This is a genomic window from Sphingobium sp. LMA1-1-1.1, assembly GCF_040676365.1.
Lineage (GTDB): Bacteria > Pseudomonadota > Alphaproteobacteria > Sphingomonadales > Sphingomonadaceae > Sphingobium.
Genome location: NZ_JBEGHS010000012.1, coordinates 57672 through 115060, shown reverse-complemented (window position 1 = coordinate 115060; position 57389 = coordinate 57672). Strand labels below are relative to the sequence as shown.

At 64.6% G+C, this 57389-nt stretch carries 49 protein-coding genes and 3 riboswitches (2 of these 52 cut by a window edge); of the genes, 30 read left to right on the top strand and 19 right to left on the bottom strand.

Annotation, left to right across the window (positions count from 1 at the left end):
* From MRBLMA1_RS08090 to MRBLMA1_RS08080, 3 genes are all read left to right on the top strand, one after another.
* Positions 1–544, top strand: partial view of a TonB-dependent receptor gene (locus MRBLMA1_RS08090; RefSeq protein ID WP_363736005.1) — the final stretch only. The gene continues 1886 nt to the left of window position 1, outside the view; 544 of the gene's 2430 nt are visible here — the last part of the coding sequence; its start codon lies beyond the left edge, outside the window; its stop codon occupies positions 542–544.
* Between the two features lie 129 nt (positions 545–673).
* Positions 674–1597, top strand: coding sequence for a formylglycine-generating enzyme family protein (locus MRBLMA1_RS08085; protein ID WP_363736875.1), 924 nt, complete (start codon positions 674–676; stop codon positions 1595–1597).
* Between the two features lie 23 nt (positions 1598–1620).
* Positions 1621–1863: a hypothetical protein gene (locus MRBLMA1_RS08080; protein WP_013053883.1), complete on the top strand. Its 243-nt coding sequence runs from the start codon at positions 1621–1623 to the stop codon at positions 1861–1863.
* Between the two features lie 121 nt (positions 1864–1984).
* Here MRBLMA1_RS08080 and MRBLMA1_RS08075 read toward each other — a convergent pair whose 3' ends face one another.
* The 3 genes from MRBLMA1_RS08075 to MRBLMA1_RS08065 are packed head-to-tail and all read right to left on the bottom strand — an operon-like array spanning position 1985 to position 7752.
* Entirely contained in the window at positions 1985–3382 is a 1398-nt protein-coding gene (locus MRBLMA1_RS08075) for an efflux transporter outer membrane subunit (RefSeq protein ID WP_363736004.1), read from the bottom strand.
* Entirely contained in the window at positions 3372–4565 is a 1194-nt protein-coding gene (locus MRBLMA1_RS08070) for an efflux RND transporter periplasmic adaptor subunit (protein WP_363736003.1), read from the bottom strand. The genes MRBLMA1_RS08075 and MRBLMA1_RS08070 overlap by 11 nt, the downstream gene beginning before the upstream one ends.
* Complete coding sequence (locus MRBLMA1_RS08065; RefSeq protein WP_363736002.1) at positions 4558–7752, bottom strand: efflux RND transporter permease subunit; 3195 nt, start codon at positions 7750–7752, stop codon at positions 4558–4560. Before MRBLMA1_RS08065 ends, MRBLMA1_RS08070 begins: the two co-directional genes overlap by 8 nt.
* A 349-nt stretch (positions 7753–8101) precedes the next feature.
* Here MRBLMA1_RS08065 and MRBLMA1_RS08060 point away from each other — a divergent pair, with 349 nt between their 5' ends.
* From MRBLMA1_RS08060 to cobJ, 10 genes are all read left to right on the top strand, one after another.
* The gene (locus MRBLMA1_RS08060) at positions 8102–9037 is read left to right on the top strand and encodes a LysR substrate-binding domain-containing protein (protein ID WP_363736001.1); all 936 of its coding nucleotides are present in this window, start codon (positions 8102–8104) and stop codon (positions 9035–9037) included.
* A gap of 119 nt (positions 9038–9156) precedes the next feature.
* A riboswitch (cobalamin riboswitch) is annotated at positions 9157–9384 on the top strand.
* Positions 9385–9537: 153 nt separating this feature from the next.
* Positions 9538–10629 carry a HoxN/HupN/NixA family nickel/cobalt transporter gene (locus MRBLMA1_RS08055; RefSeq protein WP_363736000.1) on the top strand — a complete coding sequence of 364 codons (1092 nt, stop codon included), beginning with the start codon at positions 9538–9540 and terminating at the stop codon, positions 10627–10629.
* On the top strand, positions 10626–11666 hold the full coding sequence (gene cobW, locus MRBLMA1_RS08050) for a cobalamin biosynthesis protein CobW (protein ID WP_363735999.1): 1041 nt from the start codon (positions 10626–10628) through the stop codon (positions 11664–11666). The genes MRBLMA1_RS08055 and cobW overlap by 4 nt, the downstream gene beginning before the upstream one ends.
* Positions 11667–15431, top strand: a complete 3765-nt coding sequence (gene cobN, locus MRBLMA1_RS08045; protein WP_363735998.1) for a cobaltochelatase subunit CobN — start codon at positions 11667–11669, stop codon at positions 15429–15431.
* Positions 15428–16033, top strand: a complete 606-nt coding sequence (gene cobO, locus MRBLMA1_RS08040; protein WP_363735997.1) for a cob(I)yrinic acid a,c-diamide adenosyltransferase — start codon at positions 15428–15430, stop codon at positions 16031–16033. The genes cobN and cobO overlap by 4 nt, the downstream gene beginning before the upstream one ends.
* Complete coding sequence (gene bluB, locus MRBLMA1_RS08035) at positions 16030–16659, top strand: 5,6-dimethylbenzimidazole synthase (protein WP_414714764.1); 630 nt, start codon at positions 16030–16032, stop codon at positions 16657–16659. Before cobO ends, bluB begins: the two co-directional genes overlap by 4 nt.
* Positions 16660–16731: 72 nt before the next feature.
* Positions 16732–16951, top strand: a riboswitch (cobalamin riboswitch).
* A gap of 170 nt (positions 16952–17121) precedes the next feature.
* A complete protein-coding gene (locus MRBLMA1_RS08030; protein WP_363735996.1) occupies positions 17122–18186 on the top strand; it encodes a cobalamin biosynthesis protein CobG in 1065 nt (354 codons plus the stop codon).
* Positions 18186–18815 (top strand): precorrin-8X methylmutase, encoded by a 630-nt coding sequence (locus MRBLMA1_RS08025; protein ID WP_363735995.1) that lies wholly within the window; start codon positions 18186–18188, stop codon positions 18813–18815. The genes MRBLMA1_RS08030 and MRBLMA1_RS08025 overlap by 1 nt, the downstream gene beginning before the upstream one ends.
* A complete protein-coding gene (cobI, locus tag MRBLMA1_RS08020; protein ID WP_363735994.1) occupies positions 18812–19531 on the top strand; it encodes a precorrin-2 C(20)-methyltransferase in 720 nt (239 codons plus the stop codon). Before MRBLMA1_RS08025 ends, cobI begins: the two co-directional genes overlap by 4 nt.
* Positions 19528–20277 carry a precorrin-3B C(17)-methyltransferase gene (gene cobJ, locus MRBLMA1_RS08015; RefSeq protein WP_363735993.1) on the top strand — a complete coding sequence of 250 codons (750 nt, stop codon included), beginning with the start codon at positions 19528–19530 and terminating at the stop codon, positions 20275–20277. Before cobI ends, cobJ begins: the two co-directional genes overlap by 4 nt.
* Here cobJ and MRBLMA1_RS08010 read toward each other — a convergent pair.
* Positions 20253–21002, bottom strand: coding sequence for a cobalt-precorrin-6A reductase (locus MRBLMA1_RS08010; RefSeq protein ID WP_363736871.1), 750 nt, complete (start codon positions 21000–21002; stop codon positions 20253–20255). The genes cobJ and MRBLMA1_RS08010 overlap by 25 nt on opposite strands.
* Here MRBLMA1_RS08010 and cbiE point away from each other — a divergent pair.
* The 5 genes from cbiE to cobF are packed head-to-tail and all read left to right on the top strand — an operon-like array spanning position 21001 to position 25409.
* A complete protein-coding gene (cbiE, locus tag MRBLMA1_RS08005) occupies positions 21001–22209 on the top strand; it encodes a precorrin-6y C5,15-methyltransferase (decarboxylating) subunit CbiE (RefSeq protein ID WP_363735992.1) in 1209 nt (402 codons plus the stop codon). The genes MRBLMA1_RS08010 and cbiE overlap by 2 nt on opposite strands.
* Positions 22206–22571: a cobalamin biosynthesis protein gene (locus MRBLMA1_RS08000; RefSeq protein ID WP_363735991.1), complete on the top strand. Its 366-nt coding sequence runs from the start codon at positions 22206–22208 to the stop codon at positions 22569–22571. The genes cbiE and MRBLMA1_RS08000 overlap by 4 nt, the downstream gene beginning before the upstream one ends.
* Entirely contained in the window at positions 22568–23350 is a 783-nt protein-coding gene (gene cobM, locus MRBLMA1_RS07995; RefSeq protein WP_363735990.1) for a precorrin-4 C(11)-methyltransferase, read from the top strand. Before MRBLMA1_RS08000 ends, cobM begins: the two co-directional genes overlap by 4 nt.
* The gene (locus MRBLMA1_RS07990) at positions 23347–24666 is read left to right on the top strand and encodes a cobyrinate a,c-diamide synthase (RefSeq protein ID WP_363735989.1); all 1320 of its coding nucleotides are present in this window, start codon (positions 23347–23349) and stop codon (positions 24664–24666) included. Before cobM ends, MRBLMA1_RS07990 begins: the two co-directional genes overlap by 4 nt.
* A complete protein-coding gene (cobF, locus tag MRBLMA1_RS07985) occupies positions 24663–25409 on the top strand; it encodes a precorrin-6A synthase (deacetylating) (RefSeq protein ID WP_363735988.1) in 747 nt (248 codons plus the stop codon). Before MRBLMA1_RS07990 ends, cobF begins: the two co-directional genes overlap by 4 nt.
* Positions 25410–25790: 381 nt before the next feature.
* On the opposite strand, the gene MRBLMA1_RS07980 is transcribed toward cobF, so the two are convergent.
* The 5 genes from MRBLMA1_RS07980 to MRBLMA1_RS07960 form a co-directional block, all read right to left on the bottom strand.
* Positions 25791–27332, bottom strand: a complete 1542-nt coding sequence (locus MRBLMA1_RS07980) for a SpoVR family protein (RefSeq protein ID WP_363735987.1) — start codon at positions 27330–27332, stop codon at positions 25791–25793.
* Positions 27333–27345: 13 nt separating this feature from the next.
* On the bottom strand, positions 27346–28653 hold the full coding sequence (locus MRBLMA1_RS07975) for a YeaH/YhbH family protein (RefSeq protein ID WP_363735986.1): 1308 nt from the start codon (positions 28651–28653) through the stop codon (positions 27346–27348).
* A gap of 20 nt (positions 28654–28673) precedes the next feature.
* The gene (locus MRBLMA1_RS07970; RefSeq protein WP_363735985.1) at positions 28674–30617 is read right to left on the bottom strand and encodes a PrkA family serine protein kinase; all 1944 of its coding nucleotides are present in this window, start codon (positions 30615–30617) and stop codon (positions 28674–28676) included.
* A 400-nt stretch (positions 30618–31017) separates the two neighbouring features.
* Positions 31018–32388: an ATP-binding protein gene (locus tag MRBLMA1_RS07965; protein ID WP_363735984.1), complete on the bottom strand. Its 1371-nt coding sequence runs from the start codon at positions 32386–32388 to the stop codon at positions 31018–31020.
* Between the two features lie 18 nt (positions 32389–32406).
* Positions 32407–33135 (bottom strand): response regulator transcription factor, encoded by a 729-nt coding sequence (locus tag MRBLMA1_RS07960; RefSeq protein WP_363735983.1) that lies wholly within the window; start codon positions 33133–33135, stop codon positions 32407–32409.
* Between the two features lie 242 nt (positions 33136–33377).
* Between MRBLMA1_RS07960 and MRBLMA1_RS07955 the strand changes: the two genes are divergently transcribed.
* Genes MRBLMA1_RS07955 through MRBLMA1_RS07945 form a run of 3 tightly spaced genes read left to right on the top strand, consistent with a single transcriptional unit; the run spans position 33378 to position 39037 of the window.
* Positions 33378–34508 carry an efflux RND transporter periplasmic adaptor subunit gene (locus MRBLMA1_RS07955; RefSeq protein WP_363736869.1) on the top strand — a complete coding sequence of 377 codons (1131 nt, stop codon included), beginning with the start codon at positions 33378–33380 and terminating at the stop codon, positions 34506–34508.
* 12 nt (positions 34509–34520) lie between these two features.
* On the top strand, positions 34521–37664 hold the full coding sequence (locus MRBLMA1_RS07950; RefSeq protein WP_363735982.1) for an efflux RND transporter permease subunit: 3144 nt from the start codon (positions 34521–34523) through the stop codon (positions 37662–37664).
* Positions 37661–39037 carry an efflux transporter outer membrane subunit gene (locus tag MRBLMA1_RS07945; RefSeq protein ID WP_363735981.1) on the top strand — a complete coding sequence of 459 codons (1377 nt, stop codon included), beginning with the start codon at positions 37661–37663 and terminating at the stop codon, positions 39035–39037. Before MRBLMA1_RS07950 ends, MRBLMA1_RS07945 begins: the two co-directional genes overlap by 4 nt.
* Positions 39038–39081: 44 nt before the next feature.
* Here the strand turns inward: MRBLMA1_RS07945 and cobU are convergent, their stop codons facing one another.
* Genes cobU through MRBLMA1_RS07910 form a run of 7 tightly spaced genes read right to left on the bottom strand, consistent with a single transcriptional unit; the run spans position 39082 to position 44180 of the window.
* On the bottom strand, positions 39082–39585 hold the full coding sequence (gene cobU / locus MRBLMA1_RS07940) for a bifunctional adenosylcobinamide kinase/adenosylcobinamide-phosphate guanylyltransferase (RefSeq protein ID WP_363736868.1): 504 nt from the start codon (positions 39583–39585) through the stop codon (positions 39082–39084).
* Positions 39586–39590: 5 nt separating this feature from the next.
* Positions 39591–40526, bottom strand: a complete 936-nt coding sequence (gene cbiB, locus MRBLMA1_RS07935) for an adenosylcobinamide-phosphate synthase CbiB (RefSeq protein ID WP_363735980.1) — start codon at positions 40524–40526, stop codon at positions 39591–39593.
* Positions 40519–41496 (bottom strand): aminotransferase class I/II-fold pyridoxal phosphate-dependent enzyme, encoded by a 978-nt coding sequence (locus MRBLMA1_RS07930; RefSeq protein WP_363735979.1) that lies wholly within the window; start codon positions 41494–41496, stop codon positions 40519–40521. The genes cbiB and MRBLMA1_RS07930 overlap by 8 nt, the downstream gene beginning before the upstream one ends.
* A complete protein-coding gene (locus MRBLMA1_RS07925; protein WP_363735978.1) occupies positions 41493–42203 on the bottom strand; it encodes an adenosylcobinamide-GDP ribazoletransferase in 711 nt (236 codons plus the stop codon). Before MRBLMA1_RS07925 ends, MRBLMA1_RS07930 begins: the two co-directional genes overlap by 4 nt.
* Positions 42200–42763 (bottom strand): histidine phosphatase family protein, encoded by a 564-nt coding sequence (locus MRBLMA1_RS07920; RefSeq protein WP_363735977.1) that lies wholly within the window; start codon positions 42761–42763, stop codon positions 42200–42202. The genes MRBLMA1_RS07925 and MRBLMA1_RS07920 overlap by 4 nt, the downstream gene beginning before the upstream one ends.
* Positions 42760–43776: a nicotinate-nucleotide--dimethylbenzimidazole phosphoribosyltransferase gene (cobT, locus tag MRBLMA1_RS07915; RefSeq protein WP_363735976.1), complete on the bottom strand. Its 1017-nt coding sequence runs from the start codon at positions 43774–43776 to the stop codon at positions 42760–42762. The genes MRBLMA1_RS07920 and cobT overlap by 4 nt, the downstream gene beginning before the upstream one ends.
* On the bottom strand, positions 43773–44180 hold the full coding sequence (locus MRBLMA1_RS07910) for a DUF1636 domain-containing protein (RefSeq protein WP_363735975.1): 408 nt from the start codon (positions 44178–44180) through the stop codon (positions 43773–43775). Before MRBLMA1_RS07910 ends, cobT begins: the two co-directional genes overlap by 4 nt.
* Positions 44181–44372: 192 nt before the next feature.
* Positions 44373–44562, bottom strand: a riboswitch (cobalamin riboswitch).
* Positions 44563–44897: 335 nt separating this feature from the next.
* Here MRBLMA1_RS07910 and MRBLMA1_RS07905 point away from each other — a divergent pair.
* From MRBLMA1_RS07905 to MRBLMA1_RS07895, 3 genes are all read left to right on the top strand, one after another.
* Positions 44898–45407 (top strand): MgtC/SapB family protein, encoded by a 510-nt coding sequence (locus MRBLMA1_RS07905; protein WP_363735974.1) that lies wholly within the window; start codon positions 44898–44900, stop codon positions 45405–45407.
* Between the two features lie 153 nt (positions 45408–45560).
* Positions 45561–46742, top strand: a complete 1182-nt coding sequence (locus MRBLMA1_RS07900) for an acetyl-CoA C-acyltransferase (RefSeq protein ID WP_363735973.1) — start codon at positions 45561–45563, stop codon at positions 46740–46742.
* A 173-nt stretch (positions 46743–46915) separates the two neighbouring features.
* Entirely contained in the window at positions 46916–47065 is a 150-nt protein-coding gene (locus MRBLMA1_RS07895; RefSeq protein ID WP_363735972.1) for a hypothetical protein, read from the top strand.
* Between the two features lie 15 nt (positions 47066–47080).
* Here the strand turns inward: MRBLMA1_RS07895 and MRBLMA1_RS07890 are convergent, their stop codons facing one another.
* Positions 47081–47983, bottom strand: coding sequence for a LysR family transcriptional regulator (locus MRBLMA1_RS07890; RefSeq protein ID WP_363736866.1), 903 nt, complete (start codon positions 47981–47983; stop codon positions 47081–47083).
* A 99-nt stretch (positions 47984–48082) separates the two neighbouring features.
* Here MRBLMA1_RS07890 and ilvD point away from each other — a divergent pair, with 99 nt between their 5' ends.
* Positions 48083–49936, top strand: a complete 1854-nt coding sequence (gene ilvD / locus MRBLMA1_RS07885; protein WP_363735971.1) for a dihydroxy-acid dehydratase — start codon at positions 48083–48085, stop codon at positions 49934–49936.
* Positions 49937–50185: 249 nt separating this feature from the next.
* Here the strand turns inward: ilvD and MRBLMA1_RS07880 are convergent, their stop codons facing one another.
* Positions 50186–50617, bottom strand: a complete 432-nt coding sequence (locus MRBLMA1_RS07880) for a MarR family winged helix-turn-helix transcriptional regulator (RefSeq protein WP_363735970.1) — start codon at positions 50615–50617, stop codon at positions 50186–50188.
* 94 nt (positions 50618–50711) lie between these two features.
* Between MRBLMA1_RS07880 and MRBLMA1_RS07875 the strand changes: the two genes are divergently transcribed.
* From MRBLMA1_RS07875 to MRBLMA1_RS07855, 5 genes are all read left to right on the top strand, one after another.
* The gene (locus MRBLMA1_RS07875) at positions 50712–51863 is read left to right on the top strand and encodes an HlyD family secretion protein (RefSeq protein ID WP_363735969.1); all 1152 of its coding nucleotides are present in this window, start codon (positions 50712–50714) and stop codon (positions 51861–51863) included.
* Complete coding sequence (locus tag MRBLMA1_RS07870; protein ID WP_363735968.1) at positions 51860–53407, top strand: DHA2 family efflux MFS transporter permease subunit; 1548 nt, start codon at positions 51860–51862, stop codon at positions 53405–53407. The genes MRBLMA1_RS07875 and MRBLMA1_RS07870 overlap by 4 nt, the downstream gene beginning before the upstream one ends.
* A 10-nt stretch (positions 53408–53417) precedes the next feature.
* Positions 53418–54866, top strand: a complete 1449-nt coding sequence (locus tag MRBLMA1_RS07865) for an efflux transporter outer membrane subunit (RefSeq protein ID WP_363735967.1) — start codon at positions 53418–53420, stop codon at positions 54864–54866.
* Between the two features lie 153 nt (positions 54867–55019).
* On the top strand, positions 55020–56300 hold the full coding sequence (locus MRBLMA1_RS07860) for an HD-GYP domain-containing protein (RefSeq protein WP_363735966.1): 1281 nt from the start codon (positions 55020–55022) through the stop codon (positions 56298–56300).
* A 62-nt stretch (positions 56301–56362) separates the two neighbouring features.
* Positions 56363–57274, top strand: a complete 912-nt coding sequence (locus tag MRBLMA1_RS07855) for a class I SAM-dependent methyltransferase (protein WP_363735964.1) — start codon at positions 56363–56365, stop codon at positions 57272–57274.
* Here the strand turns inward: MRBLMA1_RS07855 and MRBLMA1_RS07850 are convergent.
* On the bottom strand, positions 57237–57389 hold the end of the coding sequence (locus MRBLMA1_RS07850; protein WP_363735963.1) for a DUF2147 domain-containing protein. It continues 249 nt past the right edge of the window; the window shows 153 of its 402 coding nt (coding positions 250–402); the start codon falls outside the window, past its right edge; it ends in the stop codon at positions 57237–57239. The genes MRBLMA1_RS07855 and MRBLMA1_RS07850 overlap by 38 nt on opposite strands.

The window sequence follows — 57389 nt, the reverse complement described above, 5'->3', positions numbered from 1 at the left end:
CGCCCGCATTTCCCCCAATTTCGATCTGTCGCTCAGCGGCAGTTATATCGACTCGAAGATCGACAGCAACGTCACTGACGCGGGCGGCGCGATCATCGCCGGCATCCGCAAGGGCAACCGCCTGCCCACCGTGCCGAAGTTCCAGATGGCGGCAGCGGCAACCTATACCGCGGAGATCGCGGCGGAAACCGATTGGTCTTTCACCGCCAGTGTCCAGCATGTGGGCGATCGCTACACCCAGCTTGCCGATCAGGAACCGGGTGCGGGCAGCTTCGCCAATTCCATCTATTATGATCCAGCAACCGGCGCCTACGGCACTGGCGCCTTCAACTTCGGTTCCTACAGATTGGGCGCCTATAATCTGGTCAACCTGTCGACCGGCGTCAGTTGGGACAGCGGCCTTTCGGTCACCCTCTATGTGAACAACCTGTTCGACGAGAATGCGCTGTATTCGTTGGACCGCGAGCGCGGCGGCCGGGGCCGGTTGGGTTACAATATCGGCACACCGCGCAAGATCGGCGTGACTGTCCGCAAGGACTTCTAAAAAGACGCCTGTGATCGGGACGCCGAAGGCCGGAGCGGCTTTCGGCGTCCTTATTTTGAGCGATACAGCCGTTCTCTCCGCCGCTATGGTCGGCGAATGATCGAGACCGGGAACGCAATCGCCACAGCCATGCGCTTTATCGATGGCGGCCTCTTCGCGATGGGTTCGGACCGCTTCTACCCGGAGGAAGCGCCCGTTCGGCAGGTACGCGTGGACGGCTTCTGGATCGATGAGACGCCCGTCACCAACCGGCAATTCGCGGAATTTGTCGACGCGACGGGTTACCGCACCTTTGCGGAAACCCCGCCAGACCCGAAGGATTATCCCGGCATGCCACCCGAAATGGCGCGCGCCGGGTCATTGCTGTTTCAGCGCACCGCCATGCCGGTCGATCTGAACGATGTCAGCCAATGGTGGCATTTCAGCTTCGGCACGGACTGGCGTCATCCCCACGGTCCCGACAGCAATCTGGACGATCTTTGGGATCATCCTGTGGTTCATGTCGTCTTTGAGGACGCCGACGCCTATGCCCGATGGGCGGGCAAGGCGTTGCCGACCGAGGCGGAATGGGAATTTGCGGCGCGCGGCGGGCTGGACGGCGCGGATTATGCCTGGGGCGATGAACTCGCGCCTGGTGGCGTTTGCCAGGCCAATTACTGGCAGGGCCTGTTTCCCTGCAGCAATCTGCTGGAGGACGGCTATGAACGGACCTCGCCAGTGCGCAGCTATGCGCCCAATGGCTATGGCCTTTACGATATGATCGGCAATGTCTGGGAATGGACGGCCGACTGGTATGCCCAGCCCAGGATCACGCGCAAGACGAAGGGAAGCTGCTGCGTTCCCGCGAACCCGCGGGGCGGCACGAAGCGCGAAAGCCTCGATCCCGTCAATCCCGACGTGCCTATCCCGCGAAAGGTGTTGAAGGGGGGATCCCATCTGTGTGCGCCCAGCTATTGCCAGCGCTATCGCCCTGCCGCACGCCACCCGCAGGCGGTGGACAGTTCCACCAGCCATATCGGCTTTCGCTGTGTCGTCCGCGATCCGCAGCGCTGAATATCAGAAAACGGAAATCTATCATGCTCAACATGCCATGGGACCAGCCCGCCACCATGATCGACCTCGACGGAAAGGCGCCGATCATCGGCACGATCCGCGATTGCGCCCAGCATTTTGCGATCTTCAAGCCCCATGCGAAGGAACAGGCGCGCATCCTGCTGACCCAGCCAGTCCATCGCGAAGGCCGCAAGACACGGACCTGGGTGCTGGAGCCATGGGAGATCGAAAAGCTGGTCGAACGGCTGAGGGCGGAAGTGCACTGAGATCGCGGCGGATCTGGAGCGGTCAATCCGATCGGATCGGACGACCGCCCATGTGTCCTGCCGCGATTTCCTGACCTTCGGATGATGCCACCCGACTGGAAATCGCTTCAACCAGGGTTCTTCAAACGGCCCCGCCCAAGGCCCTCACCAGCGCGACGCTCGCCCGCATCCGCTGGGTTTGCACCGCCAGCAAAGCCCGCTGCGCTTCCAGCGCGTCGGTCTGCGCCGTCACCACTTCCAGATAATCGGACGCGCCATCGCGATATCGCGTGAGCGCCAGTTCGCTGGTCCGCCCGGCCGCCGTCGCCGCGCCGCGCTGGCTCACCGCCTGATCGGCCAGATGCCGGTTCGCCGCCAGGGCATCCTCGACCTGCCGGAACGCGCCCAGCACGGTTTCCCGATAGCCCGCCGTCATTTCCTCATATTCCGCGCGCGACATTCTGACCCCCGCCCTGCGCCGTCCCCCGTCGAACAATGCCAGGACTGCGGATGCCGGGCCTAAACCCCAGAAGCTGTTTGGCTTGCTGAACAATTCGCCATGACTGGCCTGATAGCCGCCGGACAGTCCCAGCGTCAGCGTCGGGAAGAAGGCTGCCCTCGCCACGCCGATCCGTGCATTGGCCGCAAATATTCGCCGCTCGGCAGCGGCAATGTCCGGCCTTCGCTGCAACAGTTGCGAAGGGGCGCCGACCGGCAGTTCGGGCGCCCTGAGCGGCTGCACCCGCACCGGGATCGAAAAGTCGGACGCTATGGCCCCCACCAGCGCGGCGATCTCATGCTCGGTCGCCGCCCGCTCATTGGCGACGGCGGAAATCTGCGCCTGCGCATTGTCCAGCACGGTCTTCGCGCGATTGACGTCGATGCCGGACGCTATGCCGCCATCATGCCGCGTCGTGGTCAGGCGATAGGCCTTGCCGAACGCATCCACCGTCTGGCGCAGCAGTTCCGCCTCCGCATCCAGCCCGCGCAACCGGGCATAGGCATCCGCCACAGCCGCCTGAAGGCTAAGCCGGGCGGACGCAAGATCGGCTTCGCTTGCCTGCGTGTCAGCCCGCGCCGCTTTCACGCTGTTGCGGATGCGGCCCCACAGGTCCAACTCATAGTCGAGCGTCGCCCCGACCGAAAAATCATCATAGACCGGCGCCGCCCCATTGCCGCCGAAGCGATTGCCCGACAGCCGCTGACGGCTCGCGTCGCCCCCTGCGTTTACCTGTGGGAACAGGTCCGCCCGCTCGATCCCTGCCGCCGCCTTCGCCTGGTCATAGCGCGCCAACGCCGCCGCCAGGGTCGGGCTGGCCTGCTCCGCCCGCGCCTCCAGATCGTTCAGCACCGGGTCGCCAAAGGCTTCCCACCACTGGCCACGCGGAGCCTGATCCATCGGCGTCGCAGCCGTCCACCCTTCCAATTCCTTGAAATTCTGCGGCACCGGGGTTGCAGGTGGCCGATAGTCCGGCGCCATCGAACATCCCGCCAGCCCCACCACCAGCAGCAGAAACGCAATCCTGCGATCAACCCCCATGGGCCACATCCTTGGCAGCTCTCTGAACGTGCACCTTGTCGCCGCTGCGAATGGCGTCGGGCGGCGTGTCGATGACCCGGTCTGTTGGCCGGACCCCACCCGAAAGCAACACGACATTGCCCTCGTCGCGGGCGATGGTGACTGGCTTTACAGCCACGCGGCCATCCCCGCCCACCACCGCTACGGTCGGTCCGTCATTGCCGTAGAGGATCGCGCTTCCCGGCAAGGTCACGCCATTGCCGGATCCCGCCGGCACCTTGAAGCGGACCTGCGCGTAAGCACCCGGCTTCAGCGCGCCGTCGCCATTGTCCGCCTGCAACTGCACCAGCACCGCGCCTGACTGCGCATCTACCGCACCCGAACTGCTGGTCAGCATAGCATCGAAACTGCGCCCGGGATATTCCGGCAGGGTCAGCGTTGCCGCCATGCCGGGCCTGATGGCGGCCGAATAGCCCTGCGGCACGCGCACATAGATGCGCATCCGGTGGGTGTCCGACACGGTGAACAGGGGCTGGGCCGCCGCATTGCCCGCCACCACCAGCGCCCCGATCTGCGCCGACCGGCTGGTCACTACGCCGCTGAACGGCGCCGACAGCCGGGTGAATCCTTGCAGCGCCTGCAAGCGTTTCACATTGGCGAGCGCGGCGTTGGACAGCGCCTTGCGCGCGGCAAGATCGCCGGCCTTCTCGTCCGCCTCCTGCCGTGAAACGGCATCCTGCGCCAACATCGACGACCACCGCCGGGAGGTGGTGGCGGCCAGCCGTTCATTGGCGAGCGCGGTCTGATAATCCGCCTGCGCCTGCGCGAGCTGCTGGTCAACCTCTGGCGCGTCCAATATGGCAAGCGGCTCGCCGGCCCGGACATGATCGCCGATATCGGCCAGCCAGCGCCGCACATAGCCGTTGGTCCGGGCAAAGATCGCCGCGCTGTTATAGGCCTGAACATTGCCAGGCAGAACCAGCGCGTCGCCCTCGCCGGCGGTGGCGGGCATCACGACCGCGACGGTGGGTATGGCGGCGTCGGCGGCCACCTGCTTCAGCTCATTGGTCGCGTGGATGCGCGATGCGATGCCCAGGCCGACAACAGCGACGGCGATGACCGCCGCACCGACGCCCACCCGCTTCAGCGTGCGGCTGTCGGGGCCTTGTGCCTCGGGATGTTCGATGGGGTTGTGCTCAGACATGGTGGGGCTGCATTTCCAGGGAAGGCGCCTTCTGCCCATGCTTGCGATGGACGAAGGCAAAAATGGTGGGGACGAAGAACAGGGTTGCGGTGGTCGCGCAGATCAGGCCGCCGATGACGGCGCGGCCAAGCGGCGCATTCTGCTCGCCGCCATCGCCCAGGCCGAGCGCCATCGGTCCCATTCCGATGATCATGGCGAGCGCGGTCATCAGCACCGGGCGAAAGCGCACCATGCCCGCCTCCAGCGCGGCCTTGCCGGCATCGCCGAGTTCGGCGAGCTTTTCCCGCGCAAAGCTGACGACCAGGATGGAGTTGGCGGTCGCCACGCCCATGCACATGATCGCCCCGGTCAGCGCCGGCACGGACAATGTCGTGCCGGTAATGAACAGCATCCACACAATGCCCGCCAGCGCCGCGGGCAAGGCGGTGATGATCACGAAGGGATCGACCCAGCTCTGGAAATTGACGACGATCAACAGGTAGATCAGCACGATCGCCCCCGCCAGACCCCAGCCAAGCCCCGAAAAGGCCGTGTTCATCGTCGCATATTGGCCGCGAATTGTGACGGTCGTGCCCTTGGGCAGTTCCTTCTCCAATGATTTGATCGCCCGTTGAACATCGGCGGCGACCGCGCCCAGATCCCGTCCCTGCGTCGTCGCGAAAATGTCCAGCACGGGCGCAATATCATAGTGCGTGACAACCGGCACCGTGTTGGACCGCCGGATCGTCGCCAGCCCGCCCAGCGGCTGAACAGGGGCGCCGGACGCACTGCTCGACACCGGCACATTGCTGAGATCGCTCATCGATCCCACAAGATATTCCGGCGCCTGCGCGACCACCGGATACTGGACGCCGTTTTCCGGATTCACGAAATAGACCGGTGCCGTTTGCGAAGTACCCGCAAGCTGGCTGGCCAGGCTGGTCGTCACGTCGCGCTCCGAAAGTCCATATTGCCCGACCCGCGAACGGTCGACCTCCACCTCGAGCTGGGGCGAGCGTGCCGGCTGCTGGATACGGGCATCGGCCAGCCCGGAAATGGCCGCCATCCTCGCCAGCAGCTTCTGGGCATAGGCGCGGTTGCCATCGGCATTCTTGCCCGCAATCTGCACGTCGATGGGGGCTGGCGCGCCGAAATTTAGGATCTGGCTGGTGATGTCGGCCGGCAGGAAGGCGAAGCTCGTTCCAGGGAAGCGACGGGGCAATTCCCGCCGCAGCTTCGCGACAATCTCGTCGGTCGGCCGGTGATCCCTCGTCAGGGCGATCAGCATGTCGCCATCCTGCGGGCCAATGGTGCCGCTATTGTTGTAGATGGTGTTGATGCCGCTGACCGGCAGGCCGATATTGTCCGTGATGGAGGCGAGTTCCTCCGCCGGAATCATCGAGCGGACTTCCCGCGCGATGCGATCGAAGCGCGCGGCACTGTCTTCGATCCGCGCGCCCACCGGCACGCGCACATGCATCGCGATCTGGCCGGAATCGACCGAGGGGAAGAAATTGCTGCCCAGCATCGGCAGCAGCGCGAAGGACAGCAGCACAATGGCCATGAAGCCCAGCAGGAAGGGCTTGCGCGCATGGAGAGCCCGGTGCAGCAGCCCGACATAGCCGCGCCTGGTCTTCTCGAAGCGCTTTTCGAACCCGCGCTGGAACCGGACCAGCGGATTGCGGGAAGCGGGCGCCCCGGCCAGGTGCATATCGCCCCCCTCGGCATGGGGCTTCAGCAGATACATCGCCATGGTCGGCACCAGCGTCCGCGACAGGATGAAGGACGCGATCATCGCGAATACGACGGACAGGGCCATCGGCACGAACAGGAAGCCTGCGACGCCGGGCAGGAAGAACATCGGCACGAAAACGATGCATATGCACAGCAGCGATACGAAGGCCGGCGTCACGATCTGCGCCGCGCCGTCCAATATGGCTTCGATCACGCCCTTGCCCTGTTCCAGATGCCAGTTGATATTTTCTATGGTCACGGTCGCATCGTCGACCAATATGCCGACCGCCAGGGCCAGACCGCCCAGCGTCATGACGTTCAGCGTCTGGCCAAAAGCCGCCAGCGCCGCGATGGCGGCCAATATGGCGAGCGGGATCGACAGGGCGATGATCACCGTCGAACGCCAGGATCCCAGGAACAGCAGGATCATCAGCGATGTCAGCGCCGCAGCGATCGCGCCTTCATGAATGACGCCTTCCACGGCTGCCTTCACGAAAAGCGACTGATCGCCGATGGGCAGGATCTTGAGCGTGTCGGGCAGGCCCGCGGCAATCTGCGGCAGTTTCTGCTTGACGCCGTCAACGATCGCCAGGGTGGAGGTCGCGCCGTTCTTGAGGACGGTCAGCAGCACCGACCGGCTGCCCTCGACATGCACGATATTCTGCTGCGGACCGCTGCCGTCGCGAACATGCGCGACGTCCCGCATGGTGATGGTCGCGCCGTTCACGACCTTGACCGGCAGGTCGTTCAGTGCCTCGATGGAGGACGGGGCGTTGTTCAACTTCACGCTATATTGCGTTTCGCCGATCTTGACGAAGCCGGCCGGGTTGATCTGGTTCTGCGCCGCGATGGCAGCGCCCACATCCTGCGCCGACAGCCCCTTCGATTGAAGCGCCAGCGGGTTGAGGTCGATCTGAACCTGCCGCTGCTTGCCGCCGGACGGGAATGGCATGGCAAGACCGGGCACCGTGATCAGAGGCGGGCGGACCTGGTTCATGCCCATGTCGAACAATTGCTGTTCCGACAGCCCCTTTCCCGACAGGGCAAGCTGGAGGATGGGAACGGTCGATGCACTATAGTTCAGGATCAGCGGTGGCGTAATTCCCGGCGGCATCTGGCGCAGCACGGTCTGCGACACCGATGTCACCTGCGCCGTGGCGGTCCGGATGTCGGCGCCCGGCTGGAAATAGATCTTGATGACGCCGATACCCTGAAGCGACTGGCTCTCGATATGGTCGATATCATTGACCGTCGTCGTCAGCACCCGCTCATAGGGATTGACGATGCGGTTCGCCATGTCCTCCGGCGACAGGCCCGCATATTGCCAGGCAACGGCCACCACCGGGATGCGGATGTTGGGGAAGATGTCGACCGGGGTGCGCACGGCCGCCAGAACCCCGCCGATCGCGATCAGGATTGCCATTACGATGAAGGTCAGCGGACGATGTAGGGCAACCTTGACGATATCGATCATTCACGACTCCACGCAAGCGCCGCCAGGTGATCCCCGCCGCACATGAAACGCGACCTCTCCGAATATATTTTCGCCTTCTGGGACCAGGGACGAACAGCGCCAGGAAATGCGCATATCTTTTTTTGCATTTTCAGGCGATTGTCGATGACCGGCCTGCCTGACAAAGCGCCCAAGAATGCGACGACATCCCCGACCATGGCGGAGTGCTGCGGCAATGAGGGGGCATAGCCCGCGCACCTCCGCCCGACGGTCATGGGACACCGCCGCATTCGGAAACGCCCATGCGCCCTTGGACATTCCACGTCTAATATATAATATGGCATGATCGATATCTTTGACGACATGATATATGGACCTGCGCCACCTTCGTTATTTCCTGTGCGTCGCTGAAGAGATGCATTTTGGCCGCGCCGCGCTTCGCCTTGGCATATCCCAGCCGCCGCTCAGCCAGCAAATCCGCGCCCTGGAGGAGGAGCTTGGCGTCCGCCTGTTCGATCGCACCAGCCGCAAGGTGCGCCTGACGGAGGCCGGCCGGCTGTTCGAGCCGGAAGCCCGCAGGACGCTTGCCCAGGCCGACCGCGCCGCACAGATCGCGCGCATGGCGCAGCGTGCGGAGATCGGGCGGCTGGGACTGGGTTTCACTACGTCCGGACCCTTCGTGCCGCCGATCGCGCGCGCACTCTACCGCTTCCGCAAAGCCCATCCCGACGTCGAACTGATCCTGCGCGAACAGGGCCGGGACGAACAGATAGAGGGGGTCGCCAGCCGCCAGCTCGATCTTGGAATCTTGCGTGATTTCACGGCATTGACGCTGCCTGATGGCTTGCTGTCGCAATGCCTGCTCAAGGAAGAGATGGTCCTGGCGCTGCGCGCGGATCATCCGCTGGCGTTGAGGGCGGCCCCTCCCCGGATTGCCGACCTTTTCGATGAACCGCTGGTCCTGTACGGCGCACCCAATGGCACCGGCTTCACGGAACATTTCCGGGCCCTTTGCACGGAGGCTGGCTTCGTCCCCAAAATCTCCCATGAAGCCCGCAGCCTGGCCACTCTGCTGGGCCTGGTTTCGGCGGGGTTCGGGCCTACGGTCATACCCTTGTCAATGGCGCGGCTACACCTTGACAATGTGGTCAACCGCCCGTTCGACTTGCCGGTCATGAGTTCGCTCTGGCTGATCCACGATCGGGAACTGTCGCCCACCGGCCTGGCGTTCCTCGACACCCTGCTCGAAGAATGCCGGTCGACCGGAATCACTTCCAGCGACAGCCGATGCGCCACCCCGCCATGACGGGGTTCATCGCCCAATGCTTCATCAGGGAACGACCGCTGATGAAGGCGCCGATGAAGCCGCCCCTTCCCATTTCTTTTCCCAGCCTCTATGCACGGCCGTGAAGACCGGTTTCGGTTGGTCTTCATGATCGCGCCGGTGCCCTCGCAAGGGGCTTAATAGGGAATGCGGTGATGAATCCGCAGCTGTCCCTGCAACTGTAAGCGGTGAGCGAGACGCATAGCGATCCTCCGGAACACCGGATGATCAGCCACTGGGCCGGACGCTAAACCATGCGAGGCCTGGGAAGGCCATGCGCCGAGCCGTGACCCGCAAGCCAGGAAACCTGCCTGCGTCTGGTCGCTCTTGCCTTGGTCCAGGGGATGGCCGCGGCACGGTCCTCCGTCTGAGCGACGCTTCTCGCAGCGGGAGCTGCTGTCCGCATGCCGGGCGCAAGAGCGTCCGCCCGGCATGAAGGCGGTTTCCGTCCGGTTTCGCAGACGCCGACGGGATACCGTCCGATGACCATTTCCTCCGATGCGCCAGCATCGATGCAGGCGCCTCCTGGCGGCCTGCGTCGCCGCGCCACCGGCATGTTCGCCGGTCTCATCGCCGCCAATCTGGCCGCCTGGATCGCGGCCTTCACCATCTTCGCGGGCGATCCCGTCATGCTCGGCACGGCGGTGCTTGCCTGGAGCCTGGGCCTGCGCCATGCCGTCGACGCCGATCATATCGCCGCCATCGACAACGTGACCCGCAAGCTGATGCAGGACGGCCAGCGGCCCCTTACGGTCGGCTTCTGGTTCGCCATCGGCCATAGCGGCATCGTGCTGATCGCCGCTGTCCTCATCGCTTTCGCCGCCAATGCTCTCAGCCGCGTCGAAGCCGCAGGAGCCATTGGCGGCACCATTGCGACGCTGGTGTCCGCGACCTTCCTCCTTGCCATTGCGGCGATGAATCTGGTCATCCTCCAATCCGTGCTGAAGACCTTCAATCATGTTCGAAGGGGTGGCGCCTATGTCGATGAAGATATGGACATTCTCTTGAGCAATCGGGGTCTCCTGTCGCGCCTTTTCCGCCCGCTTTTCCGGCTGGTGACGCGAAGCTGGCACATGGCGCCGCTCGGCTTTCTTTTCGGTCTGGGCTTCGATACCGCGACAGAGGTCGCCATTCTGGGGCTTTCCGCCGGCCAGGCCGCCAGCGGCCTTTCCATTGCGACCGTCCTTATCTTTCCCCTGCTCTTTGCGGCGGGGATGGCGTTGATCGACACCACGGACGGCGCGCTGATGATGGGCGCCTATCAGTGGGCGTTCGTGAAACCGATCCGCAAGCTCTACTATAATATCACCATAACGCTGATGTCGGCGCTGGTCGCGCTGCTGATCGGCGGGATCGAGGCGGCGGCGCTGCTCGGCGACAAGCTCGGCCTCAGCGGCGGCATCTGGACCCTCGCCGCCGATTTGGGCGCCCATTTCAACAGCCTCGGTTTCATCATCATCGGCCTGTTCGCCGCCTGCTGGCTGGCGAGTTGGGCCTTCTATCGCTGGAAGGGCTTCGACGAGATCGAACTCATCCCCGCCGCTAGCCGCCAACCGCAAGGAAATCCCGCATGAAAAAGGTATCTGCAACCGTCATCACCGGCTTTCTGGGCGCCGGCAAGACCACGCTGATCCGTCACCTCATCCAGCATGCCGGCGGCCGCCGCCTCGCCCTTATCATCAACGAATTCGGGGATGTGGGCGTCGATGGCGCGCTGGTTCAGGGGTGCGGCGACGCAGCCTGCCCGGATGACGACATCATCGAACTGGCCAATGGCTGCATCTGCTGCACCGTGGCCGACGATTTCCTGCCGACCATGCAAAAACTGCTCGATCGCCCTGTCCCGCCTGATCACATCATCATAGAGACCAGCGGCTTGGCCCTACCCAAGCCGCTGGTGAAGGCGTTCCAATGGCCCGACATCCGGACGCGGGCCACGGTTGACGGGGTCATTGCCCTGATAGATGCCGACGCGCTGGCCGCCGGCCGCTTCGCCCATGACGAAGCGGCGCTCGCGGCTGCCCGCGCCGCCGACCCGACGCTGGATCATGACAGCCCGATCGAGGAACTGTTCGAGGATCAACTCGCCTGTGCCGACCTCGTCCTGCTCAACAAGACCGACTTGGTGGAGCCAGATCGCCTGGCGGTGCTGGAGCAGGAGCTGGCCCGGGAAATCCGACCCGGCGTCCGCATCCTCCGCACCGCCAGAGGAGAGATTGACCCCGCCATCCTGCTCGGTCTCGACGCGGGCGTGGAGGACCAGATCGATGCCCGCCCCTCCCACCATGACGATGAGGAGGATCATGACCATGACGATTTTGACAGCTTCGTCGTGGATCTGGGCGAACTTGCTGGGCCAGAGCCGTTGCTGACGGCGCTCGCGCAGAGCATTGCCGCCCATGACATATTGCGGGTCAAGGGCTTCCTCGCCATTGAGGGGCGCCCGGCACGCCTGGTTCTTCAGGCGGTCGGTCCGCGCATCCAGCATCATTATGACCGGCACTGGCAGGCCGGCGAGCCGCGCCGGTCCCGGCTGGTGGTGATTGGCCAGCGCGGCATGGACCGCGCCGCGATAGCGGCCGGACTGAGCGCCCAGATGGCGACCGCTTGAATGCATCTGCTGACCGCCACGCCCGGCACCGTCTCCAATGGCGACGAAGCCATAGACCTCGGCCAGTCACCGGGGGACATCGTGCTGCTGACCGTGGCGGACAGCGAACTGGCCTGTTTCGCCAGCGCAGCCCATGCGCTCACGCAGGAACTGGGGGAAGGCGCGCCGCGCATCCGGCTCGCCAACCTTCTCCAGCTCAAACATCCCTATTCGGTCGACATGTATGTCGAGAAGGTCGTGGCCCATGCCAAATTCGTCTGCATCATCTTGCTAGGGGGTAAGAGCTATTGGCCATATGGCATTGATGAGATTTCAAATATCGCGCGGGAGAAAGGCATTGCCTTCGCCGCCATCGCGGATGATCGGGAAGATGATCCCGAATTGCGCGCCGCTTCGACCGTCGGCCCGGAAAGCTGCGGTCTGCTGCGCGACTATCTGAGGCAGGGCGGCATAGCCAATGCCATCGCTTTCCTGCGAAAGGCCGCTGATCTTGCCGGCTTCGACGCGGGCGCTGCCGATGCGCCCGTCCCGGTGGCCGATGCGGGCCTTTATCTGCCTGGTCACGATCGCCCGACCCTGGATCAGGTCAAGGCCCGATGGCAGGCCGGTCGGCCCACCGCCCTTTTCCTCTTCTACCGTGCCCTGCTGATCGCCGGTACGCTGGATGCGGTGGACCGCATGATCGCGGGACTGGAGGCCGCCGGCCTTAATGTCCTTCCTGTCCATGTCCGTGCCTTGCGCGAACCATTTGCCAGGGATTTCCTGCGCCATCTGATGGCGGGAACCCCGCCGGACGTCATCCTCAACGCCACCGCCTTTGCCGCCAGCGCGCCGGGAGAGCCGCGCACGCCCTCGATCCTTGAGCAGGCGGACTGCGCCATCCTCCAGACGATCTTCGCCAGCGCGGAGCATGACAATTGGGAGGCCAGCGCGCGGGGATTGGGCCCTCGCGATCTTGCGATGCATATCGCCCTGCCCGAGGTGGACGGTCGTCTCTTCACGCGCGCCTTCGCCTTCAAGGCTGTGGCGCGGTTTGACGAGCTTACGGAATGCAGCATCGTGACACCCCATATTCTGGAAAACCGTGTCAACTTCGTTGCACAACTTACTGCAAACTGGTCAAAACTCAGGAAGTTACCAGCCAATGAACGCCGGGTCGCGATGGTTCTGGCCAACTACCCCAACAGCGACGCCCGCATCGGCAACGGCGTCGGGCTGGACACGCCCGCAAGCGCCGCCGCCATTTTGAAGGCCCTGTCGGAGGCGGGCTACCGGACGGGTACTGCTCCCACCGACGGCACCGCACTGATGCACCTCATGACCGGCGCCGTCACCAATGCCTCTCCAGATCGCCCCGGCGAGGTCAGCCTGCCGCTCGGCGCCTATCAGGTGGCCTTCGCCTCGCTACCCAAAGCGGCGCTTAATGCGGTCCAGGATCGCTGGGGCGCACCCGAAGCAGATCCCTTTTTCCGCGACGGCGCCTTCCACCTGCCGGCGCACCGTTTCGGCAACATCGTCGTCGCCGTCCAGCCTTCGCGCGGCTATCATATCGATCCCAGGAACAGCTATCACGACCCGGCGCTGCCGCCGCCCCATGCCTATCTCGCCTTCCATATTTGGCTGGCCGACGCGTTTGGAGCGCATGCCGTCGTTCATGTCGGCAAGCATGGCAATCTCGAATGGCTGCCGGGGAAGGCCGTCGCCCTGTCGGAAAGCTGTTTCCCGGAAATCTGCGCCGGACCGATTCCGCAAATCTACCCCTTCATCGTCAACGACCCCGGCGAAGGCACTCAGGCGAAGCGCCGCATAGGCGCGTGCATCGTCGATCATCTGACGCCGCCGCTGACGCGCGCCGAGAGCTATGGTCCGCTCAAGGAGCTGGAGGTGCTGGTCGATGAATATTATCTTGCCGCCGGCATGGACCCGCGCCGGCTGGAAACGCTGCGCAAGGACATATTGGCGCTCGCCGCCGCACAGGGACTGGACAGGGATGCAGGCGCGCGAGGAAGCGGAGACGAGGCCTTAGCAGCGATCGATAACTATCTGTGTGAACTCAAGGAAATGCAGATCCGTGATGGACTGCATGTCTTCACGCAGAGCCCGGAAGGCCGTCTCCGCCGGGATCTCCTCATCGCCCTCGCCCGCTGTCCCAGAGGGATGGAGGAAGGCCAGCAATCGCTGCTGCGTGCGCTGGCCGATGATCTGGCACTGGATTTCGATCCCCTGGATTGCGTGATGGGCGAGGCATGGACCGGCGCACGCCCGGCCGCCCTGGAGGCTGTCGCGAAGGCCCCCTGGCGCACCAGGGGCGACACGGTCGAACGGCTGGAACTCTTTGCCATCGACCTGGTGGACCATCTGTCCCGCGAACAGGGGCATGACGGCATTCAGCGGCCGGGCGCCCCTGGCCCGCTAAGCGAGGCCGTTCTCAAGGCCATAGAAGCCGATCTCGCGCCCCGCGTCGATGCCTGCGGACGTGCCGAAAAGGCCGCGCTCCTCGACGCCCTCGACGGCAAATTCGTCGCTCCCGGCCCTTCCGGAGCGCCCACCAGGGCCCGGCCCGACGTCCTTCCCACCGGCCGCAATTTCTATTCGGTCGATACCCGGGCGGTGCCCACGGTCGCCGCCTGGAATCTCGGGCAACGCTCCGCCGATCTCATCGTGCAGGACTATCTTCAGCGCGAGGGCGACTATCCCCGCGCCATCGCCCTTTCGGCCTGGGGCACCGCCAATATGCGCACGGGCGGCGACGACATTGCGCAGGCGCTTGCCCTGATGGGTGCGCGTCCCCGCTGGGACTGGGCTTCGGGCCGCGTCATCGGGTTCGAGGTCATGAAGATCGCGGAACTGGGCCGCCCGCGCGTCGACGTCACCTTGCGTATTTCGGGCTTTTTCCGGGATGCCTTCCCGGAGCAGATCGACCTTGTCGACAGCGCAGCCCGCGCCGTCATGGCGTTGGACGAACCGGAGGAAGACAACCCGGCCGCAGCGCGCCATCAGGCGGAAACCGCGGCCCTGATCGCGGAGGGCATGGCGGAAAAGGTCGCGCTGCGCCGGGCAGGCAGCCGCGTCTTCGGGTCGAAACCCGGCGCTTATGGCGCAGGCCTTCAGGCGATGATCGACGAGAGGATCTGGCATGACAGGTCGGACCTGGCCAATGTCTATCTCGACTGGGGCAGTCATGCCTATGGCGGCGGGGTGGAGGGCGACAGCGAACGCAGCCTCTTCGCCCGGCGCCTGACCGACGTCGACGCCCTGATACAGAACCAGGACAATCGCGAGCACGACCTGCTCGACAGCGATGATTATTATCAGTTCGAAGGCGGCATGGCCGCCGCCGTCGAGCATCTCTCCGGCAGGAAACCGCTCAGCTATCATAACGACCACAGCCGCCCCGAACGTCCTGTCGTCCGCACGCTGGAGGATGAGATCGGCCGGGTCGTCCGCGCCCGCGTCACCAACCCCAAATGGATCGCCGGGATGATGCGTCACGGCTATAAGGGTGCGTTCGAAATCGCGGCCTCGGTCGACTATCTGTTCGCCTTCGCCGCCACGACCCATGCCGTCAAGGACCATCATTTCGACGCCGTCCATGCTGCCTTCATCGAGGATGAGACGGTCCGCGCCTTCATGGCGCAGGCCAATCCGGCAGCCCTGCGTGAAACCGCCGCCCGCCTCCACGAGGCGCTGGACCGCGCCCTTTGGAAACCCCGGTCGAACAGCGCCGCCATGCTTCTCTCCCAAATCAAGGATGCCTCGCAATGATCGAACGCACGCCCGAACAACATGCCGAAAAGATGAAGAAGAAACAGGCCGCCCATGACAGGATCATGGCCACCAAGACGCAGGAAAAGGGCCTGTTGATCGTCCACACCGGCAAGGGCAAGGGCAAGACGACCGCTGCCCTGGGCATGGTGGTCCGTGCCATTGGCCATGACAGGAAGGTGGGCGTCGTCCAGTTCGTCAAGGGGGCGATGACCACCGGGGAAAAACGGGTGTTCGACGCGTTTCCGGACAATGTCGAGTTCAAGCCGATGGGCGAAGGCTTCACCTGGAATACGCAGGACCGGACCCGGGACATTGCCCTGGCGCGCGAAGCGTGGGATGAGGTGAAACGCATGATCGCCGATCCGGCCTATGACATGGTCCTTGCCGATGAACTCAACATCGTCCTGCGTTATGACTACCTGCCCGTGGAAGAGGTTCTGGAAGCCGTGACCGCCAGAAGCCCGATGAAACATGTGCTCATCACCGGCCGCAACGCGCCCGAAGCGCTGATCGACGCGGCCGATCTCGTCACGGAAATGACGCTTGTCAAACATCCCTTCCGCAGCGGCGTGAAGGCCCAGCCGGGAATCGAATTCTGACACACACCGCCTTCGACATCGCCTCCTTCGAGGATCTGGTCCACCTGCGCCGCGACGTTCGCCATTTTTTGACCGACCCGCTGGACGAAAGCGAGGTGGAAAGGCTCCTCGCCCTTGCGCACAGCGCCCCGTCCGTGGGGCTGTCGCAGCCCTGGCGGTTCGTCCGGATCGAAACGCCGGGGCTGCGCCAGGATCTCGCCGTCCATGTCGATGCCCAGATTGCCCGGGCAGGCAAGATCTATGACGGGGAGGAGGACCGGCTTTACCGCAGCCTCAAATTGCACGGGCTGCGCGAAGCGCCCGTGCTGTTCGCCGTCTATTGCGACGAAGGCACTGAAACAGGGCACAGGCTGGGCGCAATCACTATGCCGGAGGCGCGACGCTACAGTTGCGTGATGGCCATCCACACATTGTGGCTTGCCGCCCGCACGCGCGGCATTGGGCTGGGCTGGGTGTCGATACTGGATCCCGCGACGGTGGATGCGATGCTTGCCATTCCCGGCAACTGGCGCTGCCTCGGGCTGATATGCCTGGGCTATCCTGTAAGCGAAGAGGCGACGCCGGAACTGGAAAGACGGGGCTGGGAACATCGCACCAACTGGCATTCCGCGATCGTCACGCGCTGACGATTGCCGCTGAACGGCTCTTTCCTTTCCCGTCCTCCCCGCCTATGAGGCGTTGCTGGAACGGGTTCCGCCCGCTCCATCGATCGCGTCGGTGCCCCGCGAGGGGCTTAAATGGGAACGCGGTGCGGGAGGATACTCCCTAATCCGCGGCTGTCCCTGCAACTGTAAGCGGCGAGCAAGGCAAGGACGGCCCCCCCATCCGGGGTGGCCAGCCACTGGAGCAATCCGGGAAGGCCCGTGCCAAGGCGACGACCCGCAAGCCAGGATACCTGCCGAACGCAAAGGTCGCTCTAGCCATGGTCCAGGGGATGGTCACGGCTCGGTTCTCCGCACGGGCGACGAATGCGGCTGGGGGACATCCTCCGGTCGTCGTTGCGACGTGGGAGGTGAAGTTCGTTGCCAGACGCGCAAAGCGCATCGTCCGCCGCCGTTCGCGGCTGGTGTCCATCGGCATGGCGTCCGATGACGGCAGGCGACGGGTTGCTGGTACGGGTGCGCCCGCGCCTGGGCCGCCTCACCGTGCCGCAGGCCATCGGACTTGCAAAAGCGGCCCGTTCGCACGGCAACGGCCTGATCGACCTTACCAACCGCGCCGCGCTCCAGCTTCGCGGCGTGACGGAGCAAAGCCATGCTCCACTGCTCCGGCAACTCATCGCTCTTGGTCTCGTCGATCCCGATCCCGGCCGTGAGGCTCGCGGCAATGTCCTGCTCACGCCAGATTCCTCGCCAGGGGACGACACGGAAAACATCGCCCTCAGCCTGATCGAGCATCTTGATGAAATGCCCGAACTTCCCCCCAAGATCGGGATCGCTATCGACGCCGGCCCGGCGCCCTGCCTTGCGGCTGTTCCTGCTGACTTCCGCTTCGAACGCAGCGCAACGGGCGTGCTGCTGCTGAGGATGGACGGACGGATGCTCGGTTCCCCGACCAGGGGCGAAAACGCGGCTCGCGACCTGAGCGCCCTTCTCCACTGGTTTCTGGCCACGGGCGGGGCAGCATCTGGCCGCGCAGCCCGGCACAGGGCGCCTCTGCCAACCGTTGCGGATGTCGCGCCCGCGCCGTCCCGCCCGCCTTCCCAAGCGCTGGCGGCGGCAGCCGGCTCGTTTCACGGCATTCCCTTCGGCCAGTTCCATGCCGACAGCCTCATCGCGCTGGCGGAAAAAGGGAATGTCTGCGCCGTGCGCATCACCCCCTGGCGCGGCCTGATCCTCGAAGGGGCCAAGGAGGATGCCGACAACGTCTCCATTGACCGGCTGCTCGGGATGGATGCCTGCCCTGGCGCACCTGCATGCCCGCAGGCAAGCGTTGCGACCCGCAGCCTCGCCTCCCGGCTCGCACCGCTGGTCAATGGCTCCCTGCATGTGTCGGGCTGCGCCAAGGGCTGTGCCCGACAGGCGCCTGCCGACCTTGTTCTCACCGGCAGGCAGGGCCGCTTCGACCTGTCCCGCAACGGCCCCGCCGGATCATCGCCGGAGTTGACCGGCATGACCGCCGACCAAGTCCTCGCCCATTTTGGAAGGCCCTGATGCCCCAAAACTATGAAACCGATGGCGCCGCCATCTACCGGCAGTCCTTTCGCATCATCCGCACCGAGGCTGATCTCGGCCGCTTCTCGCCTGAGGAGGAGCGCATCGCCGTGCGCATGATCCATGCGGCGGGACTGGTCGAACTTGCGTCCCGGATCCGCTTTTCTCCCTCCTTCGCAGAAGCTGCCATCGCCGCTCTTCAGGCCGGCGCCCCGATCCTCTGCGACGCGCGTATGGTGTCCGAAGGGATCACTGCAAAGCGCCTGCCGGCCGCCAATCCGATCCTCTGCACGCTGAACGATCCGCAAGTGCCCGCGCTGGCGGAGCGCATGTCCAACACCCGCTCTGCCGCCGCGCTTGAATTCTGGCGGCCTTATCTGGCAGGCGCGCTTGTTGCGATCGGCAATGCGCCGACGGCTCTGTTCCATCTGCTCGACATGCTGGAGGATCCCGCCTGTCCTCGCCCGGCCGCGATCATCGGCTGTCCCGTCGGCTTCGTCGGAGCGGCGGAATCGAAGGAGGCGCTCTGGCACGCCCAACCCGTCCCCTGCTGCGTCGTGGAGGGCCGCCTTGGCGGCAGCGCCGTCACGGTCGCGGCGGTCAATGCCATTGCGAGCCCCGCGGAATGACCGGCGGGACCATCCACGGCGTTGGCCTGGGACCGGGCGCGCAGGACCTGATGAGCGTCCGTGCCGACCGGCTGATCCGCGACGCCCGACATATCGCCTATTTCCGCAAGCGGGGACGGTCGGGCCATGCCCGCAGCATCGTGGAGGGCATGTTGCGCGCCGATGCCATTGAATTCCCGATGGAATATCCGGTGACGACGGAAATCCCGCTGTCCGACCCCCGCTACAATGACCTTCTCTCGGCCTTCTACGCCGATTGCACCGCGCATCTGGAAGGACTCTCCGCGCGCGGAGAGGATGTGGTCGTCCTCTGCGAAGGCGATCCCTTCTTCTATGGCAGCTTCATGCATCTGCACAGCCGGCTGGCCGCGCCGGTGAAGATCGTCCCCGGCATCACCGGCATGTCCGGCGCCTGGACCGCCAGCGGCACGCCGATCAGTTGGGGAGACGATGTCCTGACCGTGTTGATGGCGACGCTGCCCGAAGAGGAACTCGTCCGCCGCATCCGTGACAGCCATGCGCTGGCGGTGATGAAGATCGGCCGCAACCTCCCCAAGCTGCGCCGCGCAATCGAAGCGGCCGGCCGGCAGGACAACGCCTGGCTGATCGAATATGCGACGATGGCGGATCAGCGCATCAGGCCGCTGGCGGAGGCGACCGACGTCACCGCTTATTTCTCGATCCTGCTGATCCATGGGCAGGGCCGCCGCCCATGACCGGCTGGATCGTGGCAGCGGGTCTTGGGCCGGGCGCGGATGCGCTCGTCACGCCAGAGGTGACGGAGGCGCTTGCGCAGGCAACCGACGTCATCGGATATATCCCCTATGTCGCCCGCGTGGAGCAAAGACCGGGCCTCATGCTCCACGCATCGGACAATCGCGTCGAACTTGAACGCGCCGCCCTTGCCCTGAGCCTTGCCGCCCAGGGCAGGCGGGTCGCAGTGGTGTCTTCGGGCGATCCGGGCGTGTTCGCCATGGCTTCGGCCCTGTTCGAAGCCATGGAGGCAGGCCCGCAGGACTGGCGCGATCTCGATATCCGCGTGCTCCCCGGCATCACCGCCATGCTCGCCGCCGCGGCGCGCGCGGGCGCTCCGCTTGGCCATGATTTCTGCGCCATCAACCTGTCCGACAATCTGAAGCCCTGGCCGCTGATCGAACGCCGCCTGCGCCTCGCGGCACAGGCCGACTTCGCCATGGCTTTCTACAATCCGCGATCCCGCTCCCGGCCGGAGGGCTTCGGGCGGGCGCTGACGATCCTGCGCGAGGAATGTGGCGAGGATCGGCTTATCCTGTTCGCTCGCGCCGTTTCCACGCCCGAAGAAACTCTGCGCATCGTGCCGCTGAGCGAGGCGACTGCGCAGATGGCGGACATGCGCACCATGGTCATCGTCGGTTCCAGCCGCACCCGGCTGATTACCCGATCAGGGCCGCCGATCCTCTATACGCCGCGCTCCGCCGCATGACCCAGCCATTGCAGCACCGCGGCAACCTCATGCGTCATCAGCGCGGCCGGACAGGCCGGGCGCTCGATCATCACGACCGGCAATCCCAGTTGCCGCGCCGCAATCAGCTTCGCCTGCGCGCCATCGCCACCAGCATTTTTCGAAACCACGCAGTCGATCCCATGGGCGCGCATCAAATGCATTTCGGCCTCCACCGTAAAGGGGCCCCGGTCGACCACCAGTGCATGTCGGGGCAATTGCGGAACAGCATCAGGCGTGTCGACGAAGCGCAGCAGATAATGATGCTGCGGCTGTGCGGCGAACACATCGACATGCATGCGACCCACCGCCAGCATCACGCGGCGGGCGGCTCCCGCCAGCGCCGCCACCGCGCCGGCCATGTCGGGCACGCGCGTCCACTGGTCCCCCTCAGCCGCAGTCCAGGGTGGACGGGTCAACATGATATGCTCGACCCCCGCCTCCCGCGCCGCGGCAACGGCATGCTCGCTCATCGTCGCGGCGAAAGGATGGGTGGCATCGACCAGATGGGTGACGCTCTCCTCCCGCAAATAGCGCACGAGGCCTGCAATCCCGCCAAAGCCGCCGACGCGTACCGGCACCGGCTGCGCCCGTGGCTTCTCCGTGCGCCCCGCGTAGCTCAGCAGCGCGCGCGTCCCCCGCTCGGCAAGAGCTGCCGCGAGCGCGCTGGCTTCGGTGGTCCCGCCCAATATGAGGATGTTGGAAATGCCCGATACTCCTGACGGTCCCTGGCTGACGATCATCGGCTTTGGCGAAGACGGCGCCAGCGGCCTGTCATCCGCCGCCCGCGCCGCGCTGGACAAGGCCGCGTTCATTGCCGGATCGCCGCGCCATCTTGCGCTGCTGCCAGCCCTTAGAGCCGAAACCTTCAGCTGGCCAGCCCCGTTCGCGGAAGGGATTCCGGCGCTGCTCGCCCGCCGGGGAATGCCGACCGTCCTGCTTGCTTCCGGCGATCCCTTCTGGTTCGGCGCAGGGTCCGTCGTGACACGCCATCTGGAAGCCGGCGAGTGGACGGCGCATCCCGCCCCCTCCTCATTCTCGCTTGCCGCCTCCCGGCTGGGCTGGCCGCTTCAGGAGGTGGAATGCCATGGCCTTCATGCCGCGCCGCTGACGCGACTGCGCTCGTGTCTGGTACCGGGACGGCGCGCCATATTGCTGTTGCGCGACGGACGGGCAGTGCCCCAACTCGCCGCCTGGCTGACGGAACAGGGCTTCGGTTCCTCGACCCTGCACGTGCTGGAAGCGCTGGGCGGCCCTCGCGAGCGTATCCGCCAATGCAGCACCGAAAGGCTGGACATCGCCAACATCGCCCATCCGGTGGCAATCGGCCTGTCCGTGGCGGGCGGCGGCAGGACGCTCCCTCGCTCCAGCGGTATCCCCGACGATTGGTTCGACCATGACGGCCAGATCACCAAGCGTCCCGCCCGCGCCCTGACCCTGTCTGCCCTCGCCCCCCGCCCCGGCGAGATGCTGTGGGACATCGGGGCAGGCTCCGGCTCTGTCGCCATAGAGTGGCTGCTTACCCATGGCTCCACGCGAGCCATCGCGTTCGAGGCTGATCCGGAACGCGCCGAGCGCGCACGCGCCAACGCCGTCCGTCTGGGCGCCGACCGTCTGACCATGGTTGCGGGGAAGGCGCCGGATGTGCTGATCGGGCGCGATCCCCCCGACGCCGTCTTCATCGGTGGAGGACTGAGCCAGCCCCTGCTCGAGACCCTGTTCGCGATGCCCGGTGGCCGAACGCGACTTGTCGCCAATGCCGTCACCCTCGAATCCGAAGCGCTGCTCGCCCAATGGCATGCGGAGAAAGGGGGCGACCTGCTTCGCATCGAACTTGCGCAGGCGGTACCATTGGGCAGTCGGCGCGGCTGGCGTTCCGCCTATCCGCTGGTGCAATGGAGCGTGTCGCTATGATCGTCGCGGGCTTCGGCTTCCGCAAGAGCGCCTCGCTCGCTTCCTTGCAGTCAGCGCTTGAGGGGGCGACGGGCGCGATGATCGCCGTCGATGCGCTCGCCACCATTGATCACAAGGCCGGGCAGCTTGCGCCCCTGGCACGCCACCTCGCCCTTCCCCTTATAGCGGTCAGCGTGGAAAGCCTGTCGGATCAGCCCGTGCTTACCCGATCCCCTGTCAGCATGGCCGCCTATGGCGCGGGCAGCGTTGCCGAAGCGGCGGCTCTTGCCGCGCTGAGGCCCAAGGGCCGGCTTCTCGCGCCTCGCGCGCTCTCTTCCGACCGCCTCGCAAGCTGCGCCATAGCCGAAGGTCCTGGCGAATGACTGTCCATTTCATCGGCGCCGGTCCCGGAGCGCCCGACCTTATCACCCTGCGCGGCCACGACCTGATCGCGCGCTGTCCGGTGTGCCTCTATGCGGGATCGCTCGTGCCGGCGGCCCTGCTCGATCACTGCCCCCCGGACGCGCGGATCGTCAACACGGCGCCGCTGACGCTGGACGAGATCATCGCCATCATCACGGAGGCCCATCAAATGGGGCAAGATGTCGCGCGCCTGCATTCCGGCGACCTGTCCATCTGGTCGGCCATGGGCGAGCAGCTTCGCCGGCTGAAGGCAATCGGCATACCGTTCAGCATTACGCCCGGCGTCCCTTCCTTCGCCGCCGCCGCCGCCGCCATCGGCGCTGAACTGACGTTGCCCGAAATCGCCCAGTCGCTGGTCCTTACGCGGACGCCGGGCCGTGCCAGTTCCATGCCGCGGGGTGAGAGCCTGGCTGCTTTCGCGACAACCGGCGCGACGCTTGCCATTCATCTTTCGGTCCACAATCTCGCGCAGGTGGTGCGCGACCTGACGCCGCATTATGGCGGCGATTGCCCCGTGGCGGTGATATGGCGCGCAAGCTGGCCGGATCAGCGGATCGTTCGCGCAACGCTTGGCACCATCGTGGCGGCCGCTGCGGATGGGCCCGAACGGACCGCCATCATTTTGGTCGGCCCGGTGCTGGACAGCGAGGATTTTGCGGAAAGCAGCCTCTATGCGCCTGGTTATGACCGCCGTTTCCGACCGGCCAGCGCCGACTCCATCTTCATCGGCAAGCCATGACGCCGGGCCTTCTGATCGCGGCGCCCCGATCCGGATCGGGCAAGACCACCGTCACGCTCGGCCTGTTGCGCGCGTTTTCCCGTATGGGCATCAGGGTCCAGTCGTTCAAATCCGGCCCCGACTATATCGACACGGCCTTCCAGCAGGCCGCCAGCCGCCGTCCTTCGTTTAATCTCGATAGCTGGGCGATGTCCCCATCGCAGATGGCCGCGATCGTGGGCGGCGCGGACGCGGACCTGATGGTGGCCGAAGGCGCGATGGGACTGTTCGATGGCGCCCCCGCCGCAGGGGAAGCTGGCAACGGCGCGAGCGCCGATCTCGCCGCGCTGTTCGGCTGGCCCGTGATTCTCGTCATGGACGTGTCGGGCCAGAGCCAATCCGCCGCCGCCATCGCCAGCGGCTTTCGGGGGCTGCGCCCCGACCTTTCAATGGCCGGCGTCATCCTCAACCATGTCGCCAGCGTACGCCATGAACGCATGATCCGCGCGGCAATGGAGGAGACCGCGATCCCTATATTCGGCGCAATCCCGCGTTCCGCGTCGCTACGCCTGCCTGAACGTCACCTGGGTCTGGTCCAGGCCGCCGAACAGGCTGATCTGGACGGAGTCATCGACCGCATGGGCGACATCGTCGAGGCCCATGTCGACCTGAATATCGTCCGGCGCGCAGCTCGTTCCGGCGCGCGGCACTATAGCGGATCGGACCTGTCGATGCCGCCGCCCGGCCAGCGTATCGCCGTTGCCCAGGACCAAGCCTTTTCTTTCACCTATGCGCATATCCTGTCGGATTGGCGCAATGCTGGCGCGGAAATCCTGCCCTTCTCCCCGCTGGCGGACGAAGCCCCGGCGGCCCATGCCGATGCGGTCTGGCTGCCCGGCGGCTACCCTGAACTGCATGCGGGCCGGATCGCGGGGGCAGGCCGCTTCCTGTCCGGCCTGCGACGCCACGCATCGGACCGCCCGATCCATGGCGAATGTGGCGGCTATATGGTGCTGGGGCAGGCACTGATCGACGCCGATGGGCAGGCGCATGCCATGGCTGGCCTGCTCGGCCTCGTCACCAGCTTCGCGGAACGGCGCCTCCATCTGGGCTACCGGCGCGCGCGCTTGCTGGCGCCCATGGGCGGCATGCGCGCAGGAACGGTGCTGAACGGGCATGAATTCCATTATTCCACCATCGTCGAGCAACCCGACCACCCGCTCGCCCAGGTGACCGACGCCGAGGGGCAGCCGATTTCCTCCACGGGATCGCATCGTGGCCGCGTCACCGGCGGTTTCTTCCACCTTGTCGCCCAATCCTCGAAAGCCGCCCCATGATCAGCATCGACCTTATCGGCATCGGCACGGGCAATCCGGATCACCTCACCCGCGCGGCGGAGAAGGCGATGAACATGGCCGACATGATCCTGCTGCCGCGCAAGGGCGATGCAAAGTCCGACCTTGTCGACCTGCGCCGCGCCATCTGCGCGCAGCTTCTCACGCGGGACGTGAAGATCGTGGAATTCAACATGCCGCGGCGAACCGACAGGAGCGACTATCTCGGCGCCGTCCTCGACTGGCATGAGGCCATCGCAGGGCTATGGATGGAACAGATCGCCCTGCATCTTCCCAATGGCGGAAGGCTGGCGCTGCTCGTCTGGGGCGATCCGTCGCTCTATGACAGCAGCCTGCGCATTGCCGCCCGCCTGCCGGGCGCAACAGTGCGCGTCATTCCCGGCATCACCAGCATACAGGCGCTGACGGCTGCCCATGGGATCTGCCTCAACGACCTTGCCCAACCGGTGCTGGTCACCACAGGCAGGCGCCTTGGCCAGCAGGGCTGGCCAGCCTGCGCCGACACCCTGGTCGTGATGCTGGATGGCCATTGCGCCTTCCAGACCCTGCTGCCTGAGGATTTCGATATCTGGTGGGGCGCCTATCTGGGACTGCCGCAGGAAAGGCTGATCCACGGACCCCTGGCGATCAAGGGGGACGAAATCACTTCATGCCGCGCCGAACTCCGGCGGCAGCACGGCTGGATCATGGACATCTATCTTCTGCGAAGACGCGGGCCCGGCTGACCGGCCCGAAGGCCATCAGGCCACGTTCGGCATCAGTTCGATGATGGGCCTGCTGGCGGCCTGGGGCATGCCGCCAGATGCGGTCTCGGCGCGGCGACGAAACTCCGCGGCCATGGCCTGATGCATCATTCTCGCGGAAGCATCAGCGGTCGTGGCCGCCAACTGATCATGCATTCTTGCCCGGTCAAGGCATTCTTCTGGCGTAAGAGCATTCGTCATGAATCGAACTCCTGCCTGTCGCGGACATCATCTTCTCCACCGCCTTTAGAGCGAGAGATCCGAATTCAGCCACGAAAAACGGGGCTCAACTTAGCCTTTCCTATCATCGATTGAAAACAGAATCTCGTTCCGGCACTTGTCCCGTCCGCCGGGTGCAACGGTTCAGCGCAGCCAGGCCATGTTCGGCTGCGCGCTATGACTTTTCAGCTCCTTGCGCGTTTCGGATTCCACTTCCTTCAACAGCACCTCATACCCCCAGAGATTGGCGAGATTTTGCAACACCATAGCAGCATCGCCCTCATCCAGTTGCACGCCGTCCAGCACTGAATGCTCGAGGATCAGCTTGCGGTCCCCGGACAGGTCGACATCGACCACCTGTATGTCCGGCTCCTGTCGCCCGATTTCATATTCCCGCGCCAGCGATCGCCGGATACGGCGATAACCACGCTCGTCGTGAATGGCATCCACCCGCAGTTCCGAGTCGCCCTGCTTGTCGAGTATCTTGAACAGTCGCCATTGACGTATCAGATGCGGGCTGAGGAACTGCGAAACGAAGCTTTCGTCGCGGTAATTGGCCCAAATGTCCTTGAGCACTTCCATGGGGTCGCCCGATCCGGCGATGTCGCCGAACCATTCGCGATCCTCCTCGGTTGGCTCCAGGCAGATCCGCTCGATATCCGACATGATGCCAAAGCCCAGGGCATAGGGATTGAAACCGCCAAATTGCCCTGAATCATAAGTGGGTTGATAGACGACATTGGTATGGGACGAGAGGAATTCCATGAAGGCACCGTCGGTCAGCCATCCCCGTTCGTGCAGCGTCGTCATGATGCGATAATGGGTATAGGTCGCGGCGCCCTCATTCATCGCCTTGGTCTGGCGCTGGGGATAGAAATATTGGGCGATCAGGCGCACGATCCGCAATATCTCGCGCTGCCAGCTTTCCAGCCGAGGCCCCGTTTTTTCCAGGAAATAGAGGATATTCTCCTGCGGCAGTCCCAGCGCCGCGCGCCGGGCGTCGCTGGGGATCGCATCGGCTCTCGCCCCTGTCGGCACTGTCCGCCACAGATCGTCATAGATGCGATCGCGATAGGCCTGCCGTTCCGCTTCCCGTGCCGCCTCGGCCTTCAGATCCCTCGGCCGGACGCGCGGATAGCGATGCACGCCCTGGTTCATCAGCGCATGGGCGGCATCCAGCACCCGCTCCACCGGCAACTGACCATAGCGCTCCTCGCACTGCGCGATGTAGCGCTTGGCGAACTCCAGATAGTCGAGGATACCTTCCGCATCAGTCCATTGTTTGAAAACATAATTGTTCTTGAAGAAATGATTATGCCCAAAGGCCGCATGCGCGATGACCAGCGTCTGCATCGTCGCGCTGTTTTCCTGCATCAGATAATTGATGCACGGGTCGGAGTTGATGACCAGCTCATAGGCAAGGCCGCGCAGCCCCTTGCGGTACATCATCTCATTGGTGACGAACTGCTTGCCGAAGGACCAGTGCTTGTAGAAGAGCGGCATGCCGATAGAGGAATAGGCGTCCAGCATCTGCTCCGCGCTGATGATTTCTATCTGGTTGGGATAGATGTCGAGCTTCATTTCCTGGAGCGCGATGGGTTCAACCGTTTCATAGATGCGATTGATAAGCGCGAAATCCCAATCGCTTCCTGAAAACAGAGGGGCAGGTGCCAAAGCGACGGTCATGCCAATGCCACCATCATGAACTCCGCTCCGCCACGCCCTTGCGCTGAAACAGTTCGCGAAACACCGGATAGATTTCGCGCCGGTGATGCACCTTTCGCATCACGAAATTGCGGTTGGCGTCGCTCACAGGCGCATAGGCCTGCCATAGGCCGGTCGTCGTTCCGACCATCTCTATATCGGCGAATTCCTCTCGCCCAACCTCCAGATAGGCGAAATATTGGCTGAAGGGCAGGATCTCCTGCTGCATCAGACTGACCACCCGGCCATTGTCGGATTGCATGGTGTCACCGTCCGACGCCTGCGCCACATAGATGTTCCAATCATCCGGACGGAAGCGTTCCTGCACCACTTCGATCAGCTTCTCCAGCGCGCTCGACACCAGCGTGCCGCCCGTCACCGTGCTGTAAAAGAAGGTCTGTTCGTCAACCTCCGCCGCCCGGTCGGTATGGTGGATGAACACCACCTCCACATGCTCGTAGCAGCGCGACAGGAACAGATGCAGCAGCGCGAAGAAGCGCTTCGCCAGATCCTTCATATGCTCCGTCATGGAACCGGAAACGTCCATCAGGCAGAACATCACTGCCTGGGCCACGGGCTTTGGCACCGTTTCGAACCGGCGGTAGCGCAGGTCGACAGGGTCGATATAGGCGATCAGGTTGCGGCGCCGGATGATGGTCGATCGTTCCTCGCGCAGCGCTTCCAGACGAACGGCATCGTCGGGCGAGGGAGGATCGCGCGCCTCGATCAGCGCGATCTCCTCCTCGATCCGCGCCAGATCCGCGCCCTTGGGACGACGCAGGGCCAGTCGCCGCGACATGGCCTTCTGCATGGTGCGCGGGACGGACAGGTTGGAAGGGTTGCCGGCCGTCGAATATCCGGCGCGCCGGATACCATCGACCGCACCGCCTATCAGCCGTCTCTTGGCCAGATCGGGCAGTTCCAGATCGTCCAGGAACAGGTCCAGAAACTCCTCCCGGCTGAGCGCGAACTGGAAATCGTCATTCCCATCGCCCTGCCCGGCCTTCGACCCCGAGCCCGCGCCGCCGTCGGGGCGCTTGATCTTGTCCCCCTCCATATAATCACGGTTGCCGGGGAACACCCGTTCGCGGCTTCCCCCCTGCGCCGCGCGATGCAGCGTCGGTTCGTGGATGACATCGCGCTGGATGGAAATCTGGCCTTCCTTGTCCAGATCCTTGATGCTGCGATCCTTCAGGCTGTCGCGCACCGCCTGTTGCACATATGCCCTTGCCCGTCGCAGGAAGCGCTGCCTGTTGACCAGGCTCTTGCCCCCCGGATTCAACCGTCTGTCGACAATGTGCATGGTGCCCTATAGGCCCTCCATCAACCGGCCTGCTTCACGCGGATATACCATTCCACAAGTCGCCGGACCTGTCGTTCCGTATAGCCTCTTTCGATCATGCGCGCCACGAATTCATCGTGCTTTGTCGCGGTTTCGCCGTCCTTTTTCGATCCGAAGCTGATGACCGGCAGCAAGTCCTCGACCTGGCTGAACATCCGCTTCTCAATAACCTCGCGGATCTTCTCATAACTGGTCCAGGAAGGGTTGCGCCCGTCATTGCTGGCCCGCATCCTCAGGGCGAATTTCACAACTTCGTTACGGAAATCCTTGGGATTGGCGATGCCGGCGGGCTTTTCGGTCTTGGACAGTTCCTGGTTGATGATCTCCCGATCGAGAAGCTGCCCGGTATCGGGATCCTTGAAATCCAGGTCCTCGATCCACGCGTCCGCATAGGCGACATAGCGGTCGAACAGATTCTGGCCATAGTCATGGTAGGATTCCAGATAAGCCTTCTGGATTTCATTGCCGATGAACTCTGCATAGCGCGGGGCCAGTTCGCCCTTGATGAACTCCAGATAACGGGATTCCACCTCGGTGGGGAACTGTTCCTGCCGGACCATCCCCTCCAGCACATACATGAGGTGCACGGGGTCGGCCGCGATCTCATTGGTATCATGGTTGAACGTGGCTGACAGCGCCTTGAACGCGAAGCGGGTCGAAATGCCCGACATGCCTTCGTCCACGCCCGCCGCATCGCGATATTCCTGAAGGCTTTTCGCGCGCGGGTCTATTTCCCGCAGCATCTCGCCATCATAGACGCGCATCTTGGAGTAGAGGTTGCTGTTTTCATGCTCACGCAACCGCGTCAGCACGGAAAAGCGCGCCAGCATGTCCAGGGTCCCAGGGGCGCAGGGTGCCTTGTTGAGATCGGATTCCCTCAGCAATTTTTCATAGACGTGCCGTTCTTCTGTCGCCTGCAGGCTATAGGGAACCTTGATGACATAGATGCGGTCGATGAATGCTTCGTTGTTCTTGTTGTTCTTGAAATTCGCCCATTCCGATTCATTGGAATGGGCCATGATGATGCCGGTATAGGGAATGGCGCCGATATTTTCCGTACCGATATAATTGCCCTCCTGCGTTGCGGTCAGCAACGGATGGAGCATCTTGATCGGCGCCTTGAACATCTCGACAAATTCGAGCATTCCCTGGTTCGCGCGGTTGAGGCCGCCCGAGTAGCTGTAGGCGTCCGGATCGTTCTGCGAGAGCATCTCCAGCTTGCGGATGTCGACCTTTCCGACCAGCGAGCTGATGTCCTGGTTGTTCTCGTCCCCCGGCTCGGTCTTTGCGATGGCGACCTGCCGCATGCGCGAGGGCATCATGCGCACGACCCTGAACTGGGAAATGTCGCCACCGAACTCGTCGAGCCGCTTACGGCACCAGGGGCTGATCATGCCGGTCAGCCGCCGCCGGGGGATCGCGTAATTTTCTTCGATGAAGTCGCCATGCGTTTCCGCATCGAACAGCGCGAGGGGACTTTCGAAGATCGGGCTGATCTCCTCTCCCGCCTTCAGCACATAGATGGGATGAACCTCCATCAAGGCCTTCAGCCGCTCCGCCAGCGACGACTTGCCACCGCCCACCGGGCCAAGCAGGTAGAGTATCTGCTTGCGCTCTTCCAATCCCTGGCTGGCATGGCGCAGGAAGCTGACGATATGTTCGATCGTCCCCTCCATGCCGTAGAAGTTCCTGAAGCTCGCATAGCGCCGGATCGTCCGGTTCATGAAGATACGGCCCAGCCGTTGATCGCGTGAAGTGTCGATGATCTCCGGCTCACCGATCGCCGCGAGCAATCGTTCGGGCGCCGATGCATGCATCAGTGGATCATTGCGACATCCCAGCAGATAATCTTCGATGGACATTTCGGCCTGACGCCGATCATCGAACTTCCGCGTGAAGCTGGAAAACAGCTCATTCTTTGTCACTGGCGACTCCCGCTAAAGTAGCCATGGAATGTATATAGACCCTTATGGCCTGTAAAAACAGTGCAATACCATGCGCGCAGAGTAAAAAATTCGAATCTGTCCAATCTTTAATCCGCGCCTGTTGCAAGGAATTACGCAATGCTTGCCCGGCCGTGCAAAAACATTGCCGGCAACGATAGGGGCATTAATTTACGACCGACAAATATTGCCGCGCCGCTGTCATGCAGCATCTTCAAATCAGCGCGACGTTCCCCCGCCGCGATCCAATGCATAGTGTCACTTGAGGCCCGGAGAGGGAAGAGGGCAAAGAAGATAATCTCGCCAGAGCCGATTTGGTTCCGTTGCGTAACATGCTGCCCCGCCGGCGGAGGATTCACCCCCGCCCCGAGAACTGATGATCTCAAGCTCTCATATCGATCGTCGCGATCAGCCCGCCGTCCGACGCATTGACCAGACGGACCGACGCTTCAAAACTGAGCGCCAGCGATCGAGCGATGGTCAGGCCGATGCCCGTTCCGTGCCGTCCGCCCGGCTGTCCCGCCACGCCGCGCGTAAAGGGTTCGAACATCTGGTCCAGCTGATCGGGCGGGATGCCCGGACCGTGATCGCGCACCTCGATGAGCACGCGCCCGCCCTGTCTTGAGCAGCTGACGTCCGCGCTGCCGCCATATTTCACCGCATTGTTGACCAGATTGCTGATGCAGCGCGTGAGGGCATTGGGCTTGACCCGGACAGTGCCGCCGCATCCCGACAGGAACCGCACGGGTGATCCCAGATCCTGCGCATCCTCCGCCATGCTGGTGAGCAGCGAATCGATGTCGATCACCGACCAGTCTTCATGGGCTTCGGTGCTGGCCGCCAGATCCAGCCCTTCGCGGACCAGCGTCATCATCGCCTGGTGGTCCTGCAACAGCCGCCCACGCAGTTCCTCGTTTTCGACCAATTCCAGCCGCAAGCGCAGGCGGGTGAGAGGGGTCTGGAGATCATGGCTGATCGCCGCCAGCAACTGCGTCCGCTCCGCAAAACCCGCCCTTACCCGGCGCTGCATCAGATTGAAGGTGGACAGCGCAGCCCGCACCTCTTCCGGGCCCCGCTCCGGGATTTCCTCCGGATCGACGGATACCGAAAAGGCTTCCGCCGCCTGCTCCAGCCTACGCAGCGGCTTGGCGACAAAACGAGCCACGATGATGGCCAGTCCGGCCGAGGACATCAGGATCAGCAGCAGATAGATCGGCCTGGCAAGATTGCTCGACGGCTTCACGAGGCGCGGCAGGTAGAGCGCGAGCGAACGCCGCTCGCCCGTCCTGTCGGTAAAGCGGACGACCCAGCAATCGGGGCGCGGCGCGTCGATCAGCCCGGCCGCCCGATTGTTCGGATCGACCTTGCTTGCTGGAAAACAGAGACCGATGGGAACCTGGCCTGCTTCGGGGTTGGACTGCGGCCCGAAGCGCGCCTCCAGAGCGTCTGCCAGCGTCGGGTCGGGGTCCGTCAGAGCCACGCCCTCCGGCGCGGTCCGTGCGCCCATGATCTGCTGGTCTTTCAACATCGCCTCTATCTTCACCGGGTCGTGGCTCAGCCGCTGCGCGATGTCCGCCGCGCTTGCCACCACGCGCTGGAGACGCCAGCGCTCGAAGTCGAGATGCCGGGCCTGCTCCGCGACCAGCAGCGCCAGCACGGCGGCCACCGTCATGCCGACGGTCAGCAGCAGGAATATCTGGCCGACCAGCGACCGGAAGAAATTGCGCGCCCGCGCCACGACAGAGACCATCATGTGCCGATCAGCCAGTCATCATTCATAGGTCACCGTGCTGGCCAGCACATAGCCCTCCCCCCGCACCGTCAGGATCAGCCCGTCGCCGCCTGGACTGTCCGCCAGCTTCTGCCGCAGCCGGCTGACCTGCAGGTCGATGGACCGATCGAACGCTGCCGTGGCCCGCCGTTCGGGAACGAGCGCCTCGCGTGAGAGCACCACATTGGGGTCGTCGATAAAGCGGGACAACAGGCGAAATTCCGCAGAGGACAGCATGATCAACCGATCGTCGCTGGCGATCAGCCGTCGCTGGAAGAGGTCCAGCCGCCACGATCCGAAGCGCGCAATCCGCGCGGTTTTCAGCCGCGCCGGCTCCTCGTTCCGTGACCGGCGCAGCAGGTTGCGCACCCGCACCAGCAATTCCCGCGGCTCGAACGGCTTCGTCAGATAATCGTCCGCGCCCAGTTCCAGCCCCAGCACCCGGTCGATGGCGCTGCCCCGCGCCGTCACCATAATGATCTGGACACCGCTGCCCTGCGCCCGCAGGTCGCGGCACAGCGACAGCCCGTCGCCGTCAGGAAGGTTGAGGTCGAGCACGATGAGGTCGGCTTCATGTTCCGCCATCATCGCCCGCAATTCGCCAAGGCTGCCGGCCGCCAGAACCTCATAATGCTCCTGGGCGAGCTGGCCGACGATCAGACCCCTGATATCTTCGTCATCGTCGACGACGATCACGCGGAATGGGCGGGATGGCGGCATGTCGGGCATTGTCTCCTTCTAGTGGCGTTGACGCTGCGAGTCTGCGCTCGCCGCTGCGGTCGTTACATATCGATACAATCCGCTACAAAATGATCCAGCCGGATGAAAAGTCGCTCTACAATGCGACGCGCCTTGGATGGATTAGGGGGAGGTCGGCGCCGTTGACCGGAGCCGACCTTCGCCCGGCGCGCCCTTCCCTCCCCCTGCGCCGGGCGAAGTCCCTCCTTCCGCTGTGGAACCGCCTGTCGACCATGCTCAGCCGCCTCTCCGTCCTTCGGATCGCACCTGTGGCGTTCTGCATCCTGATCACCGGCTGCGGACATAAGGAAGCGTCGAAAAAGCCGCCTCAGGAGGTGGGAGTGGTGACGCTGGCGACTCAGGAGGTCACGGTATCGACCGAACTGCCGGGACGCACTGCATCCACCATGATGTCGGAGGTTCGGCCGCAGGTCGCCGGCGTCATCCAGAAGCGCCTGTTCACTGAAGGGTCGATCGTGAAGGCGGGGCAGCCGCTCTACCAGATCGATCCCTCGCTCTACCGCGCGTCGCGCGACGAGGCGCAGGCCGCATTGGCCAGTGCGCAGGCGACCGCCGCCGCCGCTCAGGCGAAGGCCAGCCGCTACCGTACGCTGGGTCAGAGCGAAGCAGTGAGCGCGCAGGACCGCGATGACGTCATCGCCACGGCCCGCCAGGCCGCCGCCGCCGTGCAGCAGGCGCGCGCCACGCTCCAGACCGCCGGCATCAACCTCAATTTCACGCAGGTCAGGGCACCCATCGACGGACGGATCGGCCGGTCCGCCGTCACGCCCGGCGCATTGGTGACGGCCAGCCAGGCAACACCCCTGGCCGTCATCCAGCAGCTCGACCCGATCTTCGTCGACGTGACGCAGTCCAGCGCCAAACTGCTCCAGCTGCGCCGCGCGCTCGCGGCGGGCAAGGCGTTGCCCGCCAGCGCGACCATCCGGTTGAAGCTGGACGACGGTACCGATTATCCGCTGGAAGGCCGCATCGAATTCGCCGAACCGATCGTCGATCCGGACAGCGGCACCGTCACGCTGCGCGCCCGTTTCCCCAACCCGGACGGCCTGCTGCTGCCCGGCATGTTCGTGCGCGTGGTCGCGCCGCAATCGGTGGTGCCGAACGCGATCCTCGTGCCCCAGCAGGGAATCAGCCGCGATCCGAAGGGCAATGCGACCGCGCTGGTCGTGGGCAGGGGAAACAAGGTCGAACGGCGCATCGTCACCGCTGCGCAAGCCGTGGGCGACAAATGGCTGATCACCGACGGTTTGCGTAAAGGCGACAGGCTGATCGTCGAAGGCACGGACAAGGTGAATCCCGGCGACACGGTGAAGGCCGTCCCGATCGACCGGGCCGCGAAATAAGGGAGCGGAACCTTGCTCAGCCGCTTCTTCATCGAACGTCCGATATTCGCCTGGGTCATCGCCATCGGCATCATGATGGCCGGCCTGGGCGCCATGCTGACATTGCCGATCGCGCAATATCCGGACATCGCGCCGCCGTCCGTCAACATCAGCGCCAACTATCCCGGCGCCTCGGCCCAGACCGTGGAGACCAGCGTCACGCAGGTCATCGAGCAGCAGCTCACCGGGATCGACGGCCTCATGTATTTCTCATCTTCGTCGACGGCCAACGGTCAGGCGCGGATCACCGTCACCTTCAACAAGGGCACCGATCCCGACACCGCGCAGGTACAAGTGCAGAACAAGGTGCAGCAGGCGCTGAGCCGGCTGCCCAATGCCGTGCAGCAGCAGGGCCTGACCGTTACCAAGTCGCAGAACGACTTCCTGATGGTGGTCGGCCTGTACGACCGCACCGATACGGCATCGCAGGCCGATATTGCCGATTATCTGGTCAATAATTTCCAGGATCCGATCGCTCGTATCGATGGCGTGGGTTCGTCGCAGATCTTCGGATCGCAATATGCGATGCGCATCTGGCTGGACCCCTATAAGCTCGCCACCGTCAAGCTGATGCCGTCCGACGTGCAAAGCGCCATCGCCAGCCAGAATGTCGAAGTGTCGGCCGGACAGATCGGTGCCGACCCGGCGCCGGAGGGGCAGCAGCTCAACGCCACCGTCACGGCCCGCGCCCGCCTGCAGACGCCCGAGCAGTTCCGCAACATCATCGTCAAGACGCAGAGCGACGGTTCCGTCGTCCGCCTGTCCGATGTGGCGCGGGTCGAACTGGGCAATGAAAGCTACACCTCCCTGGCCCGCCTCAACGGGCATCCGGCCTCCGGCATGGCATTGCAGCTTGCCCCCGGCGCCGACGCGCTCAAGACCGCCGAGCTGGTCAAGGCCAAGGTGGACGAACTGTCGAACAATCTGCCGCACGGCTACGCCGTCGTCTACCCGCGCGACACCACCCCCTTCATCAAGCTCTCGGTCGAGGAGGTGGTCCAGACCCTGATCGAGGCGGTCGGGCTGGTCGTCGTCGTGATGTTCCTGTTCCTGCAAAGCTGGCGCGCGACGCTGGTGCCCGCCGTCGCCGTTCCGGTGGTGCTGCTGGGTACGTTCGGCGTGCTGGCACTGTTCGGCTATTCCATCAACACGCTGACGCTCTTCGGCATGGTGCTGGCCATCGGCCTGCTGGTCGACGACGCCATTGTCGTGGTGGAAAATGTCGAACGCATCATGGAGGAGGAAGGGCTTTCCCCACGGGACGCCACCATCAAGTCGATGGGCGAAATCGGCAACGCCCTGGTGGGCATCGCGCTAGTCCTCTCTGCCGTGCTGCTGCCCATGGCCTTTTTCGGCGGGTCGACCGGCGTCATCTATCGCCAGTTCTCCATCACCATCGTCTCTTCGATGCTGCTTTCGGTGCTGGTCGCGCTGATCCTGTCTCCCGCTCTCTGCGCCACCATCCTGAAGCCGATTTCGCACGAGCATCGCGATCATGGCTGGACCGGCAAGTTCAACCGCTGGTTCAGCCGCGTCACCAACGGCTACATGACGCGCCTCCACGCCTTCATCGGCCGCCGGAAATGGTTCTGGATCGGCTATGCGGTCATTCTCGTTCTGCTCTGGCTGCTGTTCGTCCGCCTGCCGACCAGCTTCCTGCCCGTGGAGGATCAAGGCCAGGTGATGGTCCAGATCACCTTGCCCGCCGGCGCAAAATCCTCCCGTACGGCCGCAGCGGTGGAGCGCGTCCAGAATTATTTCCTGACCGATGAAAAGGACAATGTCGCCTTCGCCTTCATCGCCCAGGGCTTCAGTTTCGCCGGTCAGGGCGAGAACACCGCCCAGGGCTTCATCAATCTCGCCCCATGGGACGAGCGCAAGGGGTCGGCGAACAGCGCGACGATGATCGCCAACCGCGCCACCAGGCAATTGGCCGCGATCCGCGATGCGAAGGCGCTGGCCATGACCCCGCCGCCCATTCGCGGCCTGGGGCAATCCAACGGCTTCACCTTCGAACTGCTGAACACCGGCGGCCTCAGCCGTGACCGTTTCCTCGCGCTGCGCAACCAGCTTATGAAGGCAGCGGCGAGTGATCCCAAGCTGGCGGGCGTACGTGCCGCCACGCTGGAGGATACGCCGCAGCTCAAGGTCGACATCGACTCTGAAAAGCTCGCTGTGCTGGGCCTGACGCAAAGCAGCGTCGACAATGTCCTGAGCGCCGCCTGGGGCAGCACCTACATCAACGATTTCGTCGACCGCGGCAGGGTGAAACGCGTCTACATGCAGGCTGATGCACCCTATCGCGCGCTGCCGACGGACCTCGACAACTGGCAGGTGCGGTCCAGCACGACCGGTGAAATGGTGCCTTTCTCGGCCTTTGCCACCACCCACTGGACAATGGGTCCGACGACCGTGTCGCGCTATAACGGTCAGTCATCCTATGAAATCCAGGGGCAGGCTGCGCCCGGCGCCAGTTCGGGCGAGGCGATGGACGAGATGGTGAAGCTGCAAAAGCAGCTCCCTGCGGGCACCAGCTACGCCTGGAGCGGCCTCTCCTATCAGGAACAGCTTTCAGGTGGACAGGCGCCGTTGCTCTATGGCCTGTCTGTGCTGGTCGTTTTCCTCTGCCTCGCCGCACTGTATGAAAGCTGGTCGATTCCTCTCGCGGTGCTGCTGGTCATTCCGCTCGGCCTGATCGGCGCCGCGCTGGCGGTGACGCTGCGCGGTCTGGAAAACAATATCTACTTCCAGGTCGGCCTGCTCACAACCATGGGGCTGGCGGCGAAGAATGCGATCCTGATCGTCGAATTTGCAGAGCTCGCCTATCTGCAGGGCAAGGACGCCATGTCCGCCGCGCTGGAGGCCGCGCGCCTGCGCTTCCGTCCGATCCTGATGACATCGCTCGCCTTCATCGCGGGCGTCATCCCGCTGGCCACCGCCACCGGCGCCGGCGCACAGAGCCGCGTCGCCATCGGGACCGCCGTGGTCGGCGGCATGCTGACCGCGACCGTGCTCGCCATCTTCTACGTTCCCCTCTTCTTCCTGACGATCATGCGCATCTTCAGCCGCAAGGATCCGCCGCAACCCGCCGCTCCCGCTGCGGAGGTTCCGGCATGAAACGCACGCTCTTGACCCTGACTTCGGCTGCTGCGCTGTCGGCCTGCAACATGGCGCCAACCTATGTCCGGCCCTCGCCCCCGATTCCCGCCACCTTCCCGGCTGACGCCGCCTATCCGTCGGCGACCGCCACGGAAAGGCCGGGCCTGCCGTGGACAGCATTGATCAGCGATCCACGCCTCAAGGCGGTGATAGAGCGCGCCCTTGCCAATAACCGGGACCTGCGCGCCGCGCTCGCCAATGTGGAGGCCGCCCGCGCCCAATATCGGGTCCAGCGCGCCGCCCGACTCCCCACCGTCACCGGCTATGCCGCTGCCAGCTTCGCCCGCCGCAACGACGACCGCCAGAACAGCTACAGCGCCGATATTGGCTTCAGCGCGTTCGAGATAGACCTGTTCGGCCGGGTGAAGAACCTGAGCCGCGCAGCACTCGAATCCTACCTCGCGACGGAGGAAGGCGCGCGCGCGACCCGCATCACGCTGATCGCGGAAACCGCCACGGCCTACGCCACCTTGGCCGCTGACCAGGAACTGCTGTCGCTGTCCCGCCGGACCCTGGCGAGCGCCGAACAAACACTGGCCCTTACCCGTTCGCTGAATGGTGCGGGGCTGACCGGCAAGCTGGACGTGCATCAGGCCGAAACCACGGTGGAACAGGCACGCAGCGATATTGCCGCCAATGTGACGCAGGTGGCGCAGGACCGGAACGCGCTCGACCTGCTGGCGGGCGCACCGGTCGAGGACGCCCTGCTCCCCCAGTCGCTTGAAACGCTCACCGACGGCATCGCGAAGACGCCGGCAGGCCTCTCCTCCGACGTGCTGCTCCAGCGTCCCGACGTGCTGCAGGCCGAACATCAGCTGAAGGCCGCCAATGCCAACATCGGCGCGGCGCGTGCCGCCATGTTCCCGAAAATCAGCCTCACGGCCGCCATTGGCGTTGCGAGTTCGGCCCTCTCCTCCCTCTTCACCGGCGGCGGTTTCGCCTGGTCCGCCGCGCCTTCGGCCAGCATGCCGATCTTCGGCGGCGGCGCGCGCGGCAATCTCGACTACAGCAAGGCTCAACGCGACCTGTATCTGGCCCAATATGAAATGGCGATCCAGACGGCATTCCAGGAAGTGTCCGATGCGCTCGCGCGGGAGGGTACGATCGACGAGCAGCAGGCTGCACAGCAACGTCTGGTCCTCGCCAGCCAGCGCAGCTATGCGCTGGCCGAGGAACGCTATCGCGCGGGCATAGATACTTTCCTCAACAGCCTGACCAGCCAGCGGAGCCTCTACAATGCGCAACAAAGCGCGATCGCGACCAATCTGACGCTGATCGCGAACCGCATCCTGCTCTATCGGGTCATCGGGGCGGATTTCAGGGAAGAATGATACTGCTGCCGGCTCCCTTCGCTCGCGAAAGGCGCCGGCATGTCCTACCCTTTCAGCCTCAGCGGCAGTCCGGCCGCCATCAATATGACCTCATCGCACAGGGCTGCCATCTGCTGGTTCAGCCATCCTGACTCATCGCGAAACCGACGGGCCAGAACATTGTCCGGCACGATCCCCAAACCCACCTCATTGCTCACCAGAACGACAGGGAGGGGACAGGCCGCAATCGCCTCGGCCAGCGTAGCCCGCGCCTTCGCCACATCCGCTTGCGCCAGCATCAGATTCGTCAGCCAGAGCGTCAGGCAATCCACCATCACGGCGTCGGCCCGCAGCGCCGCTTCCGACAGGGCGGAGGGCAGATCCATCGGCGCATCGATCGTCCGCCAGCGGTTTCCGCGTTCGCTTCGATGGCGGGCGATGCGCTCCTCCATCTCCGGATCAAAGGCCTGCGCCGTCGCGACATAGGCCAGATCGCCAGTAGCAACAGCCTCGCATCGCTCCTGCGCAAAGCGGCTCTTGCCGGATCGACATCCGCCCAGCACCAGCATCCGCTTCATCCAACACTCTCCCATATCGCGGCCAGAACCCACAGCAGCAGGCAAGCGCGCAAGTAGATGCCGAGCGCCGTCCTCATGCTGTGGACGTCCGCCTCTCCGCCCGTCCCTATCCACGGCTTGTCGTGCAGAACGCCCTCATATTGGACTGGCCCCGCCAGCCGTATGCCGAGCACACCGGCCATCGCCGCCTCCGGCCATCCGGCATTGGGCGAGGCATGCCTCCGCCGATCCCGCCGCAGCACGGCCCATCCGCCACCGCCAGCGATGCACAGGATGACGCCCGAAAACCGTGCCGGCGCCCAGTTCAACAGATCATCGAAACGGGCCGCGGCCCAGCCGAAATCGGTGAAGGGCGCTTCCTTGTGCCCGATCATGCTGTCGGCCGTATTGACCGCCTTATAAGCCCATATTCCCGGCAGCCCGAGCAGCAACAGCCAGAAAAGCGGCGCCACGACGCCGTCGCAGAAGCTCTCCGCCAGGCTCTCTATGCCGGCCCGCGCCACACCGGCTTCATCCAGCGCCGCGGTGTCACGCCCCACGATCCGGGCCACCGCCCGCCGCGCGGCATCCAGTTCGCCTCTTTCCAAAGCGCGGACAACTGGCAGCACATGGACATAAAGACTGTTCTGCGCCAGCGCTGGCCAGGCGGCGAGCGCCAGCCCCAGCCAGGCCCAGGGGCCGCCCCAGCGGCGGATCGTCCATTCCAGCGCCAGACCCATGCCTCCTCCCGCGCCGAGCAACAGCAAGAGGAGGGCAAGTCCCGTCCAGCGACGTAGGCGGCCGTTCAACCGACCCTGGTTCCATCGCCGCTCCACAGTGCCGATGATCCGGGCAAAGCCGCCCACCGGATGGCCGATCCGCGCATGAAGCCAGCCTGGCCAGCCCAGTCCCGCATCCATCATCAGCGCCGTCACAGCCACCGGCTCAAACATCGGCCAAAGCCTGGTCCAGTCGGGCAAGGGCAGCTGCATCGGCGGGGAGGCCGAGCCGCAGCCAGCGCCTGTCCTCATCGAAGGGGCGTGTCAGGATTGATCGGCGCGCCAGCCTGTCGAACAGGGCCAGGCCGTCATCCACTTCCACCAATCGGAACAACGGGCATCCACCGTGCCCCTGCAATCCATGCCGCGCCAGCACGCCGTCCAGCTTCGCCGCCTGCTCCTCCAGGGTCACGACCGTCTCGTCGATCCAGTTCCGGTCCCGATAGGCCGCGGTGCCAAAGGCGATCGCCGCCGCGGAAACGGGCCATTCTCCCATCATCCGGCGCACCTGCGCGACAACGGCCCGCGGTCCGAGCAGAAAGCCCAGCCTCACCCCGGCCAGCCCGAAGAACTTGCCGAAGGACCGCAACAGGATCAGCCGCCGCTCGTCCCCCACCATGCCCGCCAGGCTGCATGCCGGCACCGCGTCCGCATAGGCCTCGTCAACGATCAGCCATCCTCCGGCATCTTCCAGCCGATCCAGCCATTGCAGCAGGCGGGCTGGCGGCAGGATGCGGCCATCAGGGTTGTTGGGATTGGCCAGCAGCAGCGCCATAGCTTCGCGGGGCGGCTCCTCCCCTGCGCGCATGGGGGCGCCCTGGGCGAAAATCTCCCCATGGGTGCGATAGCTGGGCACCAGCCAGCGGCCGGGCATGTCCAGCATCCGTCCGACCAGCCGCAATCCCGCCTCGCTGCCCGGCAGGGTGCAAAGATGGTCGGGATGAACCCCGAAGCAGGCCGCCGCCATTGCCTCCATCGCCGCCAGATCATGCGGATCGGGCAAATGCCGCCAGTCGACGGCCAGATGATCGCCCCCAGGCCATGTGAACGGGCTGATCCCGGTCGAAAGGTCGATCCAGTCATCGCCGCCATAAAGGGCGCGCGCATCAGCCAGGCGGCCGCCGTGGGATGTGAAGGCGCTCATCGCGCCGACACCATCGCCAGCAACAGCGCGCTTTCCAGCAATTCGATGCCCGCGCCATGCCCGTCACCTGAAATGCCGCCGACCCGGGACCGCAACCATAGTCCCCAGAGCGGAATCAATGGGATCGCCGCCAAAAGGGCGGGTTCCCGAAGACACGCCACCAGCGCCAGCATCGACCAGAGGACACACGGTTCCGGCCGCCAGCCTGCGCGAAAGCGGCTCGCCAGCCCTTCGTGAAGCGGCGGCAACCAGCGCGTCCAGAATAACGGTCCGATACGCGCCACCATCGCCACGACAGCGAGCATCCAAAGTGGAAAGCTCTCCAACCACGACCGCAACAGCACCAGCTTGGCCAGCAGTTGCAGACCGATGGCGACCGCGCCGAAGCTGCCGATATGCGGATCGGCCAGCACGGCGGACAGGCGCGTCCGGCCGCCATGCGCTGCCCCTGCCGCATCTGCTATATCGCCCAGTCCGTCGAGATGCAGCGCGCCGGTCACCGCGACCCAGGCCACCAGTCCGGAAAGAGCGCCCACCCATGGATCGATCCGCATCCCCAGCCCGGCGCCGCCCGCCACGATCAGGCCGACCGCCATGCCGGTTGCCGGCAACCAGCGGATCGCGGCCGCGAAATCATGCTCATCCACATTCAGGGCGGGCAATGGCAGGCGCGTCATCAATTGCATGGCCAGGACCAGCCGCTTCATGTGATCAGGCCCATAATCTGTGCCGACCGGCTCTCCGGCCAAACCCGCAGGCTCAAAATCGCGCCATAGGGCAGATCCACCGCCCATCCCTGCCTCACGTCAAAGCCGCACAGCACGGCCAGCGCCGCCCGCATCGCCCCGGCATGGCAAACCACCAGCGCCGGCTCACCAGATGCGCTCAGCGCCTCGCCGATCCGGGTGCAGAGGCCAGTCCAGCTTTCCCCACCCGGCGGCGGAAATCGATCCGGATCATCCCAAAATCGCGCCAGGTCGTCCGCCGGAAGGCTCGTGGGGTCCGTCCCCTCCCAATCCCCGAAATTCAACTCCCGCCAGCGCGCATCCACCCGGTGTTCGATTCCGCGCTCCGCCGCGATGACGGCGCCCGGCACTCGCGCTCTGGCGAGGTCCGATGTCACCAGCCGGGCGAAATCCAGCCCCCGCGCCCGCTCGACGCAGAGGGCGATGCCCTCCGTTTCCGGCGGTGCGTCCAGATGACCGAGCAGACGCCCGGCAAGCTGCGGCGCGCCATGCCGCATCAGATGGAGGGAAAAGGCGCTCACAGGGCGCTGGCCACCGCCGCTTCGGCAAAGCTCGCCATGTCCCGATGCGCGGCAAGGGCGGAGCGGACGATCTGCGCCGCGACCGCCGCACCGCTTCCCTCGCCCAGCCGCATGTCGAGCCGCAGAAAAGGTTCCAAGGCCAGCGCAGCCAGGAGTCGCTGATGCCCTGTCTCCGCCGACAGATGGGCCGCCAGGCAGTGGCCGGTGATCGCCGGATTATCCTTCGCCAGCGGCGCGACCGCCGCGCAACCGATAAACCCGTCCAGCATCACGGGAACGCGCCGCATTCGCGCCGCCAACACCGCTCCGGCCAGCGCCGCGATCTCTCGCCCGCCCAGTCGCCGCAGGGTTTCGAACGCATTGATGCACTGCCCTCCATGCACGGCGAGTGCCCGCTCCACCGCATCGGCCTTGCGTATCAATCCCTCGCCGTCCACGCCCGTGCCGCGCCCGATCCAATGACCCGCCGGACCGCCGAATGCCTGGGCGCAGAGCGCCGCGGCCGGCGTGCTGTTGGCAATGCCCATTTCGCCCAGCAGCAGCAGGTCCAGCCCCGCTTCCACCACCGCCGCGCCCGCATTGATCGCGGCCAGGCAATCGGCCTCGCTCATGGCGGCCTCGACACAGATGTCGCCCGTAGGCCTGTCCAGATCGATCGCGACCACGGTTAGTTCCGCCCCACAGGCCTGGGCCAGCGCATTGATTGCCGCTCCGCCATGACGGAAATTCGCCACCATCTGCGCGGTCACCTCGGCGGGATAGGCGCTGACCCCCCGCGCGACCACGCCATGATTGCCCGCGAAGATCGCGGCGCGGAGGCGCTCCGCCACAGGCCGCTCCCGGCCCTGCCAGCCAGCCATGAACAGGGCGATTTCCTCCAGTCGCCCCAAGGAACCGGCGGGCTTCGTCAATATGGCCTGCCGCGCCGCTGCGGCATCGATGAACTCTGCATCCGGAGCCGGCAAATCCTTCAGCGCCACGGCAAAGGCCATGCTGTCGCTGAACCGGATCATGAGCAGACAAAACCTTCGGGCGGCGTCCGGACGATGAAATGCCCCTTAACGCCCTGCGGCCATTCGGCATAGCGCACCACGCCCTCTTCGCTTTCGGCATGGCGCACGGCATAATCGAGGATCGCGCGCGCGGCGTCCTCATCCGGAGTGAAATCGCCCAGCACATAGCCGACCTTGCCGGTCCCGCGCACATGCACCGTGCAGTGGCGCTGACAAGCGAAGAGGCAGGGCATGTCCTGCACGGCGATGCCCGCATAGGCGGAATCGCCGTCGCGTATCTTCTGCATCGCCTGCGCCAGCAAGGCGCCGCCCCGCCGCCCCGCCGCATCCTCCCGTTGTTCCGCCGAAAGGCGGCAGGTCGAACAAACGACCACCGAAGCCCCAGGCCCCACAGGCCGCAACATCAGCGATGGTCCCGCAAAAAAGTCATATCATATCCTCCAGCCCCGACGGCATATGCCCTGTCGGGAACCGCGCGGGAGAGGACTGGCCGGCATCGGGCAGGCGACAGGACTCCCCTGCACGGCCGCGCCGGCAAGGCGATGACTGTCGCTCGGCGAGGATATCCCCGTTCGTCCGGCACACCCTGTCCGGCCGAAGAACGACCGCGTCAGGCAGGTCTCCTGGCTCACGGGTCGACGCTTTCCGGCCGCCTTCTCGAAACCTTTGGTTCCAATGGCGCGATGGCTGGATCGCTCGCCGCTTACAGTTGCAGGGGCAGCGCGGGCGTTCCACCCGACTTCCCTTTTCATCCCCTGACGGGGAACCTGTCGCACTGGCGCTGATAAGACTGCATTCGCCCGATCGCAAGGTCGTAAAAGGCGAAGAATTCACCGACCCGCAGCGGTGCGCCGATTTGCGATGGTTACACTTCTCTTCACTCGCCCGAACTGCTATCATCGCACGTAATGAGGGAGAGGAACCATGGCGATTCTGACGCGATGGATGGATTGGTTCTGTCAGTTGTTCGCATGCACCGCTGAAAATGAAATGCGGGTCAACGGCCTGATTGCACATGTTTCTTCCGACAGCGACGACCGTTAACATCCCATAGCGAACGCGGCTTGTCGAATTCGTCGCCATGGATGGAACGGCAAGTTTCCTTCGCGTGTATTATGGCCATGTTGGCCAATGATTTCGGTACCACGCTCATCCGCCTTTTGCTCGCAACCCTGCTGGGCCTTGCGCTGGGATTTGAGCGGGAATGTCACGGTCATGATGCGGGCCTGCGTACCCATGGACTGGTGTCGCTGAGTTCGGCGATGCTGACTTTGTCAGCACTGGAACTGGCGGAAGCCCATCAGGACAGCGATCCGATCCGCGTCGTTCAGGGTCTTGCCCAGGCAATCGGCTTCATTGCAGGTGGCCTCATCTTCGTGCGCGGCGGCGATGTGCGCAACATGACGACGGCCGCCAGCCTGTGGATGGCGGCAGCCGTCGGGATCACGGCAGGAGCCGGCCAATATGTGCTCGTGCTTGCAGGATCGCTGATCGCGCTGGTCCTGCTGTCCCTGCTCCTCCTGATCGAAAAGCGCATGGGTCGGCGCGAGAAGAAGGCGGACGACCCGGAAAGCGGTTCCGTCACCATGCCCAATCGTCGGGGGTCGACGGTCCCCAAGCGTAACGGCTGAAGGGCCCCACCGCATCGCCGCCTTCAGCGACACCTCCGTTGCGCGCATGGTCGCGATAGGAGAAGAGGCGAGCGACGCGGGCGGAAACCCTTGTTGCGATTCGCGCCATGATATGGTGCAGGGTTCGCTCCCGAACCGCTTGAGGAAAGAGCAATGAGCAAGGATATCATCATCGCCGGCTATGCCCGCACCCCGATGGGTGGCTTTCAAGGCGCGCTTTCCGGCGTTTCCGCGCCGGAACTGGGCGCCGTGGCGGTAAAGGCGGCGGTCGAGCGTTCGGGTGCCGCGCCGGAAGCCATTGACCGCATCTATATGGGCTGCGTCCTGCCCGCCGCGCTTGGGCAGGCGCCCGCCAGACAGGCGGCGCTTGGCGCAGGTCTCCCACAGTCCGTCGAAGCGACCACCGTCAACAAGATGTGCGGTTCCGGCATGCAGGCGGCGATCATGGCCGCAGAAGCGCTGAGCGCGGGAACCGTCGATATCGTCATTGCGGGCGGCATGGAGAGCATGACCAATGCACCCTATGCCCTGTCCAAGCATCGCTCCGGCGCGCGCATCGGCCATGACCGGATCATCGACACGATGATGATGGACGGGCTGGAGGACGCCTATGACCGCGGCAAGCCCATGGGCGCCTTTGCCGAGGATACGGCCCGCGACTATCAGTTCACGCGCGCGGAGATGGACGCCTATGCGGTCGAGAGCCTCGCTCGCGCCAACGCCGCGATCGCCAGCGGCGCCTTCGCTGGGGAAGTTGTTCCGGTGACGGTCCGGACGCGTGGCGGCGAGGTCCAGGTCGACAAGGACGAGCAGCCCGGCAATGCCAGGCCCGAGAAGATTCCTTCCCTGAAGCCTGCCTTTGCCAAGGACGGCGCGATCACGGCGGCGTCCTCCGCCTCCATCTCGGATGGCGCGGCCGCGCTGGTGCTGACCCGTTCCGACGTCGCGGAGAAGCTGGGCCTCGCAAGAGAAGCGCGCATCGTCGCCACCGCAGCCCATGCCCATGCTCCCGCGCTGTTCACGACGGCCCCGGTCTTCGCGATCCGCAAGGTGCTAGATAAGGCTGGCTGGTCCTCTGGTGAGGTCGACCTCTACGAAGTCAACGAGGCATTCGCCGCCGTCGCGATGATCGCGATGCGCGACCTCGACATCCCGCACGACCGCATCAACGTCAATGGCGGCGCCACTGCGCTGGGGCATCCCATCGGTGCTAGCGGCGCGCGGATCATTGCCACGCTGGTGGCGGCCTTGAAGGCGAGAGGCCTGAAAAAGGGCGTGGCGGCACTCTGCATCGGTGGCGGCGAAGCGACCGCCGTCGCCCTCGAAATACTGTAGGCGAGAGGGAAGGAAATATTGAAGGATCGGCCCCGTCCGCCCGGACGGTATCTTTTCCAACCCATGTCTCTTTGGTTCTGAATGCTTCCATGGCGCAACACGCCGCCATGGAACGTCCTGCGCGCAACTGAAATTCTCTCTTCAGTCGGTGACCAGAGCCATGGAGCAAGTCGATGCTCGAACATATTCCCGCCTGGATGGGCAGGAACTTCGCCAATGTCCGCGCAGGCCATGAAAGGCTGATCATCGTCAGGACCGGATTGCAAGAAACGGCGCCGATGATTCCCTTGTCCAGCCCGCCTTTCGCCGCCAGGGCAGGCTGAGCGTCGTCTCCCATCCTACCCGTCCGGGCTCAGAGCGATCCGCACAAGGGCGCGCAGCGTCGGAGCCTCGTCCGCCCCGCGCCATGCCAGGCCCGTTTCCAACACAGGCGCCTCGTCCGCCAACGGCAGGTAGCGAACGCCCGTTCGCGCCAGATTGCGGAGCGAGGCGGGAACCAGTGCCATTCCCATTTCGGCGGACACGAGGCTGATGATCGTCTGCATCTGGATCGCCCGCTGGCGCACATGGGGTTCCCGTCCCATGGCCCGATAATGGTCGACGACCAGGTCGTGGAAGGTGGGCGAAACATGCCGCGGGAAAAGCAGCAGCGGCTGGTCAAGCCAGTCCTCCCCGGCCAACCTGCCGTCCTTGACCGGCAGACGCCCGTCCTCCGCCCAATTTTCCGGCACGGCCGCCACCAGCGGCTCTCTCAGCAACGGGCGATAGTCGATGGCGGCGGGCAGGCCGGAGGCAGGCGGGATCAGCAACCCCGCGTCCGTTCGCCCTTCGACCAACGCCTCCACCTGAACGTCGCTCGTCGCTTCCATCAGTGTCATGTCCACCTCTGGAAAGGCATGGGCATAGCGCCTCACCAGTTCAGGCAGAATGCTGTAGTCAGCCGAACTGACGAAGGACAGGGCCAGTCGCCCGACCGTCCCTGCCCGCAAGTGCCGCGCCACGGCAGCCAGATCGGTCACGGCGCCCACCGCCGGCCGGACATGTTCCAGCCATTGGCGGCCGAAGGGAGTCATCGCCACCTGACGCTTTGTCCGGATGAAGAGAGGCGCACCCAGTTCGCGTTCCAATGCCATGATCGACTGGCTGAGTGGCGGCTGCGTCATGCCCAGCCGCTCAGCGGCACGACCGAAATGCAATTCCTCTGCCACGGCAAGGAAATGGTTGAGCTGGCGCAGATCCATTTTATTCATTCATCCTGCGACTTTATAGCATGGCTGCAATATATTTCACAACCTGCTCGCAACGGCGTATGACGGCAGGAGAAAAACCGAGGACAGACCATGCCGCATTATCGTTCACGCACCAGCACCCACGGCCGCAACATGGCGGGCGCGCGGGGCCTTTGGCGCGCCACCGGCATGAAGGATGAGGATTTCGGCAAGCCCATCATTGCCATCGCCAACAGCTTCACGCAGTTCGTGCCGGGGCATGTGCACCTGAAGGATCTGGGCCAACTCGTCGCGCGGGAGATCGAGGCTGCGGGTGGCGTCGCCAAGGAATTCAACACCATCGCGGTCGACGACGGCATTGCCATGGGTCATGACGGCATGCTTTATTCGCTGCCCAGCCGGGATCTGATCGCGGACAGCGTCGAATATATGGTGAACGCCCACACCGCCGACGCGCTGGTCTGCATTTCCAACTGCGACAAGATCACGCCGGGCATGCTGATGGCCGCCATGCGCCTCAACATTCCGACCATCTTCGTTTCCGGTGGCCCGATGGAGGCCGGCAAGACCGAACTGCGCGGCAAGATCGTCGCGCTGGACCTGGTCGACGCCATGGTAGTCGCGGCGGACGACAGCTACACTGACGAGGAGGTGAAGGTGATCGAGCGGTCGGCGTGCCCGACCTGCGGTTCCTGTTCCGGCATGTTCACCGCCAATTCGATGAACTGCCTGACCGAAGCGCTGGGGCTGTCGCTGCCGGGCAACGGATCGACGCTCGCCACCCATGCCGACCGGGAAAAGCTGTTCCTGGAAGCAGGCCGTACCATCGTCGATCTGGCCAAGCGGTGGTACGAGCAGGACGACGCGTCGGCCCTGCCCCGTAACATTGCCACCTTCGCCGCGTTCGAGAACGCCATGAGCCTGGACATCGCCATGGGCGGTTCCACGAACACGGTGCTGCACCTGCTCGCCGCCGCTTATGAAGGCGGGGTGGATTTCACCATGGCGGACATCGATCGCCTGTCTCGGCGCGTTCCCTGCCTCTGCAAGGTCGCGCCGGCCAAGAACGACGTGCATATGGAGGATGTCCATCGCGCTGGCGGCATCATGGCGATCCTGGGTGAACTGGAGCGCGCCGGACTGGTCGATGCGAGCCTGCCCACCGTCCATGCGCCGACACTGGGCGACGCGCTCAATCGCTGGGACATCGGCCGCACCAACAGCGAGGAGGTGCGCAACTTCTTCCGGGCGGCGCCCGGCGGCGTCCGCACGACCCAGGCGTTCAGCCAGAACGCCCGCTGGGAGGAACTGGACACGGATCGCGAGACCGGCGTCATCCGCAGCGCGGAGCACCCCTTCTCCAAGGATGGCGGCCTCGCCGTGCTGTTCGGCAATATCGCGCCGGAGGGTTGCATCGTGAAGACGGCTGGGGTGGACGAATCCATCCTGACCTTCCACGGCACCGCCCGCGTCTATGAAAGCCAGGACGCTGCGGTCGCCGGCATCCTGGGCAATGAGGTGAAGGCCGGGGATGTCGTCGTCATCCGCTATGAAGGGCCAAAGGGCGGCCCTGGCATGCAGGAAATGCTCTATCCGACCAGCTATCTGAAATCGAAGGGTCTGGGCAAGGCCTGCGCACTCATCACCGACGGACGTTTCTCGGGCGGCACGTCGGGGCTGTCGATCGGGCATGTCTCGCCGGAAGCGGCAGAGGGCGGCCTGATCGCCCTGGTCGCGACCGGCGATCCCATCCTCATCGATATTCCCAATCGCCTGATCAAGCTGGACCTGGATGACGCCGTCATCGCCGCCCGCAAGGTGGAAATGGAGGCACGCGGCGCCAAGGCATGGAAGCCATTTGGGCGGAAGCGCAATGTTTCGCCCGCCCTGCGCGCCTATGCAGCGCTCACCACCAATGCCGCGCGCGGCGCGGTGCGGGACGTGGGTCAGGTAGAGAAGGATTGATAACCGAACTGCGCGCCGCATTCAGCGATGCGGCGCGACCTTGAGACTGCTCATACACGAGCGATCAGTGAAGCAGGATGTAGACCGTGCCGGTCAACAGCAGTGCCGACGCGCTGAACAGGCTCAGCAGTCCGACGCTGCATTGGCACATGCTGTAATGCATACGCTCCATCGCACTCTCCCTCGCCGCCGGATCTTGGCCGGTCAGGCGGAGCAATGCTAACAGAGAATCTCACGGAAATCAAAAGGTCAGCTATCGGCCAGTCCCTGCAATAGTTTTTGCAGTGCAGCATGAAATTGGCGACGATCCGATGGGGTCAGGGGCTTCAGCAGCTTCGCTCCAAGTTCGATACGAAGGGGCTCGGTCACGGTCACCGCCGCCTCCCCTGCAGGGGTGATCGCCAGCCGCTTCACCCGCCGATCATCCCTGTCGGGCACGCGCAGGATCAGACCCTCGCGCTCCAGTCCGTCCAATGCCTCCGTCACCGTCCTCGGCGCCAGATTCATCATTTCCGCGATATCGGCGGCGCGCGCCGATCCATTCTGCGCCTTTATGCACATCAATATCTTGGTCTGGGCCAGCGAAGCCCCCTGCCCGGTCATGGCACGGTCGAAGGACCGGCGGATCAGTGTGATCAACCGAAACAGGTCCGTCAGTAGCTGTTCGTCTGCACCATTCATGAGGAACCTCAATAAATGGTATTGCGCTATAGTGCAAGTGCGAGCATATGAAACGGAATTGAATGCAGCAGGCTCCCCTATGAATTCCGAAACAATGGCTTCTTCCCCCAGCACGGCCGACGACTCGGGCCAGAGCCGGCCTTCCCCGCTCAAAAGTCCGCGTGTCCGCCTGATCCTGCTGCTGGTGGCTCTCGCGCTGATCGGCGGCGGCGTGCTGTGGTTCATCCGCTTCGAAACCTTCGGCAAATATCAGGAATCGACCAATGACGCCTATATCCAGGCCGATTCGATCACCATTGCCCCCAAGGTTTCGGGCTATGTCGACCGCGTCTTTGTCGCCGAGAATCAGGATGTGAAGGCAGGCCAGCCCCTCGCGCAGATCGATCCGCGCGATTACCGGGCGCAGGCGGCCCAGTCCGTGGCGCAGATCGACCTGGCCAAGGCCAATGCGGCTGGCGTCGTCGCCCAGATGGCCGAGCAACGGGCCGCCATCGCCCAGGCCGAGGCTGATCTCAATGCCGCCAATGCCAGCGCAAGCTTCGCCGCGAGCGAGGTGGAGCGCTATCGCCCGCTGGCGGCGAGCGGCGCAGAGACGCGCGAACGCCTGTCGGAGCTTCAGAACCAGGCCACGCAGGCGCGGGCAAGGGCGGCCGCCGCCCGCGCGACGCTGAACGGCGCCCAGAAGCGGATCGCCACGCTGGAGACACAGGTCCGACAGGCCCAGGCACAGGGCGAGGCTGCACGCGCACAACTTTCGGCCGCCAACACCAATGTGGAAGCGACCATTTTGCGGGCAACAGCCGATGGCCGGATCGGCGACAAGAGCGTCAGGCAGGGCCAGTTCGTCCAGGCCGCCAGCCGCCTGATGACGCTGGTCCCCAAGGCCAGCCTCTATGTCGAGGCGAATTTCAAGGAAACGCAACTGGGGTTGATGCGCGTCGGCCAACCCGTGACTATCGAGGTGGATGCACTGCCGGGGGTTGAACTGCCAGGAAAGCTCGCCAGCATCGCGCCCGGCACCGGCGCCCAGTTCTCGATCCTGCCGCCGCAGAATGCCACCGGCAATTTCACCAAGATCGTCCAGCGCATACCGGTTCGCATCGCCATAAGCGCGGGGCCTGAGACCCGAAAACTGCTGGTTCCAGGCATGTCGGTCGAAGTGTCCGTCGACACCCGCTCGGCCAGGAATGCCGCCGCCCAAATCCGGCGGGAGCAGGAGCGGCATAACGCCCGGACCGAGCGATGAACGCCCCTGTCTATACGACCGCGCCCGAACGCGCCGACGCCGCCGCATGGCTGGCCGTCATCGCAGGCAGCCTAGGCGCAATGATGGCGACGCTGGACATTTCCATCGTCAATTCCGCACTGCCCACGATCCAGGGCGAAATCGGCGCCAGCGGCACGGAGGGCACCTGGATCGCGACATCCTATCTGGTCGCGGAAATCATCATCATTCCGCTGGCGGCATGGCTGGAACGACTATTGGGGCTACGCACCCTGTTGCTCACCGCCGCCTTTCTGTTCACCGGCTTTTCCATGCTCTGCGGCATGGCGGGCGATCTGACGACAATGGTCATCGGCAGGGTCGGCCAGGGCTTTACCGGCGGTGCGTTGATTCCGACGGCGATGACGATCATCGCCACCCGCCTGCCCCGTTCCCAGCAGCCGATCGGCAATGCGCTGTTCGGGGTCACCGCCATTCTGGGCCCCGTGCTCGGCCCGCTGGTCGGTGGATGGCTGACGGAGAATATAAGCTGGCACTATGCCTTCTTCCTCAACCTGCCCGTGGGCATCCTGCTCATCACTCTGCTTTTGGTGACGATGCCGCATCAAAAGCCGCGCCCCAGCGAATTCTGGCAGGCCGACTGGCTCGGCATTGCGGGCATGGCGCTGGGACTGGGCGGTCTTACCATCGTGCTGGAGGAGGGACAGCGGGAACAATGGTTCCAGAGCCGGGAGATCGTCCTGATGTCGATCATTTGCGGTATCGGCTTCATCCTGCTGTTCGCGGGGCAATATTTCGCGAAAAGGCCGGTCATCCGCTTGAAGCTGCTGCTGGACCGGCAATTTGGCGCCGTTGCGCTGATGGGGCTGGTCATCGGCATGATGCTCTACGGCACCGCCTTCATCATTCCGCAGTTTCTGGCGGCGATCGCCGGCTATGATGCGCTGCAATCGGGACGGATCGTCCTTCTGTCGGGCATTCCCAGCCTGATGCTGATGCCGCTCACCCCGCTGCTGATCCGGCATCTCGACATACGCATCGCCGTTGGCGCGGGCCTGCTTGTGATGGCGACAAGCTGCGGGATCGACACGGTGCTGACCAATCAGGCGGTGGGTCATGATTTCGTCGAGTCGCAATTACTGCGGGGCATCGGCAACGTGTTCGGCTTCCTCTTCCTCAACCAGGCCGCGATCGCAGCAGTTCCGCCCGAGGATGCAGGCGATGCCGCCGGGCTGTTCAACGCCGTTCGCAATCTGGGCGGATCGCTGGCGCTGGCGGGCATCGCCACCATCCAGGACCAGCGAAGCTGGCTGCACAGCCGCCGCATGGAGGAAAGCCTGAGCGCCAATAGCGGGCAAGTGCAGGATTATATCGGTGGCCTGGCCCATTCGCTGGGCGGGCAGGACGCCGCGCTTCGCTCGCTGGCGGGCACGATCCAGCGGGAAGCGCTGGTGATGACCTATAACGACATTTTCACGATGCTGGCGGTCGGCATCATTGCCGTGTTGCCGCTGGTGCTGTTCCTGCGTCCCTTGCCCAAGGGGCAAGCGATCGCGATGCATTGAGGCTGGTTCCATGCGTTTCCCCCCGAAAGTCCTTTTCTCGGCGGCCCTTCCCCTGCTGATCCTGGCTGGCTGCACCGCCGGACCGGATTATCATGGACCGGAAGCGGCCAGGCCCGTCAGCCCGGCCGCCAATTTCGCCAGGACGCCCGCTGACATCAGCCCGCAGGCACCGGCCGCGGCGAACTGGTGGACGGCGCTGGCAGATCCGGTTCTCGACGCGCTGGAAACCCGCGCGCTTGCCGCCAATCCGGGCGTGGCCGTGGCGGAGGCGCGGGTGCGGCAGGCCCGCGCCGCCCTGCGGACAGAGCGCGCCAACACCCTTCCCAAGGTCAATGCATCCGCCATCTACGTCCATGCCGACGTTCCCGGCGTCAACCTGGGCAGTTCGAACGATGGAAGTTCCGACGGTGGCGACAGCCAGTCGCTCAACTTCTATAATCTCGGCTTCGACGCGAGTTGGGAGATCGACCTGTGGGGCGGCCGGCGACGCGGCATGGAGGCCGCACGGGCGCAGTTCGAGGCGGCGCAAGCCAATGTCGCCGACGCGCAGGTCAGCCTGACCGCCGAAATCGCCCAGGCCTATGTCAATCTGCGCGATCGCCAGCAGCGGATCGCCCTCGCACAGCAGGCCACGGCCCGGCAGCAGGAGATGCTGCGCCTGACGGAGCAGCGCCGTGCCCAGGGCACTGCGTCCGCGCTGGAGGTGGAACAGCAGCGCAACCAGTTGGAGCAGAGCGACGCAGCGCTGCTGCCGCTCAGTGCGGAGCGCGACGCCTATCTGAACGCGCTGGCCACGCTCGCCGGGGAAGCGCCCGGCGCGCTTGACGGCATGCTGGCCACGCTCGCCCCCGTGCCCTTGCCTCCCGCGCAGGTCGCCGTCGGCGATCCGGCTGCGCTGCTGAAACGCCGTCCCGACATTCGTGCGGCGGAACGCCAGTTCGCGGCCGCCACCGCCAGGATCGGCGTCGCGGAAGCGGCGCGTTTTCCCAGCCTCAGCTTCATGGGCCTGATCGGGATCGGCGGCACGAATCCGGGCGATCTGGTCGATCTCGGTACGCTGGCGGCCATCGCCATGCCACGCCTGAGCTGGAGCTTCCTTGATTTCGGCCGCAACGCCGCCCGCGTGGGCCAGGCCGAAGGCGTGCGGGACGAGGCGGCCGCGCAATATCGGCAGGCAGTGCTCAACGCCCTGCGCGACAGCGAGGATGCGCTTTCCCGCTTCGGCGCCCGTCGGCTGAGTGTCGCCAGCGCTGCCCGGTCCAAGGCTTCGGCCGACCGCACCGCCGCGCTGACACGCCAGCGTTTCGACGCCGGAACGGCCACGCGTATTCAGCTTCTCGACGCGGAGCGGCAGAGCCTGTCGGCGGCACAGGCGCTGACGCAGGGAACAGCGGCCATGACGGCGGATTATATCGCCCTGCAAAAGGCGCTTGGCCTGGGCTGGCAATCAGGAATTTAACCTTTCCGCAAGGCTTTAGGGGCGAAATGCCTTTCTGGAAGTCCATATCGTCTGGATGAGAGCGCGACCCGTCCGGGAGGGGGCCCGGCACGTACGGAGAAGCGCGCTTCGGTTCAGACAGGACGGACTCTCAACTCGGGGCCGCGCATCATCATGTTGAAAAGAATTCGTACCGAGCATGTCGAGCTGGGCATGTTCCTCCACAAGATGGAAGGGTCCTGGTTCTCCCACCCCTTCTGGAAGAGCCGAATGCTGCTGGAGGACGCCGATCAGCTGGAAAACCTGAAGGCGAGCAAGGTCGAATGGGTACAGATCGACACGACGCGCGGCGCTGACCTGAAACCCAGGGAAACGCCAGCCGTACCCCGCGCACCGGCGAACGACCTGCGCGACCGCCCGTTCGGCCGCGCAGGCGCAACCATAGCCCGGCGCGCCACGCCGGCTCCTGTCAGCCGTCCCTTCGATCCACTGTCGAAGGACCGGCTTTCGACCAAGGCAGAGATGGTTCACGCGAACCGCCTCGTCCGCAAGTCCGTGCGCGCGATGCACAAGATCTTCGACGACTCCCGGCTGGGCAATGCGATCAAGCTCAACAAGCTTGAGTCGATGATCGACGAGATTTCCAGTTCCATCCAGCGTAACCCTCATGCCTTCATGGCCGTGACGCGGCTCAAGAACACGAGCGAATATCTCTATCTCCACGCCCTGTCGGTCTGCGCCCTGATGATCAGCCTGGCGCAGCAGCTCCGCCTTTCTCCCGAGGAGGTGCAGCAGGCCGGGCTTGCCGGATTGCTGATGGACGTCGGCATGGGCCATGTGCCGCAGGAAACCTGGGACAAGGACAATCCGCTCACGCCGGAGGAGTGGGAGGTGGTGAAGAGCCACACCACGCTGGCCCATGAATTTCTGGCTTTGGGCGGAGAAATGCCCGACGCCGTGCTGGACGTCTGCCTTCATCATCATGAGCGGCTGGACGGCAGCGGCTATCCCCATGGGCTGAAGGGCGAGGAAATCGGACGGTTCGCCCGCATGGCGGCGATCTGCGACACCTATGACGCGATGACGTCCAACCGCATCCACCGCCATGGCGAAGACCCGTCCCGCACCCTGCTGATGCTGGATGAGGCGCAGACGCTCTACGACCCCGAAATCTTCCAGGCATTTCAGCGGGCGGTCGGCATCTATCCGGTCGGATCGCTGGTTCGCCTGCGCTCGCACCGGCTGGCGATCGTGGTGGAGCAGAATGCGGACGATCTGACGCTGCCGGTGGTGCGGCCCTTCTATTGCCTCTCCGACCGCGGCTTTGTGAAGGCCGAGGATATCGATCTTGCCAACTGCTTCGGTGCGGACCAGATCATCACCCGCGAAACGCCCGAAGGCTGGGATATGACCGAATGGCCCGCGCTCAGCGCGAAGCTGCTGGCGGCGGGGTGAAGGCGCGACCTCGCTTCTGAAAATCCGTTGCGCCTGCCGGTTCGGCGGGTGATACAAGCGGCATGATCGTACCGGACAGCCCCTCTACCGCGGCGGGCGTCGCCGTTCATTATGACGAACTGGACCTCGCCTACCGGCGGATCTGGGGCGAGCATGTCCATCATGGCTACTGGCGGACGGGACGTGAAAGTCCCGCCGAGGCGGCCGAAGCGCTGGTTGCGCAGGTGGAGGCCCGTCTGGCGCCGGAACCGGGGCAGACGCTGTGCGACATAGGGTGCGGCTATGGTGCCACCGCCGCCCGGATCATCGCCCGCCACGATGTCCATATCCTGGGCCTCACCCTTTCCGCCGCGCAGGAGAATGTTGCAAAAGCGCGCGCGCTCTTCCGCTTCACCTGCCTGCGTCGCGACTGGCTGCATAATGAACTGCCCGATGCGGGTTTCGACGGCGCCTATGCGATCGAAAGTTCCGAACATATGGTCGACAAGACCCGCTTTTTCACGGAGGCTGCGCGGATATTGCGGCCCGGCGGGCGGCTGGTCGTCTGCGCCTGGCTGGAGGGCGAAGGAGCGCGGCCATGGGAGGTCCGCCACCTCCTGCATCCCATCTGTCGCGAAGGGCGGCTGCCCAGCATGGGTAGCCGGGCGGACTATCAGGCGCTTGCGGCCGAAGCGGGGTTCGTCCTACGCGATTATGAGGATGCAAGCGTTCGCGTGCGCCGCACCTGGACCATCTGCCTGCGGCGCCTGGTGCTGGCGATGATCCACGATCCGATGCTGCGAAGCCTCGCCTTCAACCCCCGTACCCGGAGCCGCGACTTCATCCTCAGTTTGCCGCGCCTGATCCTCGCGCTTCGCACAGGCGCCATGCGCTATGGCATTTTCCTTTGGGAAAAGGGTGCGGACCAGCGATCGGTTCCATCGCTTGAAAATCCCTCTAACGCACCCGCGTCCAGCGCTGCGACTGGCAGATGAACAATACGCAACCCGTCAGCTTGAGCGTTCCATCCGGGTTCAACCCCAGCGTCGCGCGGTAGCTGCGCCCCGATTTGGGATCATAGGCGCGCCCATCCTTCCACATCGCGCCGAC

Bases quoted from the DNA above. Each gene is read 5' to 3' on its own strand.
- MRBLMA1_RS07990 (WP_363735989.1), top strand. From the start codon at position 23,347: ATGACGCCGGGCCTTCTGATCGCGGCGCCCCGATCCGGATCGGGCAAG.
- MRBLMA1_RS07910 (WP_363735975.1), bottom strand. From the start codon at position 44,180: ATGTTGCGGCCTGTGGGGCCTGGGGCTTCGGTGGTCGTTTGTTCGACC.
- MRBLMA1_RS07930 (WP_363735979.1), bottom strand. From the start codon at position 41,496: ATGAGCGCCTTCACATCCCACGGCGGCCGCCTGGCTGATGCGCGCGCC.
- MRBLMA1_RS07860 (WP_363735966.1), top strand. From the start codon at position 55,020: ATGTTGAAAAGAATTCGTACCGAGCATGTCGAGCTGGGCATGTTCCTC.
- MRBLMA1_RS08025 (WP_363735995.1), top strand. From the start codon at position 18,186: ATGCCCCAAAACTATGAAACCGATGGCGCCGCCATCTACCGGCAGTCC.
- MRBLMA1_RS08070 (WP_363736003.1), bottom strand. From the start codon at position 4,565: ATGTCTGAGCACAACCCCATCGAACATCCCGAGGCACAAGGCCCCGAC.
- MRBLMA1_RS07965 (WP_363735984.1), bottom strand. From the start codon at position 32,388: ATGATGGTCTCTGTCGTGGCGCGGGCGCGCAATTTCTTCCGGTCGCTG.
- cbiB (WP_363735980.1), bottom strand. From the start codon at position 40,526: ATGTTTGAGCCGGTGGCTGTGACGGCGCTGATGATGGATGCGGGACTG.
- ilvD (WP_363735971.1), top strand. From the start codon at position 48,083: ATGCCGCATTATCGTTCACGCACCAGCACCCACGGCCGCAACATGGCG.
- MRBLMA1_RS08055 (WP_363736000.1), top strand. From the start codon at position 9,538: ATGACCATTTCCTCCGATGCGCCAGCATCGATGCAGGCGCCTCCTGGC.
- cobI (WP_363735994.1), top strand. From the start codon at position 18,812: ATGACCGGCGGGACCATCCACGGCGTTGGCCTGGGACCGGGCGCGCAG.
- MRBLMA1_RS07905 (WP_363735974.1), top strand. From the start codon at position 44,898: ATGTTGGCCAATGATTTCGGTACCACGCTCATCCGCCTTTTGCTCGCA.
- MRBLMA1_RS08065 (WP_363736002.1), bottom strand. From the start codon at position 7,752: ATGATCGATATCGTCAAGGTTGCCCTACATCGTCCGCTGACCTTCATC.
- MRBLMA1_RS07895 (WP_363735972.1), top strand. From the start codon at position 46,916: ATGCTCGAACATATTCCCGCCTGGATGGGCAGGAACTTCGCCAATGTC.
- MRBLMA1_RS07880 (WP_363735970.1), bottom strand. From the start codon at position 50,617: ATGAATGGTGCAGACGAACAGCTACTGACGGACCTGTTTCGGTTGATC.
- MRBLMA1_RS08080 (WP_013053883.1), top strand. From the start codon at position 1,621: ATGCTCAACATGCCATGGGACCAGCCCGCCACCATGATCGACCTCGAC.
- MRBLMA1_RS07900 (WP_363735973.1), top strand. From the start codon at position 45,561: ATGAGCAAGGATATCATCATCGCCGGCTATGCCCGCACCCCGATGGGT.
- cobF (WP_363735988.1), top strand. From the start codon at position 24,663: ATGATCAGCATCGACCTTATCGGCATCGGCACGGGCAATCCGGATCAC.
- MRBLMA1_RS07960 (WP_363735983.1), bottom strand. From the start codon at position 33,135: ATGCCCGACATGCCGCCATCCCGCCCATTCCGCGTGATCGTCGTCGAC.
- MRBLMA1_RS07890 (WP_363736866.1), bottom strand. From the start codon at position 47,983: ATGGATCTGCGCCAGCTCAACCATTTCCTTGCCGTGGCAGAGGAATTG.
- cobT (WP_363735976.1), bottom strand. From the start codon at position 43,776: ATGATCCGGTTCAGCGACAGCATGGCCTTTGCCGTGGCGCTGAAGGAT.
- MRBLMA1_RS07980 (WP_363735987.1), bottom strand. From the start codon at position 27,332: ATGACCGTCGCTTTGGCACCTGCCCCTCTGTTTTCAGGAAGCGATTGG.
- MRBLMA1_RS08030 (WP_363735996.1), top strand. From the start codon at position 17,122: ATGACGGCAGGCGACGGGTTGCTGGTACGGGTGCGCCCGCGCCTGGGC.
- MRBLMA1_RS07955 (WP_363736869.1), top strand. From the start codon at position 33,378: ATGCTCAGCCGCCTCTCCGTCCTTCGGATCGCACCTGTGGCGTTCTGC.
- MRBLMA1_RS08060 (WP_363736001.1), top strand. From the start codon at position 8,102: ATGGACCTGCGCCACCTTCGTTATTTCCTGTGCGTCGCTGAAGAGATG.
- MRBLMA1_RS07870 (WP_363735968.1), top strand. From the start codon at position 51,860: ATGAACGCCCCTGTCTATACGACCGCGCCCGAACGCGCCGACGCCGCC.
- cobM (WP_363735990.1), top strand. From the start codon at position 22,568: ATGACTGTCCATTTCATCGGCGCCGGTCCCGGAGCGCCCGACCTTATC.
- cbiE (WP_363735992.1), top strand. From the start codon at position 21,001: ATGCCCGATACTCCTGACGGTCCCTGGCTGACGATCATCGGCTTTGGC.
- MRBLMA1_RS08000 (WP_363735991.1), top strand. From the start codon at position 22,206: ATGATCGTCGCGGGCTTCGGCTTCCGCAAGAGCGCCTCGCTCGCTTCC.
- MRBLMA1_RS07865 (WP_363735967.1), top strand. From the start codon at position 53,418: ATGCGTTTCCCCCCGAAAGTCCTTTTCTCGGCGGCCCTTCCCCTGCTG.
- MRBLMA1_RS07855 (WP_363735964.1), top strand. From the start codon at position 56,363: ATGATCGTACCGGACAGCCCCTCTACCGCGGCGGGCGTCGCCGTTCAT.
- MRBLMA1_RS08075 (WP_363736004.1), bottom strand. From the start codon at position 3,382: ATGGGGGTTGATCGCAGGATTGCGTTTCTGCTGCTGGTGGTGGGGCTG.
- MRBLMA1_RS07875 (WP_363735969.1), top strand. From the start codon at position 50,712: ATGGCTTCTTCCCCCAGCACGGCCGACGACTCGGGCCAGAGCCGGCCT.
- cobU (WP_363736868.1), bottom strand. From the start codon at position 39,585: ATGCTGGTGCTGGGCGGATGTCGATCCGGCAAGAGCCGCTTTGCGCAG.
- cobW (WP_363735999.1), top strand. From the start codon at position 10,626: ATGAAAAAGGTATCTGCAACCGTCATCACCGGCTTTCTGGGCGCCGGC.
- MRBLMA1_RS08085 (WP_363736875.1), top strand. From the start codon at position 674: ATGCGCTTTATCGATGGCGGCCTCTTCGCGATGGGTTCGGACCGCTTC.
- MRBLMA1_RS07975 (WP_363735986.1), bottom strand. From the start codon at position 28,653: ATGCACATTGTCGACAGACGGTTGAATCCGGGGGGCAAGAGCCTGGTC.
- MRBLMA1_RS07925 (WP_363735978.1), bottom strand. From the start codon at position 42,203: ATGAAGCGGCTGGTCCTGGCCATGCAATTGATGACGCGCCTGCCATTG.
- cobO (WP_363735997.1), top strand. From the start codon at position 15,428: ATGATCGAACGCACGCCCGAACAACATGCCGAAAAGATGAAGAAGAAA.
- MRBLMA1_RS07945 (WP_363735981.1), top strand. From the start codon at position 37,661: ATGAAACGCACGCTCTTGACCCTGACTTCGGCTGCTGCGCTGTCGGCC.
- cobJ (WP_363735993.1), top strand. From the start codon at position 19,528: ATGACCGGCTGGATCGTGGCAGCGGGTCTTGGGCCGGGCGCGGATGCG.
- cobN (WP_363735998.1), top strand. From the start codon at position 11,667: ATGCATCTGCTGACCGCCACGCCCGGCACCGTCTCCAATGGCGACGAA.